Origin of the sequence: Gimesia alba, assembly GCF_007744675.1 — a bacterium.
Taxonomy (GTDB): Bacteria; Planctomycetota; Planctomycetia; order Planctomycetales; family Planctomycetaceae; genus Gimesia; species Gimesia alba.
In genome coordinates this window covers 2,915,666-2,973,336 of sequence record NZ_CP036269.1, presented here as the reverse complement: position 1 = coordinate 2,973,336, position 57,671 = coordinate 2,915,666, and the positions used below count along the sequence as shown (strand labels likewise).

Annotated in this window: 44 protein-coding genes and 1 tRNA gene (2 of these 45 running past the window's edge); 14 read left to right on the top strand and 31 right to left on the bottom strand. The window is 50.2% G+C overall.

Going from position 1 to position 57,671, the window contains the following annotated elements; genetic code table 11:
- Positions 1-1,113: the 5' portion of a hypothetical protein gene (locus Pan241w_RS11150; RefSeq protein ID WP_145215178.1), read on the bottom strand. The gene continues 240 nt to the left of window position 1, outside the view; only the first 1,113 of its 1,353 coding nucleotides appear in the window; it begins with the start codon at positions 1,111-1,113; its stop codon lies off the left edge, out of view.
- Positions 1,114-1,786: 673 nt separating this feature from the next.
- Here Pan241w_RS11150 and Pan241w_RS11145 point away from each other — a divergent pair.
- On the top strand, positions 1,787-3,223 hold the full coding sequence (locus Pan241w_RS11145; protein ID WP_145215176.1) for a sigma 54-interacting transcriptional regulator: 1,437 nt from the start codon (positions 1,787-1,789) through the stop codon (positions 3,221-3,223).
- A gap of 87 nt (positions 3,224-3,310) precedes the next feature.
- On the opposite strand, the gene Pan241w_RS11140 is transcribed toward Pan241w_RS11145, so the two are convergent.
- The 10 genes from Pan241w_RS11140 to Pan241w_RS11095 form a co-directional block, all read right to left on the bottom strand.
- Entirely contained in the window at positions 3,311-4,309 is a 999-nt protein-coding gene (locus Pan241w_RS11140) for a type II secretion system F family protein (protein ID WP_145215173.1), read from the bottom strand.
- A gap of 65 nt (positions 4,310-4,374) precedes the next feature.
- On the bottom strand, positions 4,375-5,307 hold the full coding sequence (locus tag Pan241w_RS11135; RefSeq protein ID WP_145215170.1) for a type II secretion system F family protein: 933 nt from the start codon (positions 5,305-5,307) through the stop codon (positions 4,375-4,377).
- Positions 5,308-5,377: 70 nt separating this feature from the next.
- A complete protein-coding gene (locus tag Pan241w_RS11130) occupies positions 5,378-6,616 on the bottom strand; it encodes a CpaF family protein (RefSeq protein WP_232107418.1) in 1,239 nt (412 codons plus the stop codon).
- A gap of 262 nt (positions 6,617-6,878) precedes the next feature.
- Positions 6,879-7,883: a Flp pilus assembly protein CpaB gene (gene cpaB / locus Pan241w_RS11125; RefSeq protein WP_145215164.1), complete on the bottom strand. Its 1,005-nt coding sequence runs from the start codon at positions 7,881-7,883 to the stop codon at positions 6,879-6,881.
- A gap of 138 nt (positions 7,884-8,021) precedes the next feature.
- Positions 8,022-8,345, bottom strand: a complete 324-nt coding sequence (locus Pan241w_RS11120; RefSeq protein ID WP_145215161.1) for a hypothetical protein — start codon at positions 8,343-8,345, stop codon at positions 8,022-8,024.
- 142 nt (positions 8,346-8,487) lie between these two features.
- On the bottom strand, positions 8,488-8,814 hold the full coding sequence (locus Pan241w_RS11115; RefSeq protein ID WP_315940510.1) for a Flp family type IVb pilin: 327 nt from the start codon (positions 8,812-8,814) through the stop codon (positions 8,488-8,490).
- An 89-nt stretch (positions 8,815-8,903) separates the two neighbouring features.
- Positions 8,904-9,224: a hypothetical protein gene (locus Pan241w_RS11110; protein WP_145215158.1), complete on the bottom strand. Its 321-nt coding sequence runs from the start codon at positions 9,222-9,224 to the stop codon at positions 8,904-8,906.
- A gap of 471 nt (positions 9,225-9,695) precedes the next feature.
- Complete coding sequence (locus Pan241w_RS11105) at positions 9,696-10,889, bottom strand: hypothetical protein (RefSeq protein ID WP_145215155.1); 1,194 nt, start codon at positions 10,887-10,889, stop codon at positions 9,696-9,698.
- Positions 10,886-12,631, bottom strand: coding sequence for a hypothetical protein (locus Pan241w_RS11100; RefSeq protein ID WP_145215152.1), 1,746 nt, complete (start codon positions 12,629-12,631; stop codon positions 10,886-10,888). The genes Pan241w_RS11105 and Pan241w_RS11100 overlap by 4 nt, the downstream gene beginning before the upstream one ends.
- Before the next feature lie 238 nt (positions 12,632-12,869).
- Positions 12,870-13,475: an HAD family hydrolase gene (locus Pan241w_RS11095; protein WP_232107417.1), complete on the bottom strand. Its 606-nt coding sequence runs from the start codon at positions 13,473-13,475 to the stop codon at positions 12,870-12,872.
- Positions 13,476-13,790: 315 nt separating this feature from the next.
- Between Pan241w_RS11095 and Pan241w_RS11090 the strand changes: the two genes are divergently transcribed.
- Positions 13,791-14,288, top strand: coding sequence for an acetolactate synthase (locus tag Pan241w_RS11090; RefSeq protein WP_145215149.1), 498 nt, complete (start codon positions 13,791-13,793; stop codon positions 14,286-14,288).
- 13 nt (positions 14,289-14,301) lie between these two features.
- Here Pan241w_RS11090 and Pan241w_RS11085 read toward each other — a convergent pair whose 3' ends face one another.
- Positions 14,302-15,339 carry a Gfo/Idh/MocA family protein gene (locus Pan241w_RS11085; protein ID WP_232107416.1) on the bottom strand — a complete coding sequence of 346 codons (1,038 nt, stop codon included), beginning with the start codon at positions 15,337-15,339 and terminating at the stop codon, positions 14,302-14,304.
- Positions 15,340-15,507: 168 nt separating this feature from the next.
- Here Pan241w_RS11085 and Pan241w_RS11080 point away from each other — a divergent pair, with 168 nt between their 5' ends.
- Positions 15,508-16,491, top strand: coding sequence for a zinc-dependent alcohol dehydrogenase (locus Pan241w_RS11080; protein ID WP_232107415.1), 984 nt, complete (start codon positions 15,508-15,510; stop codon positions 16,489-16,491).
- 80 nt (positions 16,492-16,571) lie between these two features.
- A complete protein-coding gene (locus Pan241w_RS11075) occupies positions 16,572-17,927 on the top strand; it encodes an arylsulfatase (RefSeq protein WP_145215146.1) in 1,356 nt (451 codons plus the stop codon).
- A 15-nt stretch (positions 17,928-17,942) separates the two neighbouring features.
- Here Pan241w_RS11075 and Pan241w_RS11070 read toward each other — a convergent pair whose 3' ends face one another.
- Positions 17,943-19,442, bottom strand: a complete 1,500-nt coding sequence (locus Pan241w_RS11070) for a DUF1501 domain-containing protein (RefSeq protein WP_390621003.1) — start codon at positions 19,440-19,442, stop codon at positions 17,943-17,945.
- A gap of 57 nt (positions 19,443-19,499) precedes the next feature.
- On the bottom strand, positions 19,500-21,986 hold the full coding sequence (locus tag Pan241w_RS11065) for a PSD1 and planctomycete cytochrome C domain-containing protein (protein ID WP_145215143.1): 2,487 nt from the start codon (positions 21,984-21,986) through the stop codon (positions 19,500-19,502).
- Between the two features lie 315 nt (positions 21,987-22,301).
- Here Pan241w_RS11065 and Pan241w_RS11060 point away from each other — a divergent pair, with 315 nt between their 5' ends.
- Positions 22,302-26,987, top strand: coding sequence for an outer membrane protein assembly factor BamB family protein (locus Pan241w_RS11060; protein WP_145215140.1), 4,686 nt, complete (start codon positions 22,302-22,304; stop codon positions 26,985-26,987).
- A 63-nt stretch (positions 26,988-27,050) separates the two neighbouring features.
- A tRNA-Gly gene (locus tag Pan241w_RS11055) sits at positions 27,051-27,121 on the top strand.
- A gap of 308 nt (positions 27,122-27,429) precedes the next feature.
- Here Pan241w_RS11055 and Pan241w_RS11050 read toward each other — a convergent pair.
- The 4 genes from Pan241w_RS11050 to purD all read right to left on the bottom strand — a co-directional run bounded on the left by Pan241w_RS11050 (position 27,430) and on the right by purD (position 32,870).
- Positions 27,430-28,971 (bottom strand): FAD-dependent oxidoreductase, encoded by a 1,542-nt coding sequence (locus Pan241w_RS11050; protein ID WP_145215137.1) that lies wholly within the window; start codon positions 28,969-28,971, stop codon positions 27,430-27,432.
- Positions 28,972-29,027: 56 nt separating this feature from the next.
- Entirely contained in the window at positions 29,028-30,695 is a 1,668-nt protein-coding gene (locus tag Pan241w_RS11045; RefSeq protein ID WP_198000468.1) for a glycine--tRNA ligase, read from the bottom strand.
- An 81-nt stretch (positions 30,696-30,776) separates the two neighbouring features.
- Entirely contained in the window at positions 30,777-31,538 is a 762-nt protein-coding gene (locus Pan241w_RS11040; RefSeq protein ID WP_145215134.1) for a 2-phosphosulfolactate phosphatase, read from the bottom strand.
- A 51-nt stretch (positions 31,539-31,589) separates the two neighbouring features.
- Positions 31,590-32,870, bottom strand: coding sequence for a phosphoribosylamine--glycine ligase (purD, locus tag Pan241w_RS11035; protein WP_390621020.1), 1,281 nt, complete (start codon positions 32,868-32,870; stop codon positions 31,590-31,592).
- A 476-nt stretch (positions 32,871-33,346) separates the two neighbouring features.
- Here purD and Pan241w_RS11030 point away from each other — a divergent pair, with 476 nt between their 5' ends.
- The 3 genes from Pan241w_RS11030 to Pan241w_RS11020 all read left to right on the top strand — a co-directional run bounded on the left by Pan241w_RS11030 (position 33,347) and on the right by Pan241w_RS11020 (position 38,406).
- Positions 33,347-34,360 (top strand): aspartate-semialdehyde dehydrogenase, encoded by a 1,014-nt coding sequence (locus tag Pan241w_RS11030; protein ID WP_145215128.1) that lies wholly within the window; start codon positions 33,347-33,349, stop codon positions 34,358-34,360.
- Positions 34,361-34,466: 106 nt separating this feature from the next.
- Positions 34,467-35,738, top strand: a complete 1,272-nt coding sequence (lysA, locus tag Pan241w_RS11025; protein WP_145215125.1) for a diaminopimelate decarboxylase — start codon at positions 34,467-34,469, stop codon at positions 35,736-35,738.
- 424 nt (positions 35,739-36,162) lie between these two features.
- Positions 36,163-38,406 carry a HEAT repeat domain-containing protein gene (locus tag Pan241w_RS11020; RefSeq protein ID WP_145215122.1) on the top strand — a complete coding sequence of 748 codons (2,244 nt, stop codon included), beginning with the start codon at positions 36,163-36,165 and terminating at the stop codon, positions 38,404-38,406.
- A gap of 101 nt (positions 38,407-38,507) precedes the next feature.
- Here the strand turns inward: Pan241w_RS11020 and Pan241w_RS11015 are convergent, their stop codons facing one another.
- Entirely contained in the window at positions 38,508-39,875 is a 1,368-nt protein-coding gene (locus Pan241w_RS11015; RefSeq protein ID WP_145215119.1) for a TlpA family protein disulfide reductase, read from the bottom strand.
- A gap of 350 nt (positions 39,876-40,225) precedes the next feature.
- On the bottom strand, positions 40,226-42,124 hold the full coding sequence (gene nagB, locus Pan241w_RS11010; protein WP_145215114.1) for a glucosamine-6-phosphate deaminase: 1,899 nt from the start codon (positions 42,122-42,124) through the stop codon (positions 40,226-40,228).
- Between the two features lie 223 nt (positions 42,125-42,347).
- Here nagB and Pan241w_RS11005 point away from each other — a divergent pair, with 223 nt between their 5' ends.
- Positions 42,348-43,112 carry a PIG-L deacetylase family protein gene (locus Pan241w_RS11005; protein ID WP_145215111.1) on the top strand — a complete coding sequence of 255 codons (765 nt, stop codon included), beginning with the start codon at positions 42,348-42,350 and terminating at the stop codon, positions 43,110-43,112.
- A gap of 56 nt (positions 43,113-43,168) precedes the next feature.
- Positions 43,169-43,360 (top strand): hypothetical protein, encoded by a 192-nt coding sequence (locus tag Pan241w_RS11000; protein WP_145215108.1) that lies wholly within the window; start codon positions 43,169-43,171, stop codon positions 43,358-43,360.
- 260 nt (positions 43,361-43,620) lie between these two features.
- On the opposite strand, the gene Pan241w_RS10995 is transcribed toward Pan241w_RS11000, so the two are convergent.
- From Pan241w_RS10995 to Pan241w_RS10975, 5 genes are all read right to left on the bottom strand, one after another.
- On the bottom strand, positions 43,621-44,991 hold the full coding sequence (locus Pan241w_RS10995) for an MFS transporter (RefSeq protein WP_145215105.1): 1,371 nt from the start codon (positions 44,989-44,991) through the stop codon (positions 43,621-43,623).
- 35 nt (positions 44,992-45,026) lie between these two features.
- A complete protein-coding gene (locus Pan241w_RS10990) occupies positions 45,027-45,932 on the bottom strand; it encodes a dihydrodipicolinate synthase family protein (RefSeq protein ID WP_145215102.1) in 906 nt (301 codons plus the stop codon).
- Between the two features lie 35 nt (positions 45,933-45,967).
- On the bottom strand, positions 45,968-47,359 hold the full coding sequence (locus Pan241w_RS10985; RefSeq protein WP_145215099.1) for an alkaline ceramidase: 1,392 nt from the start codon (positions 47,357-47,359) through the stop codon (positions 45,968-45,970).
- A gap of 63 nt (positions 47,360-47,422) precedes the next feature.
- Entirely contained in the window at positions 47,423-48,601 is a 1,179-nt protein-coding gene (locus tag Pan241w_RS10980) for an enolase C-terminal domain-like protein (RefSeq protein ID WP_145215096.1), read from the bottom strand.
- Positions 48,602-48,769: 168 nt separating this feature from the next.
- Positions 48,770-50,035: a tetratricopeptide repeat protein gene (locus tag Pan241w_RS10975; RefSeq protein ID WP_145215093.1), complete on the bottom strand. Its 1,266-nt coding sequence runs from the start codon at positions 50,033-50,035 to the stop codon at positions 48,770-48,772.
- 235 nt (positions 50,036-50,270) lie between these two features.
- Here Pan241w_RS10975 and glyA point away from each other — a divergent pair, with 235 nt between their 5' ends.
- Together glyA and hisD are read left to right on the top strand one after the other, a co-directional pair.
- Entirely contained in the window at positions 50,271-51,512 is a 1,242-nt protein-coding gene (gene glyA / locus Pan241w_RS10970) for a serine hydroxymethyltransferase (protein WP_145215090.1), read from the top strand.
- 9 nt (positions 51,513-51,521) lie between these two features.
- Positions 51,522-52,901, top strand: a complete 1,380-nt coding sequence (hisD, locus tag Pan241w_RS10965) for a histidinol dehydrogenase (RefSeq protein WP_145215087.1) — start codon at positions 51,522-51,524, stop codon at positions 52,899-52,901.
- Positions 52,902-53,119: 218 nt separating this feature from the next.
- Here the strand turns inward: hisD and Pan241w_RS29375 are convergent, their stop codons facing one another.
- Positions 53,120-53,275, bottom strand: a complete 156-nt coding sequence (locus tag Pan241w_RS29375; protein ID WP_198000467.1) for a hypothetical protein — start codon at positions 53,273-53,275, stop codon at positions 53,120-53,122.
- Between the two features lie 46 nt (positions 53,276-53,321).
- Between Pan241w_RS29375 and Pan241w_RS10960 the strand changes: the two genes are divergently transcribed.
- Entirely contained in the window at positions 53,322-53,765 is a 444-nt protein-coding gene (locus Pan241w_RS10960; protein ID WP_145215084.1) for a hypothetical protein, read from the top strand.
- Between the two features lie 363 nt (positions 53,766-54,128).
- Here Pan241w_RS10960 and Pan241w_RS10955 read toward each other — a convergent pair whose 3' ends face one another.
- The 5 genes from Pan241w_RS10955 to Pan241w_RS10935 form a co-directional block, all read right to left on the bottom strand.
- Positions 54,129-54,635: a transposase gene (locus tag Pan241w_RS10955; RefSeq protein WP_145215081.1), complete on the bottom strand. Its 507-nt coding sequence runs from the start codon at positions 54,633-54,635 to the stop codon at positions 54,129-54,131.
- Between the two features lie 217 nt (positions 54,636-54,852).
- The gene (locus Pan241w_RS10950) at positions 54,853-55,770 is read right to left on the bottom strand and encodes a hypothetical protein (protein ID WP_232107414.1); all 918 of its coding nucleotides are present in this window, start codon (positions 55,768-55,770) and stop codon (positions 54,853-54,855) included.
- A gap of 347 nt (positions 55,771-56,117) precedes the next feature.
- A complete protein-coding gene (locus tag Pan241w_RS10945; protein ID WP_145215075.1) occupies positions 56,118-56,504 on the bottom strand; it encodes a hypothetical protein in 387 nt (128 codons plus the stop codon).
- 3 nt (positions 56,505-56,507) lie between these two features.
- Positions 56,508-57,158: a type II secretion system protein GspG gene (locus Pan241w_RS10940; RefSeq protein WP_145215072.1), complete on the bottom strand. Its 651-nt coding sequence runs from the start codon at positions 57,156-57,158 to the stop codon at positions 56,508-56,510.
- Positions 57,159-57,306: 148 nt separating this feature from the next.
- A protein-coding gene (locus Pan241w_RS10935) for a metallophosphoesterase family protein (protein ID WP_145215069.1) crosses the window boundary here: on the bottom strand, positions 57,307-57,671 show its 3' portion. 322 nt of this gene lie beyond the right edge of the window; the window shows 365 of its 687 coding nt (coding positions 323-687); the start codon falls outside the window, past its right edge — the gene reads right to left on this strand; the stop codon is at positions 57,307-57,309.

Genomic DNA, 57,671 nt, shown 5'->3' with positions numbered 1-57,671 from the left:
ACTTGCCGTTCCTGCCGGGTAGTAAACATTGATCCTCTCCTTCCAGGCGTCCTGAGAATACTGCATGCTTTCTTGAAAATATTTCCGACTCTCATTCTTGTGATCTTTTTTCTGGTAGTATTTTCCCCGTGTATATGCCAGATGCGATTTGGAAAGACTTAACAAGTCATTTCTTCCCATTCCGGCGTCTCGATTTGCCATCCACTGTAATTCAGTCTGAATTTCTTCCAGCTCACGCACATAGACGGACAATCCAGCGGTATCATTTTTGTCTCTACCATATAAATACTGACTCTCTTGATTAGCAAGATAAACGGCTCTTGATGCTCTACGAAATTCAGACAGGTCTGCTTCACCGATCTGCAATTCCGCCTTCCGTATGTTAAAGTATTCACGCGACAGGTTTGAGATCTGGGATAACGCTGCTTGCTGACGATCAATATTCTTGGTTGCATCGGCAATTTCATATTGATTTTGTGCCAGAAGAAGCCTGGCATGCACGAGATCTCCATACCACCCTTGAGCGGCTGGTTGGTCGAAAGCCTGCAATTGTTCAACAGCCTGTTGAAACAGTTGTTGTTTCTGATTCAAAAACGATATGTTTGCCTGTTTTGTTTGACGAATTTCAGCAGCTTTCAGTTTGGTATCGAATCCAATATTGAGTGCGAGATGATACTCTGACAGTGAAAGCAGTCCTCGAGAAAACGCATCGGTACTCTGCCCGACCAGTTGGTCTGCATTCGATTCCGATTGCTCTAACTGTTTTCTCAGATTTGATGAAATTCCTTGTCGTTTGCTGGCAGATCGCTTCGTAGCAACGATTTGAACTTTGGGGCTCTGCTGACTCTTTTGTTGTGGTACAACATTGAGGGGAATAAATTGCTTTTTCTTTCCCCCCTCGAAATGAGTCGATTGTGGGAGGCTTACTAAAGACGTCGCTGAACCTTCTTCCACATCCAGAAAACTCTGTAGATCCAGTGGAGGTGCTTCTATGACCGGTGGTTCCTGCGATGCCAATCTTTGAGAGGGAGCAGGATATTTCAGCCAGAGAACGAAGCAGATCATTAAAATAGTAATGGAACAGCTAATAAAGAAATGAGTTCGATCGTTCATTGAGATACTGAATCGCCAGAAAGGATAGAGCCCCGATCAATCAGATTTTTTTAGGGGCATGGTCAGAGCGATCCGTGCTGTTTGCTACTAATTTCTCCTTTTTGAGTCTATCGGCATAATCTTTTATACAAAAACTCAATTTCAGCAGATGGCATTGTAATGCAATTGATATGTATTTCTGTCAGTGACATGCAAACTGTTACGATATGACTAACTAGACCGACTCCCGCCCCACCCGAACCATGCAATCCCCCAAAGCACATCAAGCACCACACCCCAAGAAATTGACATATCTCTTTTATATATAGACACTTGCGATATATCCTGTTTCAATATGGGATACGAATTAGTAGATCCTCAATTGGGATTTCGTTTAAAAAAATATTCCCATCACACCTTTTTTTGATTTTCGTGCTGGCATTAGATCAATCAAGAACACTACTATCGATTCTAATTGATACGACTAACCTATATACCTTAAGTTACACAATTGATTATAGTGATAACATTTGTTATCGTGTCCCCAGCCTCACAACCACTACATTCTTCCTATTTTATTTATATTTTGGTTAGTGGAATTTTGTCGCTCCCCATCATAGTTGGCTGAGCAATTGCCAATGGGCAGGCTGATCAAAGTCATCTATTGATTTAGTGAGATAAAAAAGGACTCGTGATGCCCCCTATTGGAATTATTTATACAACCGACGCTCAGTTGGAGTCGGTCCTCAAAACCAATCTGGAAAAGAATATCAACCAGTGCATTCAAACGGCCTCTCATCCTGCTGAACTGGAACAATGTCTTCAAGAGAGCTCATCACCGGCCGTTTTATATTTGGATTTGAGAACGTCTGATGTCCCTTGTGAACATGATTACCGAAGTGATGTCCTAACCTATTTGAGAGAAATCTGCCCCGTTCCCCTCAAACTCGTCTCAGTTATTGATCAATTTCTTCCCCTGGATTTAGTCGAGACTGCTACATTTTTAACTGATGCCTTCCTGGAATACCCACCGAAACCGGAAGAATTGAGTAGCCTTGCTAAAGAGTTAGAGGGGATTCAAGCTGTCAAGAAACCTGCGTCGTTACCAGAATCTCGTCAAATTTACGCCTATAACCGGCATGTAACAACATATACCCCGGCAATGCTCCCCATCATTGATCAAATTTCCAAGATTGCGAAACACAATGTCACATTGCTACTTGTTGGTGAGACGGGAACTGGTAAAACCACACTGGCCTCAATGATTCATGAACTCTCCCCACGAAGCTCTGAACCGTTTCAGAATATTGCCTGTGGTGCGCTTCCGTCTGATTTAATTGAAAGCGAACTTTTCGGACATTTACGCGGCTCGTTTACAGGAGCAGAGCGGAGTAAAATTGGTCGTTTCGAAGCAGCAGGCAAAGGGACATTACTGTTAGATGAAATTGATATCCTCTCTGCGAAAGACCAGGCAAAACTTCTCAAAGTAATTGAAACCGGACAATTCGAACCCATTGGCTCAACGGAATCTCGTATTTCAGAAGCACGACTGATCGTCGCTGCCAATGTCGAACTCGATGAATTGACGCGAAAAAACAAGTTTCGCTCTGACTTATATTATCGTTTAAATGTTCTGCAGTTTCGCTTACCGGCTTTGAGAGAACGGCCAAACGACATTATTCCACTTTCCCTGCAGTTCATCAAAGAGTGCTGCCAGCAACATTCAGTTGCGATCAACAAAGTACATTTAAAAGTGCTTCGGATGCTCAAACAATATCAATGGCCGGGCAACTTGCGCGAGTTGAAAAATCAGATTCAACGAGCCGTCTTATTTTCGAGCAATGGCGAGTTGACCACCGATGAATTTTCACCTGATATTCTTCAGCAAACGATGTCGCTTCCTGAACAATGCCTGCATTCATCACAGGAAAGCAAAACATTAGCCGATCAGGTCGCGATGAATGAAATGCACCTGCTGCAAAAATCATTGTCAGAGAATGGGTACCGCAAAACGGCGACGGCAAAGGCACTGGGAATCAGCCGGGTAGGACTTTACAAAAAAATGAGAAAGTACGGCATGCTTGAGCAAAAGAAACCTGTCCCCCAAGATAAACTTCACGCAGAGAGTTAGATCTCGCAACGAGCTTTCTTTTCTTACTCTGAAGCAGGATGTTTCTCAGCAAAGAGATTGCCGGCTTGTACCTTTTCGTCAGCCCTATTAATTCCCATTCGTGATATTGCGAACGGATTCCGAAGTAGTGCTGATTGTCTCCCCATATGTTTCAGGTTCAAGAATTCCACCTTGGCGATGTTCCCGAATCAGGAAGTTCCGCAGTTCAAGAACGGCGGGCCCGAAGAATAAAATATAAATCGGTGGTGCCATGCAAAAAATCACGGGGAAGAGCAGTTTGATACTGGTCTTACTTGAATGCTCCTCTGCACGTTGACGGTATTTTCGACGAACACCATCTGCAAAGTCAATCAAAGCCGTTGAAACATTCGTCCCCAATCTTTCTGTCTGAGAGATCATCAACGAAAGGGCATTCACATCAGGAGCATCAATTCGTTTGGCAAATTGTTTCAGTGCATCGGACATTGAATTAGCATCAGCATGACGACGTATAATATCAAATTCGACTGCAATATCTGGATGAGAATAACGAACTTCTTCTGTCACACGCTGCAGTGCTGTCCGCAACGGAACCCCACCTGTCAAACACATCATCACCAGATCGAGTGCATCGGGCAATCCTCTTTGAATTCGATGAACGCGGCGGTTCGCTTGATTACGTAATACCATTCGGGGAAGGCCATACCCGGCACCAGCAACCAATAAACCAACAAAGAGAATAATCTCTGGTATATTGGTTCCAGGATCAGCTAAAACACAACCGACTCCCGTCCCAATGAGTACCAAGACGATCAGTAAATTCCGGGTGGCCAGATATTCAACCAAAGCCGTTGACCGATAATAACCGGCCCGCTTGAGATCCAGTTCAATTTTTTTAATTTCATCATCTGACTGTGGAACGACACCCGCCATTGCCCGGCTAAACATACCCACTTTTGAGGTTGCATAGTTCTTCGAACTCTGATCGCTCAGATCTAATCTTTTCTTTTGGTTAGATCGATGCCCTGCGGCAATGGCATCTCCGATCAAGAAGAAAACAAAGCAGACCAGTAAAAAAGTAGCAATGGAAACAAAATCAACAAACATAGAATTCTCTTTTATCTGAAATCTGAATACGCAGCTCTAGAAGCAGGTCTTCATTCATCGAATGTTTAATATTCCGTTCTCAATAAAGTAGATACCCAGATGATTCCGATCACTTCCAGGACGATGGCAATGAGTAACAGCATATTACCAATGGGGTCAGTATATAAATTGGAAACGTGATCGGGAAAAACCACTAAAAGTACTACAAAAGCAACAGGGGCAACTACAGTCATCAATAATGCTGATGCACGACCAGCACCAGTAGACGCCTTCATTTGACGGCGATAGTTGATTCGGTCACGAATCACATCCGCCATCCGTTCTAGATTCGCAGGCAGATTTCCACCTGTCTTACGATACAACATTAATGTTGATGTCAGAATTTTGAGATCCACCAGCTGAATTCGATTTGAAAGCGATTTCATCACAGCAGGCACAGACATATTCATGTCTAATTGTCGGGCACAGCGTCTGAACTCAGAACTTAAAGGCCCCTTGGTTTCTTCACCCACAATGGCAATCGCCTGTTCCAGACTGGCACCAGCATGTGTCGATCGTGCCAGTAAATCAATCATCTCAGGAAGTTCTTCCTGAATCATCTGCATTCTTCGTTTTCGACGAAAATGGAAAACGATCAAAACAGCAACCATGCCACCAACCATGCCGGCAATACCTGCCAAAGGTTGATCCGAATAGACAAAAATACTCCCGCCAATGGCAAGACCACACACAATCAACAATAGAAATGCAGAAAACGGCGTGAAATCAGAGCCATTTTCGAGAACAAGTCGATCAAAACTTTGATCAATTCTTCCCAAAATACTGGCAGACGGCTCCTGGTCAAATACATTTCGAATTCTTCTCAGGCGAGGACGTTTTGAAAACTGCCCCGACTTTAATTTACCAGCGCCAGATAAATCGCGAAAAAAAAGATAGACCGCCAGGACCGATACCGTCACTGCAGCAAAACAAATCAATGCAACCAAGGAACTGTCCACTACAGGTTTACTCCACTAGTATCTAAAAACGTTTCAGAGCCTGGGATTGCTAACGACCAAGCCAAAATTGTTATTTCTCAAAAATTTGATCACTCAAGTGAATTCCGGAAGCTTCCATTCGCTTCAGACAGTTGGGACGATAGCCAGTCGCATAAAACGTGCCTTGTGCATTTCCCTGATCATCAATTCCGGTTTGTTCAAACCCAAAGATATCCTCTACTTTGTAATCCCCCTGGCTATTGAGAGAGACGATTTCGGATACTTTAGTGATACAGCGTTGCCCCCCCTTGAGACGGGAAACATGTAAGATAATCCCAATACCATTCGCGATATATTGTCTGATCACAGGCAAGGGAAGCTCGAAACCACTCATGGCGACCATCATTTCCAATCGAGCCAGGGCATCTCGTGTATCATTGGCGTGAATTGTGGTGAGAGATCCCTCATGGCCGGTATTCATGGCTTGAAGCATATCCAACGCCTCAGCGCCTCTAACTTCGCCGATAATAATTCGGTCGGGCCGCATACGCAGACTGTTTTTTACAAGCTGCCTCTGTGAGATCTCACCCACACCTTCGGTATTGTCAATTTTTGTCTCAAGACGGACGACATGTTTATGCTGCAGCAATAACTCAGCGGAATCTTCAATCGTAATCAGACGTTCTTCACGGGGAATAAAGTTGGAGAGGGCATTCAATAAAGTAGTTTTACCACTACCTGTCCCTCCGGAAATCAGCATACTGATCCGGGAATCAACAACTGCTGCCAGAAAATCGACAATTTCAGGAGTCACCGACTCCTTATCAATGAGGTCATCGATCTGCAGTGGAGTCGCTCCAAATCTTCGAATTGACAATGATGGTCCATTCAAAGCCAAAGGAGGAATGATTGCGTTGATTCGCGACCCATCAGGCAGTCGGGCATCAACCATCGGGTTGACTTCATCAATTCGACGGCCCACTCGCGAAACAATCCGCTGGATAATTCTCATTAAGTGCTGATTATCTGCAAAAATGACGTCTGATTCCTGCAGTTGGCCATTTCGTTCGATATGAATTTCATAGGCATGGTTCACCAGGATATCGCTGATTGTGGGGTCAGACATCAGGTTATCCAATGGTCCCAACCCAAATACTTCACTCAGTAATTCGTCCAGTAAACGCTCTCGATCAATACCTTCCAGTACCGAAACGTGTTCATCACAAATTTCCGTAGCCACGGAACGAACTTCGGCTGAAAGCTCTTTTTCCGAAATCTGAGCCAACATTGACAAATCGAGTGAATCGACCAGTTCCTGATGGATCAACACTTTTTGCTTCTGAAAATGAAGCTCAGCTTCCCTGTCTTCAGGAAGATAACTTTCAGGTTCCACAAAAAGTTTTTTTGTACCGAGTGATTCCATGTGTAAACCCAAAATCTTCAAAATTTAGATGCGAAGGTTGCCATGACGTTCTTTGAGCGAAGGCGTACCTTCATCGACCCAAAGAAATTTAAATAGATCAAAGCTACAAAATACTAATGACTCTGTTCCAACTTACCACGATCTGAGAGAACATAAATCAGGCTAGAGCTTATAACCCGCTGAGGGGCGTAGAAATCTCAGATGTTCTACCGTCATTTTGCTTCATCGTAGTCGTTGCTTTATTGGAAGGGACTACGTCTGATGCAACGGGAGTCTCAATCGCGTCGATCCAGTTCTGGCTTTTATAAGCACGGTTGCCTTTAAAATGCACCGTGTTTAAACTGCCTCCCCGGTAAATATCCATACTGGAAACGCGTTGATTGGGAATAAAACCAAGGATATTGGAAAGAGTCAGTCGGTCGCTGGAACGACCAGCAGAAACAACTTCTGTATTCTCGTTGGGGTTTCTCAGTGCCAGGCTGAGCACACCATGATCTTCAACCACTTTGAGCACTTTGCCTTGTTCGGGCGAAACTTCGAGTGTGACAGAATAATCTTCTACTACCTTGCCCCCACTTGAATTACTGAGATATTTATGTCCGGGAACGGCGATTTCCCCCACTGCGAGAACCTTCACTTTTTCAAGCAACGTAATTGTCGTTTCCGGAATTCCATTGGTTGCATCGGAACGGAACAGCACATCAACGATAGCGCCGGGACGCGAGAAACCTGCCACGTTTCCAATTTTGTGAATGGCGACTGTCACAGCTCGATTGCCTGGCTCCAGAATATCTGACAATCCTGGTCCCATCCCATTTGCAAACAAGTCAACAGTATGAAATGGTTGTCCGGCTTTGATTGCTGTCTTGAGCACACGACCTGTAATATACTGCGTGCTCATAATTCGCTGTTTTCCTTGAGAATCAAATTTCTCGTCTACCATTTCAGGCGTGGCGCGATAAATTGAAATATCATCAAGTGACAGTGTCTGCCCTGGTATCAGATCTCTTGATGCAATGGGAATCAGCACCTTTTTCGGCGTGACCGGATCTTCTGCTAAAATCGGTGGGCCAGGCTGCTTGTCCATAAATTGTCGCACAGTATAAGCTGCGCCCAACCCAAGTAGAATTGCGAAAATCGCTGCCGTCATTGTTCCTGGACTAATTTTTGCCACGCTAACTTCCCTGAAATCTTCGGATACTGAAAAAATACACTTCACACAGATGCCTGGTTTTCCAGACACAAGTGACTTACATTGAATTGTTTTAACCGTGATTCAACTAATGAAACGGTCATTACCGACTAAAAATATCTATTCACCAGAAGGTGAAATCGTAAGATCCAGACAGGCAGGTGCTTCCCCGACAGGATCAGTTAAACTGTTGGTATCAACATACTCACTGGTCACACCATTCACAGTCATGCTGTATGACTGATCGATACTTTCTAAAGCAACAGCCATATCACCAAATTTCTGAACGATATGATCTCTCAAAGTCGCGATGCCTGGTATGATTCCAAGAACAAGAATTGTCATCATCAAGACAGTCGCAAAGGGAGAGATACTCCCGCTCTCTTCATTCCAAAATTGACGAGCAATTCTCATTCCTACTACATCCTGACCAGTATCAATCATCAACCGTAAACTCTGAATCTCCCGAACATTCGGAAAATATGCATCTTGTGTGCCAAAGAGGATCCATCTGAACAAAAACCAGTTAAAAAACAGCCTGTTCCCGAGTGGGCGTCCTCGGGAACAGATTGCAAAGATTCAGATCTTACAGTTCGTTTGACGGATCAATCTGAACACTGATACAAGGAGGCTCTTCAGTGCTTATATCTGCATTTGAATCACAGAAGTCCAGAGCGTCTGCAAAGATGGAACCAGCTACACTAGAAGTGTGCCCGGTAACACCAGAAAAGCTGTAACTTTGGTTAATGTTTGAGATAGCTAAAGCAAGGTCACCCAGTTCTTGAACAACCTGATCACGAACCGTTGCCAATCCAACTACAACACCCAGTACGAGAATTGTGCCGATCAGAACGAGTTCAGATGAGACAACGAATCCTGCCTCATCATTCCAAAATTTAGTAAGCATGTTCATCCTAACTCCTTATTAATTATGTGAGCTGCGGTATACAGCTCTGTTGAACATTTTGATAAATAGTTTAAACACTTAATCTTCTTTGAAACTTAGAGTTCCGCCTCAGGATCAACGATAGCGATACAGTGCTCATCCGCACCTGCGGCAGGTGCTGCATCACAAAAATCTTCGTTGTCTAGAAAAATAGACCCTGCAGTGCTGGATGAGTGCCCTGTAATCCCAGTAAAAGTATAAGTCTGGTTGGTGTTTGAGATTGCAGCGGCAACGTCAGCAAGTTCCGCGATTACCTGATCACGCAGTGTGGTTAACCCGACAATCATACCGAGAACCAACACGGTTGCGATCAGCACTAATTCTGTTGAAACGACGAAACCATTTTCATCATTCCAAAGCTGCTGAAACATCTTCATTCGTACTCCTCACATTAATCAGATGGTTAATGTTTACTGGATGCACCACACGAATGTGTGGTTATAAACACCCCAGCAAATTAACTCGTCTGCATACGCCCAGCGCAGACGTTTCGTTTTAACAGCAGACCATGTGCCATTTTGCCCCACAGTACATATTTTTCGCAATTTCACTCCACAATGTATATTACGACTGTCTCTGCTAACGTTATTTTGTGTCATAGTCCTTAAATTCAGTAACAATCAGACAACAGGAGCAGTTACAGCAAAATTCCGCTATATCCTGGGCGAAAGAAAAATGAAAAGGGAGAGCGCTTCCGGAAGTTAACACTTTGCAACCAGGCGTAACCAATCGTGCACAGCTCACGAGAAATCGCATTCGGAACAAACTCGATCCAACAGGAGAGCTCTCGAAACGCAATTTCGAAATAGGGTCCTGGCAGTAAATCACTGAAGCGATCTTGAGCAGCTTCAATCTTTCTCAGAGGACAATTCAACCTGATAAGGAAATTTTCCTCTCCATAAAGCGAGTGCACGTCCTGCATGCGTCAAGAACGTATAACTGCTTTTGATCTCGGAATCAGGCATGTCCTTGATGGTCGTCACAAGCCAACTTCCAGCTTTTCGGAGTGTCTCTTCGGGAGGCAGTACCTCGCGTGGCGCCAGGGACCACCATTCCATCGCATGTCCCGTGGCCAGGACGCGTCGAGCACGAGGCGTGAAGATGATCCCAGTGGATGGTTTCAGCTTTGTTCCATCCCAGTTTTTATCCCAGAATCCCTCTTCCGATTGATTTTTCACCAGTAATTCTGTGATGTTTTTGAGGTAACCAATGATTTTCTCCCGTCCCGCTTTGGTCAAGATAGGGGTCTGTTCATCCACGCGCAACAGCATGACCAAAGCATGCAATCGGTGATTCCCGTAGCAAACTCCTTTGGTTGGCTGTTGACGCATAATCCGGTCCGCGATGGTATCAAAATTAACTCGTTGACCTTCAGTCGTCAGCCAGTCCTGGGACTGATCGATATAGAGGGCAAACACCAGTGCCGACCATTCATACTCTAACTGATTCAGACTGAACGATCTCAAAGTCTCTTGAATCATCTCAGCGAGCGTCGTTTCTCCCTGAGAAGTGACGACTGGATAATCCACAGGAGTTCCGACTTCCGCTAACGTTGCCAGAGTATGATCTTCATGGCTTGAAGTCGCATACCCTTTCTTAACGCGCGGTCGAAGTCCATATTGTTCCTGCACGAGTAGGGGCTTGGTTTCTGCCCCCCAGACTTGATGAAATCGACGATGGTCTAGCAGAATATCGCGCATTTCGATTCCCGAAATACATTTAGGATCATCAAACGTCGCTTCAAGTCCCCAAAAACGCAATGCGTGATCCACATGATTAATTCGCGGCTCTTTCCCGCGAAATTGGGGCCGTAATCGATTCAGTACGTCTGATAGATCCTGATCTGAAACAACCTCCGGTTGATCATACTGGGGAACCACTTTTAATGGATTCAAGCGTAGCTGAGGAAGCTTCTTTTGTGCTTCCCACTCTTGATAGCGGACCGCACCCCAACCAATCGCAACACCAACCAGCAGGAGATGAAAACTGAGAAAGCCAGCCACACGCAATTTTTGACGTAATGGAGTTTTTACCTGTGTCACTTCTGTACCTCATTTTCTGATGCAGAAGTCTTCACTTCCGATTTCGCTTTTGCCCGTTCTGCCGCTGAAATCAACCCTGGTTCGCGCGACACGACCAGACTCAAATCATCCTCATAAACAACTTGAAAACCCTCTAATTTACGCACTCCCTCAGCCAGTTTGACTTGTTTCTCTTTATCTACGATAAACGTCGAAACGTCATACTTTTCTGCGACAGATTGCCAACCCCGATTCGCCCTGGCTATCCCCAGATAGTCTTTCCAGACATGCTGAGGTGAGAGATGAACTGCATTGGTCGTCATAAAAACAGTCATGTCAGCGGGGCCGTCCCAGACCAGCCAGTCACCCCACCATTGGGGGTTCCAAACCTGCTTCTGAGGGGGATGCGCTTTTAAGTATTCCGTCAATTTTCGAGGAGTTCCCTCACTATAGACCTTATCCAGACTACGAGGTGTTCCGCCAAACAGGGGGGTGGCAATATTCGAAAAGGCAAAACCGAACCACAGGATTAATGCACATAACGCTGTCATCACAGGAGATTTCCTGGCCCAGAACGGTATTTTTTGAGGCGCGCCTTCAGCCAAACTGTGACTTTTCTGTTTTGTTCTTGAAGTGACATTCGCCAGATGCGGGACCATGGCATACACAAACACGACAGAAAACCAGCCAATCATACGCACGCCGATAATCGTCGCCAGCGAAAGTAATCCCACACGCAGGACATCGGCAGCCCGGATCGTTTCGCGACTATGTCGATACAAAGCCAGCATCAAAACCCAGGCAAAACAGAACAAAATCCCTTCCGCATCGCGGAATTCGAGTGGTTCCCACTCCAACACGTCTTTTAAATTCGGATTCCGCGGAAAGGTCAGCGAGTTAAGAAACAAATCAATATGATAGGGATTGAGCAGCGCGCCACAAACCGACAATTCTGTGACCACCAGCCAGCGTCTGACCCATTTATCCGTACAAACTTCAACCAGACTGCGTGTTCTCCAGCCGACTTCCAGAACTCGTCCCAGAAACTGCAGACCAATAATCGCCAGCCCGACGACAAAAGAACCATGCAGATTGGCCCAGGCCAGAAAGATCAGAGGAATGCCTAAATAAAGGGAAAACAGCAGCATTTTGGGCGTTTTTTGCCCCTGTTTTTCTAATTGGTCAGGCTCATCGGCCGACCTTAAGCCAGTCTTCACGGAGTCATATTTTTCTGACCAGGCCATGATCACCAGTAACAAAGCTACGCAGAACGTTCCAAAAATTTCCGGTCTGATAATCGCGATCCTGCTGGATGCAATCAAAACCAGCAAAACAGAAGCGAAAGTGCTTATTCCCACGCGCCCTGTTTTGAGATAGAAGGCACACCAGAACAAAACATGTGTCGCAAACACAGTCAAAGCAAAGAGATTCGATAGCCCCCGCACTCCGAATGCCGTATTGACTTTGGCAAAGAGAACCTGCGACAGCCAGGCTGCATCGATACAACGAACTCCCTCCGCCAGAGAAAGAAAAGGGTCATACTCAGGCAACTTTTGATTCGCGATGATCCAGTCGCCATAGGAAACATGTCCCCAGATATCGGAATAAAAGATATGAACATTGCCGAAATAGAAAAATAAGAACGCAAACCAAAAGCACGTGATTAATTGCGGCCAGCCCATCGAAAAAGTTTCTCGATAAGATCGCTTTTTCGCGACAGGAGTCAAAGACTCTAAAGTGCCTGGGTGAGAATCGACCGACATAACGCCTTCCACAAATAAAACGAACGTAAGTTCTTATTTTACGCCTGAAATTCAGGTTCTTTTGGATTCATCTCAAAAGATACTGTCAGATTCCCGCAAACAATGTTCCAAAGGTGTTCACTAGGATTCAATGCGAACACAGCAGCAGGCAGGCCGGATAAGGGATCTGATCAAAGTGTAAAGCACCGCGTTAGAAACCAGAAACAAAGAGGCTCAAAGTAGATCGTGCAAAACGAACTTAAAGATGAATCCCACGACCGGCCAGTTGCTCAATCAGTGTTTCCGTATCGGTAAAGACTTCACCCTGAATTCCCAGCTTTTTCGCTTCTTTGACGTAATCGGGGATATCGTCTGTGTAAAAGGCTTCTGCAGGAGCACACTCAATTTTTTGCAGGGCACACTCGAAAATGGCAGGCTCCGGTTTGATCGCCCCCGCTGCATAGGACGTCACAAAATCATCAAACCGCTGTAATACATCATATCGGTTCCAGATAAATTCAAAGTGTGACACGCAGGTATTCGACAACAGGACCAGACGATACCCACTCGCCTTGATGGAATCCAATACAGGCAGGATCGATGTATTCAGCTCAAAAATATCAGAGCCCGCAAGTGCTAAGGCTTCGAAATCAACTGATTGGCCGACTGCCTGTTCAAACCACTGATGAAATTCAGCAGGGGTCAGTTGACCTCGTTCATACTCCCATTGCTTACCGGATCCGATCAACAGCGTCCTGATTTCAGACTCAGATCGGCCACACAGACGCCCCATTTGTTCACACATCTTATCATGCGAAAAAAACGCCAGAACATTCCCCATGTCAAATAGAAATGTACGAATCAAAACAGGGCTCCCGAAATATTACTCGTTTCTCATACTGACCAGTTCAAGTTGTATGCGACCATCACCAGTCATACAAGTAACTTAACACTCCCCAATTTGAGCAAAATCCCTCAATCGTGAATAATTGGCCGACTCGGGAACTAGAGAATACACCTCTTATTGACGCTCAGAGTATATTTTCTTAAATTGCCTGTAGATAAGAACTTGATAAAAGCTAGCTGTCAGCTTGGTTCTTGTCACACTACTCAGTCAGGTTTGTCCGATGCTTCTGTGCCATCAAGCAAGCCTGATATGATCACTTCGTGGAGAGAAAAGATGGATTTTGAAGGTCAATCCTCCTACCCGTCAGGAGAACCAGGCAAAGAGTGGCCATGCCTGCGCCAATTCTGTGTGTTTATGGAAAACCGGGTTGGTTATCTCCATCAACTGTTAAAACTACTTGAAAAATTCGATCTCAGAATCATCGCTTTGAGTACGGTCGACTCGGTCGACGTCGCGATGAGCCGCATAGTCCTCGACAATTACGAGAGGGCACGGGAAATTTTTGAATTTTCAGGATATACATTCTTTGAAAAAGACCTGATCGGCGTCGAGCTACCGGATGACACGCAACCCTATATGCGAATCTGTCTCTCTTTACTCCAGGCAGAGGTGAATATCGATTATACCTACCCATTACTTTACCGCAGACATGGTCGAGGTGCGATAGCTCTGTGCGTCGATGATATTGATCTGGGTATCAAAACCCTGACCGAGCAAGGGCATCGCATCATCACAGAGAAAGATCTCAAAGACGACGACGAGTATATTTGACCAGATCACCTGCTCAAGCTTGTGAGATCTTCTGAGCTTTGCCGGATTTTGCCGCATCGTAAAATGCATAGATGGTGCGAATGATTCTCAAACTCTCCCGGCTCGTCAGCAACGGATCGCCATTTCCAGCAGCCGCCTGTACGGCTTTTCGAACAGCGGGTGTATATCCTCGTGGCTCAACCGGTTTTTCAAATCGAAATTTCTTTCCATTATGGTTCAGCGTCCATTCCAGATGACGCTCCTCAAACGGCACCATTTCCAGCCAGCCTTTGCTGCCCCAGATTTTGATCAGGGACTGATATCCCCGATTCATAAAATAACCAGCTGTGAGCGTTCCTAAAAAACCGGCTTCATAGCGAAAGGACAGGGCGGCTGCATCTTCCACGGAAATCGGCTGTCCCCCGACTAACGCCGTAAATCCGGAAACATCAGTGATCGAAGAGTCCGTCAGATACATCGACAGATCCAGCCAGTGGATTCCTAACCACGACAGAAATCCCCCTCCAGCTCGGTCCTTCTGCGCATACCAGCTTTGGTGATAAGCGGGATTCGTCAACCGAGTCTGGTCGGCTAACAGGGTCATTTCCACTCCGTAGATCTTTCCCAGGGTTCCGGCATCGATCAATGACTTTGCAAACTGGATTTCCGGGTTCGTCCGATTCGCAAGCGCCAGCGATAAATCCAAATGCTTGCTCTCGGCCTTTTGAACCAAAGGCTCAAATTGCGCAACACTCAAACAAGCGGGCTTTTCTGATAACACATGGCAGCCTTGTTCCAAAGCCAGATTGATCGCTTGAGGTGCCTGTCGGGCTTCCATCGTGACCAAAGCCAGTTCTGGATGCTCGATCTGAAGCAAATTTTCAGGCTTATCATAGACTTCGCTCAGCTTGGAACCGAGTTCCCGCCGGGCCAGTTCAACCTGTTTGTGACTGGGATCAGACAGAAATACTTCCTTGACGGCATCAATCTCCTTCAGCGCTGAAAAGTAGGCGCTTAAGTGCGCTCCCGTCTCATTCGTCAGCACAGCAACAGAAATTTGTTTCTTCATCATGAATCTCCTCCTGTCATTTCGATCTTTGCCGGATCGGACTTGCATCGATACATTGCATTTCAAGTTCTTTGTATATTTTATATACTATATCCAATCGATTTCACTCCCACCAGAATCTTCTTTAGTTCTGGAGCAGGGGAGCACTCTCTTCATATCAGGATCAGTTCGTTGTTAACAAGCCATCTTGTCGCGCCAGGAAAAATTGAACTCATTGAAGTCCCCGAACCCGAACTTGCACCGGCTTCCACACTGGAGCCAGGCAGTGGACAAATCATCTTCCAGCCGGAAACGACCTGCCTGTGTGGTTCGGATCTGCCGTATTTCAATGGCACAGATGAATGGGAAATTGAAATCGGTCACTCCTTGCACGAAATGATCGGCACTGTCACTGCAACGAATGGACAGCGTTGGAAAGCAGGGGACCGAGTCCTCGCCGTTCCCGTCATGCAGCAGGGCCTCAGCGAACGTTTTGTGCTGGACGAATCCCGCACGATTCCCATCGCCACCAACATCCCGGAAGAACATGCTTTGATGGCACAACCTCTGGGAACGGCGCTGTTTGCTCTCAAGAAACTGCCCAATCTGCTGGATAAAACAGTGGCCGTGGTGGGGCAGGGCCCCATGGGACAATTAATGAATGCCGCGCTCAGCAATATGGGCGCGCGTCAGATTGTCGGTATCGACCTGCTGGAATCCCGTCTAGAGGTCAGTCCCCGCATGGGAGCCACCGCGACGATCTGTAATCAGAACACCGATCCCGTCGCCGCACTACGGGAAATCCTGATCGGGGAATTGCCCGACATCGTCATCGAAGCCGTCGGCCACGCCGATCAACAGCTCAATCTCTGTATCGATCTCTGCCGCGAAGCAGGCAACATTCTCGTGTTCGGCGTTCCCCCTGAAACCATCGATCAGATCCGCTGGCGCGACTTGCTCTTTAAAAACATCACTGTGAATACAAGTATCAATCCCGACTTCAAACGTGATTTCCCACTCGCCATGCAATGGCTCTCCGAAGGACGCATCGATGTGACTCCCATCATTACACATCGCTTTCCCCTGGCAGAAATTCAGCAGGCATTCGAACTATTTCGCGATCGCAAAGACGGCGTGATTAAAGTCATTGTTGAATTTCCCTCTCTGGGTCGTTAAAGATAGAGAGTACCCCGGAACAACAAACGGGGCTCAGACACTCCCCGATTTTCGCATCCCGATCAAAACAGAGGTTATTGATGAACTTCTTAGAGAACACCATTCGCACTCTGGTCCGCTGCATCGCCTGCCTGTGTTTCAGCCTCATGTTGCTCAATCAGACTCAGGCGGCAGAGCCCCCCAATATTATCTACGTCATGGCGGACGATCTGGGTTATGGTGATCTCGGCTGCTTTGGACAGACGGTCATCAAGACTCCCAACATCGATCAGTTGGCCAAACTGGGAATGCGATTCACAAATCACTATGCCGGCCACACGGTCTGTCGTCCTTCGCGGCTGGTTCTGTTAACAGGCCAGCATACCGGACACACTCCGATCAGCCAGAATGAACAATATTATTTCCCTGAAGGCGCTACCACTGTCACCTCACTCTTAAAGGAAGCCGGCTACGCGACCGGGGGAGTCGGCAAATGGGCATTGGGGCCCCCCGAATCAACGGGTGTTCCCAGCAAGCAGGGATTTGATTTCTGGTTTGGTTATCTGGACCAGGGAAATGCCCACAACTTTTATCCGGAATTTCTGTGGAGCAACGAACAGGAAATTTCGCTGCCGGGCAATAAAGTCGGGCCGCAGAAACGAGTCTCAATCGAACGCGAGACTTATTCGCACGATCTGCTCACTCAGGAAGCGTTCAACTTCATCAAGCACAACGCTAAGAAGCCTTTCATTCTCCAGGCGCATTACACGATCCCGCATGCCAATAATGAAGGGGGGCGGGCGACCGGCGACGGAATGGAAGTGCCTGAATACGGAGAATACGCAGACCGTGAATGGCCGGCTCCCGAAAAAGGCTTTGCCGCCATGATCACCCGCCTCGACCGCGACCTGGGACAAATGGTCAAACTGTTAAAAGAATTGAACCTGGAACACAAGACGATCATCTTTTTCACATCAGACAATGGCCCGCACCAGGAAGGCATGCATCAGGTCGATTTTTTCAATTCTAACGGCCCACTCCGCGGCTATAAGCGGGATCTCTATGAAGGCGGCATTCGCGTTCCCCTGATCGTGAAGTGGCCCGGCAAAGTTCAAGCCGGAACGACAACAGATCACATCAGTGCCTTCTGGGATTTTCTGCCAACTGCCTGTGAACTGGCGGGTATCAAGCCGCCACAAAGCATCGACGGAGTTTCTTATCTGCCCACGCTACTGGGGCAACCGCAGACGCCCCACGACACGCTATTCTGGAAGTACCGCGGGAAAGTCGCCCTGCGATCTGGGAAATGGAAAGCAGTCCAGACTGGCCTCAAAAAACCATTTGAGCTGTATAATCTCGATACCGATATTGGAGAACAAAACAATATCGCCGAGCAACATCCCGAAATTGTAGCGCAGATGAAACAGAAAATCGTCGAGAGTCAATCAGCCAACTAAACTGGTTTTCGAAGATCAAATGATTTCGCGGATCGGCTCGGTATGTTCGACGCCCACCAGCTTTTGATCCAGCCCGCCATAAAAGTAAGACAAACGGTTCGGATCCAGTCCCATCTGATTCAGAATAGTGGCGTGCAATCGCTTTACATGGAACGGCTTTTCCACCGCCGCCGAGCCCAACTCGTCGGTCGCACCCACAGAAGTTCCGCCCTTAACACCACCGCCGGCGGTCCACATCGTAAACCCGTACGAGTTATGGTCGCGGCCCGTTCCCTTGGCGTATTCCGCCGTCGGCTGACGTCCGAACTCACCACCCCAGACGACCATCGTTTCATCAAACAAGCCGCGTGCTTTAAGATCCTTAATCAACGCGGCAATCGGCTGATCGGTATTCCCGGCATGATAACTATGATTTTTAAACAGATCCCCGTGGGCATCCCAGTTGGCATCATTATGGTTTCCGCCGGAATACAATTGAATAAACCGCACGCCACGCTCAACCAGTCGGCGGGCTAACAGACAACGTCTGCCAAAATCAGCCGTACGAGGGTTGTTCAGCCCGTATAACTCCTGCGTCTGTTTCGTTTCTGACGCCAGGTCGGCTGCTTCGGGAGCATGCTTCTGCATTTTAAACGCCAGTTCGTAACTGGCGATCCGCGCCGCCAACTCCGAGTTGCCGGCCCGCGAAACCTGGTGCTTCTCGTTAGCGTCTTTCAATGCGTCCAGTAACTCGCGCTGTACCGCTTTGCTCATCCCTTCTGGTCGACGCAAATCAATCAGAGGCGCGCCCTCCGAACGCATGGTTGTCCCCTGATACGTCGCCGGCATAAAACCACTCGACCAGTTCTTGGCTCCACTGATAGGCCCACCCGTCGGATCGAGCATCACCACATAACCGGGCAGATTTTCATTCTCGGTTCCCAGACCATAATTCAGCCACGAACCCAGACTGGGAAACCCACTTAAAATGCGTCCCGAATTCATCATCAGCATCGCCGATCCATGAATGGGAGAATCAGCGGTCATTGATTTCAAAAACGCAATATCATCCGCACACGTCGCCAGATGCGGAAACAAATCCGAAACCCATTGACCCGATTGACCATACTGCTTGAACTTCCATTTCGGGCCGACAACGCGACCTTCGTTCTTTTCCCCACCGCGTCCTTTGGTTTTGACGGGAATCGTTTTGCCGTCCAAATCATATAGTTTTGGTTTATAATCAAAGGTATCAACGTGACTCGGCCCACCATACATAAACAGAAAAATGACACTCTTGGCTTTCGGCTTGAAATGGGGATCTTTGGGCGCCAACGGATTCTGGAACTGGCTCACACCGTCTGCGGCAACGGCCTGGGAATTGAGAAAACCGTCCTGCGACATCATGCCCGTTAATGCCACCGAAGCGAACCCGCCACCGGCTTCCCACAGAAACTCACGTCGTGTACGACGGCAGAACTGCGCATGTCCGGCAGAACTAGCTTCTTGATGATTGGATGTTTGCTCCATAGCCATAGCTCGTCCTCTTAAGTTACAAGGCGAAATCGCCAAGACGCATTTCATTAAAAGTCGCTAATCCACATAAACAAATTCGTTGCGGTTCAAAATCGTTAAGCAGAAATAATTCAATGCCTGTTTTTCATCGAGCGAATGTTGTTTGATCAATTTATCAATCAATTGCACTCCGTCGGCGACTTCATCAGCCTGTGCTTCGCGTCCATAAGCCAACCGAATGGCACGCGTTACAAACTCAGCATGTGATGTCCCCGTCTGTTCAATCACACGATCAGCAAACAATTCAGCCTGCCGATTCACAAACGCTCCATTCACCATTCCTAATGCCTGTGCAGGCTGAGTGGTTACAAATCGGACCGCACACGTACTGTCCGTATCGGCAAAGTCAAAATTAGAGAGCAGGGGAGTAATCAATGAACGCTTCACAAAAATATAAATACTGCGCCGCGCGCGCTCTTCTTCCGAAGAATTCAACCAGCCATGTCCTGGTTTGGATTGCCCCTGCAGGACTTCTTTTGAAATTTCCGGATAAAACCCAGGGCCATACATTTTCAGATTCAAGCGACCATTCACCGCCAGGATGGAATCACGTACTTCTTCTGCACTTAATCGCCGCATATTAAATCGCCAGAACAGATCGTTTGCCGGGTCAATCGCCGCTGCCTGATCGGAATGCTGTGCAGACATCTGATAAGCGTTCGACATCATAATCAGTTTATGGAGCGTCTTAAATTTCTGGCCACTCTTGACAAACTCCAGAGCCAGCCAGTCCAGTAATTCCGGATGGGTAGGAGGCACACCTAACTGGCCGAAGTTATTCGGAGATTGAACAATGCCACGACCAAAATGATGCTGCCAGACCCGGTTCACAATCACGCGCGAAGTCAGCATGTTATCGTCGCTGGCGATCCATTCCGCCAGCGCACGTCGCCTGCCTGAAGTCGCTTGATCTTTATGCGGCTCTGGAATTTGCAGTTCCGTCTTACCAAAAATTTCCGGGAAGCCGGGCTCTACTTTTTCTCCGCGAGAATTGGGATTCCCACGCAACAGGACAAACGTCTCACGCGGCTCTTTCAAACTTCGTCTGACACTCAACGCCATTTTTCGAGGCGGTAGTTTTTTCCTCTTTGCTTCCAGTTCCTTCATCTCACGTTTTAAACCCTGATAGGTTTGAAACTGTTCCGGCTCCAGATGCTGTTTCAGTTTCTCTTTGAGCAACTTGCCACGTTCGCGTGTTTCGGATCGCCTCTGATCCACACCCGACATTTTTTTGATACCAGTCTCTTCAATCTGATGCATCTTCTGCTTCAATTCATTTTGTTGTGCATCATATTGCGCATATTGAGCGGAAATCTCAGGGCCGGTGATATCGGTCTGATTATAAGAGAGCTGATCACCACGCGTTCCATACGAATTCAATCCATGAAAAAACGCCAGAAAACGGTAATAATCCTCATGGGGAACTGGATCGATCTTATGCTCATGACAGCGGGCACAATTTAAGGTAAGCCCTAAAAAGACCTGACTCGTCGTGGAGACAATATCATCCAACTCGTTATAGAAACCCAGTAACGGATCGGCGGGTTCATCATCCCAGAGTCCCAGACGATAATAGCCGGTGGCAATAATCGTCTCATGGGTCACCTGATCGAGTTCGTCTCCCGCCAGCTGTTCTTTGATGAACTGGCTGTACGGCTTATCTTCATTGAAAGCACGGATCACATAATCTCGAAAACGCCAGGCGTTGGGTTTCTCGCCGTCCCGTTCGAAACTGTTGGTATCGGCATAACGAACCAGGTCCAGCCAGTGACGTGCCCAGCGCTCTCCATAACGGGGAGACGCCAACAGACGATCGACCAGTTTTTCGTACGCATTCGGATCCGGATCGTTGACAAACTGGTCGACTTCTTCCGGCGTCGGAGGTAAGCCGGTTAGATTAAAATAAGCGCGACGAATCAACGTCACGCGGTCTGCCGGCGGAGCAGGTAACAACCCTTTTTCTTCCAACTTCGCCAGGATAAACGCATCGATCGGGTTTTTGACCCACTTGCTGTTTTTGGTCTGAGGTGGCGTGAATTTCTGAGGCGGCTGAAATGCCCAGTGCTTTTTCCATTCTGCGCCCTGTTGAATCCAGTTCTTCAGCAGACCAATCTGTTCCCCCGAAAGACGGTCTCCTTCTGGAGGCATCTGCAGATCTTCGTCTTTCGTCGTGATCCGCGCGATCAGCTCACTCTTTTCCGGATGCCGGGGAACAATCGCAGTCGCCTCCGATTCCAACTGCTGAAAGGCCTGCTCGCTCTGATCCAGGCGCAAACCACCTTCCTGTACATCAGGACCATGACACGAATAACAATGTTTGGCTAATAGAGGCTGAATCTGCTGTGTGAAATCAACAACCGGCTTTAAATTCTTCTCGACAGGCACCTTGTTGTTGGTTTCGGCAAATCCAAAAGCAGAGATCCCCCAAACAATCGCAAGCCCCAAGACACAACAGAGCCGATTCTGGAATTTCCCTTGGATTCTGCAGGAATTGATCCGTGCCATTATGAGGCAGCCCCTTAAAATGTACATTTATCAACTTATTATTTAAACGGCGTATACTTAATCAAAAATATAATCGACCGAGCCACTTTTGTCTATTCTCAATTTCAACCTGGAAGAATATTATTCTACATTGTATCCCCTAAGCGATTCTCTGTCACACTCTTTCTCTTTTCTACCCGTTCCTGATCAGTCGGTTTTCCGTTTTGAAAGTAACCTGTCTGTTGATTGACCGATTATGCTACAATCATAACCGTCTCTATTCACAGACGCGCTTGATGACAGGCATCTGTTTCTGATCTGAGGAGAATCTGCAGGATGAATCGATGGTTTCCTCCATTCTCAATACGATATTTTCTGAGTAATGTTTATGCCAGAATTCTCTTTTTCGCTGGTATTCTCTTCATTTTCCCATGTGCCATCCTGCTGTCTGAGAATAAACCCGCCTCGAATCAACTGATCGCGTTTCTGGATCCGCCAGCCGACAAAGAAATTCCTGACCAGAGTGAACCTGCCCAGGATGCTTCGGAAGACCGCGAAGCGCTGATTCATCGCATCTATCGAAACCGAAGTTTGCAAACTCAGTTTGAACGGGCACAGGCAAAATTCCGCAATCAGGAATTTACGGAAGGTGCGTTACAACTCGAAAAGCTCCTGGATCACCAGGAAGACTATTTCTTCTGGCCTGAAGACCAGGATCGCCCCTTAAACTTCAGACAACAGACGCGCCAACTCTATTCGACTGCCTCACCACGCACAGTTGCCGACTACGAGCGGATTTCCGGTCCGCAGGCGAACTGGCTTCTGGAACAAGCCCGCCAAAAAAATGATCTCCGCATGTATGAACTGCTGGCGCTCCAGTTTTTTCCCCTGCAGGCTGGTTTTGAAGCATTGAATTATCTGGCCGCCCATTACATGGAGCAGGGCAATTTCGAATTCGCCGCACGCTACTGGGATCTGCTGATCAACAGTCGCATCCATCAATCACGAATGCAGCCCGTACATTTTCTCAAAGCAGCCGTTTCCTATCAGCAATCTGGCCAGCTCGAAAAACTATCGAAGATTCTGGAAGCCCGAGGAGAAACTGTTGTCACATGGCGTGGTAATAAAAGCAGTCTGGAACTCGCCATGCAGGATTTAGAGTCCCCTTTGAGAAACGCCACCCAGCAGCAGAAATCAGATTGGTCTGTCGCTCAGGGAAACGCACGACGGAACCAGTCTACGTATGCCAGTTTACCCTATCTTCATCCCCGCTGGAGCCATCCCATCGGTCGCACAAAACATGCGAGTCCTCTGAAAACGCTGATCGACTGGGAAGGAAAACACAATCGTGAAAATCTCTCCACCGCGATTGCCAATATGCCCATCGCGGTGGAAGACCTTGTCATTTACCGTGACTTTGAAGGAATCCGCGCCGTTGAGCTGGAGTCCGGCAAGACATCCTGGGTCTTTCAAAGCGAAGGCAGCCTCAGTAACTTGATCAATCTCTTGGAAGATCGCACACCATCACATTCATCCTACTCACAAAATTTGTCACTGGAAAAATTCTATAATTACAGCTCAATCTACGGTTCACTTTCGAGTAATGGTCAGTTTGTGTTTGCCATTGATTATCTGCCGAATCCAGCTTCCCCAACTCAACTGAATCTCGGACTTCGTCGTTCCCGTACTTATTTTCCGCTTGTTACCCAGAGAGGAAATCGGCTGCTCGCTCTGCCTCTGAAACAAATAACAGCATCTTCAAACCAGAACTCAGCGACGCAATCACCGTCCACTTCCCCCAAAACGGCTTCAGCCAAAGTAAAGCCGGCCTGGACTCTTGAGGGATATTATTTTCTGGGAGCGCCACTGCCTGTTGGCAGTTTTGTTTACGCCATAGCCGAACACAACAGTCAGATTTCCCTGCTCTGCCTCAATCCGCAAGAGGGAACAATCCACTGGAAACAGGGCATCGCTTATGTCAATCAGCCGATTCAATCCGATCGTAATCGGGCGTATCAGCAATGCCCTCTCGCCAGCAGCCAGGGAATCATTGTCTGCACGACGCAGATTGATACACTGGTCGCCGTTGACGCAACCAATGGAGATTTGCTCTGGAACTATTATTATGGTGAAGGAGACCAATACCGCAGGATTTCTCAAAAGCGGTATTTAAGGCCTGTCTCCTTCGGCCACCGCGGCTTGACCAGCACTCCCGTGATCGATCAGAATCGGATCTTCTACCTCCCCAATGGCTCACCTTACATTCATTGTATTGACTTACAAACCGGTGCGGCGCTATGGAACGAAGTCCACCGGGAAGATGGTGAGTACGTCGCGGCTGTGGTAGACGAGACCGTTCTGGTGGTTGGCTCAGATTACTGTCGCGGTCGGCATATTCAAGATGGAAGAGAACTCTGGCATCTGGAATCGGGGCCCGTTTCTGGGAAAGGGTTTTTATCGCAAGAAAATTACCTGCTGCCGATCAAGTCGGGAAGCGTACTCAGCATTCATATCCCCTCAGGCAAAGAATCCGGTTTCACGCTCAATAAAACGACTCATATCTCAGAGATCCTGAACCGGGAATTTAAAGAGAAACTGCAACAAGGAGCCAATTACGCATTCCAGACAGCTGCTGCCATCGATCCCAAAATCAGCGAACGATACGGCCAACGTAACTGGTATCCGGGAAATCTCATCGCACATCAAGGTCAGATCATCTCGCTGGGACTCTGGCAGATCGATTCCTTCGCCCAGGCAGAAGCAATGCGTGCCAGCCTGGCTGAGACCAAGAAACAATCCATCAATTCGGAACAAGCCCAGAGCGATCAGTTATTAAAAGCCGAGCTGGATCTGGCACTCGGTAACTTGAGCAGTGCACAACAAAAACTCGAAGCACTGCTGTCGATGAATGCAAAGGCTCCTATCAAAAAGCGTTCCGAATCCCTCTTACGAGAATTGCTTTATGCAGAACTGAATCATACCGAGCAAAATGAGTACGACCTACTCGCGAAGCTCGAAGCCCTCGCAACCACCCCACTGGAACGGGGCCGATTTTTATCCCGCAAATCAAGATATCTGCTACAACAACAAGACTATCAGGGTCTGATGGAAGTCGCAGAAGAATTTCAAAAGATCGAAGTCGATCAACCTCTGGCAATGGCCGGCGATACAAATCATCTGGTTACGGTCAAAAGTCTCATCTCCGGTTTGATGGAAAAAGTCACCACCAAAGCAAACAGAGAAGAACGTGAAACAGTCGACGCCATTATTTCCGCTGATCAACAGGCTGCACTGAAAGAGGGCTCCGTCACTGCTTTAGAATCCTTTCTGGACACCTATGGCAGTTGGTCTCAAGCAGTCGCCGTCCGCAGTGTTCTGGCACAAAAACTGATTCAACAAGGCCAGAACCAACAGGCAGAATTCCTGCTGCTGGAAAATCGCTCAGATCCGGATCCCCAAATCGCCGCGACAGCAACACGTCAGCTACTCGAATTATGGCAGTCTGTCGGCCTGCCTCACGAGGCTGCTTCTCTCTTGAGAGAACTGGATGAAAAATTCGCAAACATCACGCTCGATTCCGGCATGACGGGCTCTGAATATGTCAAACAATTCAATCGGGGTTCGGAAACCTGGTCGATCTTTCAAATAATGCAACCACTTAACCGAGAGATCTCCCATGTCGCCATCAAGCAATCATATACAGGCATGCCTGCTCCTGAAGCAGGAAAACCCTACCAAAACTATGAACGCAAATTTCTACCGCCACCTGAGATCTCTCAAATCCTGCTCAAAAAAGGCTCGATCCTCAATGTGATCAATAAACACGCGGGACAACAAATCGGCAAGATCAATGCCTCAGACCGCATCTCCTATCCCTATCATTCACAGAACACGCGCGTTGGTCACTTTATCCCGCTGGGGGCAAGCCGCAAAATTCATGGCATTTCACTGATTCAACTACAAGATGAAATTTCCAAGCCGCTCTGGACCACGGAATTTGACGATTTAAACATTTCCCAATCCCTGTTTTATGTAGGGCCATCCGGCCCCCGCGTCTGTATCTTTCAGTGGGCGAATCGACTGTTTGCCTTAAATCCGGCAACCGGAAAAGTGCTCTGGGAACGCAAAAACATCCCGTCCAAATCCGGTTACCTGAGCGATTCCAGCAAGGGACTGATCGGCGATCAAAAAGCGATCGTCGCCTTCAACATTAATCGAACCAATTACGATGTCTACAGTTCCATCACTGGTGAACTGATTCGAAAGGGCGAATTGGATTTAAACAGTCGCGCCCGGCATGTATTTGGACGAAAACTCTTCTACCAGACAACATCAACAACTGAAAAACGCGTCCGTTTGTGGGACCCACTTACAGACCGATTCCTGCTGGATGAACCCATCTCAAACTCGGGCTTCTCAACTCAGATTTCTCCAACAGAACTCGCAATCTTACTACCGCCCAACCGACTGCGGGTTTTAAATGTGGAAACAGGCGAGACCCTTGTCGAAACGATACTCCCCGATCATTTACTCACAAAACTGAATAAGTTCGTCGGTTTTTCTGATAACGACCACTACTACTTTAACTTTTCCTATACGGCGCCTCGCAAAAGATCAGTCAGACATGACTTTTATGTGAGTGACTCCTTTTTAAACGTAGTCCATGTCGACAATGACTTAATCGGCGTTGATAAACAATCGGGAAAAATCCTCTGGAATCGTAACCTGCCGAAACGATCCTGGGTTAATACCTCACAGTACCAACTTCCCTTCCTGATTTTCATAAGTAAAATCCGTACCGAATCAAAAAAAACAAGTTACTCCTTCCTGTTTGAGATTCTCGATGCAAAAACAGGAAATACCATTGGCTTCAAAGACAACATCATGAAGGATACGATCCTGCAAATGCAGATTGATCCCCGCTTCAATAAGATCGTCTTCCAGGGAATGAATGGTGCCGTCGAGATCGATTTTAGCGATCGTACAAAATCGCTGGAGAAAATATTGGATGCACCACTCTAAGTCGGCAGTCAAATAACTTGACCTGAACCTGTCAGAGCTTTAGCCTGTCTATTACAGCAATCAGCGGCTGTCGTATAATGGTATTACCCCAGCTTCCCAAGCTGGTGACGAGGGTTCGATTCCCTTCAGCCGCTCTTACCTGACTCTGTTTCGCCAGGTAGCGTTTATTGATTGGTTTCGAGTGCGATTCTCATGATTGTAACCTTCCCGAGATCGGTATTAACCGCGGCTAACGCCTTGTGGCTGATCCGGTTTTTGGTGATTTCCTAACCAGAATGACTTATTAGCCGAAGGGCATTAGCCCCGGTTAATACCATTTGCCAAGAGGCATTCGAACTAAGAAACGCTACCTAGAGCGCATCACATTTTACCATAGCGTGCCTCAATCTAATATACTCGGTCCAAATAGCCTTGGAGACGCTACAGTAAAGCTGGACACAGTCTAGCTCTTGACCTGCTGTGTCTTCTTCTCAGAACGAAGCTGCGCCAGTTGTTTCGAAACATCAGAGAAGGGGACCTCGTGAGGCAGTTTCCCGGTGGAAGCAGCAACCGCGGATGCCACACCAGCCGCCTCTCCCATCGCCACCGCATTTCCAGTGACCCGGTAACTGCTGTGTGCAATGAAATCGCCGCTGATACAACGCCCGGCCATCATCAACCCGGTCACATCCCGGGCAATCAGAGCCCGCAGGGGAATATCATAAGGCTTCGATTTGAACGGTTTCTTTTCAATCGCCTTCGTCTTGCCGGGATTGGTTGAATGCACGTCGATTCCAAATCGGACATGGCAAATCGCATCGTCAAAACGAGCCCCTTTCTTTAAATCCTCGGCAGTCACATGATAGCGTCCCAGAATCCGGCGGCCTTCCCGCGTTCCGATCTGCTCGGCGGTCGCGATAATCTCCAGATTCGTCCAAGGATCGCCCAGTGTTTTCAGACTGTTGACCAGCTTGTGAACTTCACGGCGTGCCTGCAGCGTTGCGTCCGTCACATGCGCCGCATCAATGGCGAGTGTCCCATATTCATGATTGGCCATCATCGCATACAGCCCGTCCCGGACGCGAAAGATCGTAGGACCACCATAAGAAGGATCGACACCCGCACGCTGAAATTCGGCTAGTAGATTCTTTTTCGGATTCCCCAGTTTGCGAGGCTCAGCATCGCCACGAACGAACCGTGCAATGCCGTCAGTCGTGACTCCTGTGAGCAAGACCATCAGACTCATTGGCTGAGTCAAACCGGTTCCCGGCTGACCAAATTCATAACCGCAGCCGGCCTGCGCCGCCAGATCGCCATCGCCGGAACAATCAATAAACGACTTCGCCCGCCAGGCCTGTCGGCCCGATTTTGATTCGGTCACGATCACGGACAAGCGATTGTTAATATCCGTCACCGCACCAACCACACGCGTATGCAGCTGAATTTTCACACCCGCTTCCAACAGCAGATCTTCCAGCAGCAGCTTCGTTTTCTCGGTGTCATAGGCGACAGAACCATTCGACAGAGTATTGCTGGCGCCGCGATCATCCAACTTTTGCAGAATCTCGCGCATAATGCCCGGCTTATTCTGTGCATCGATAATCAGTGTCAACGCACCGGCCGTCCAGACGCCGCCCACACAGCCATTCACTTCCAGCAGTCTGGTTTTCGCGCCGCTCCGAGCAGAAGCCAACGCCGCCGCAAATCCGGCAGGGCCGCCGCCACAGACGATGACTTCATCCTCTTCGACAATGGGAATGTTCCGCGCCGCTTCATGAAAGACTTTGCCGTCCGGCGAAATCCAGCCGCTGGTTCGCACATGCTGCGCGGTTGAATTCCAGACCGATTGACCACCCCCATCCAGCAGCATCGTATTGGAGGGCCGCGTGATAGCATCAACGACGGGTTCTTTTGCCGACGCCCCATTCGCACCGGCCACAAATGCAGCCGTACTGCCAGCCAGGTATTTTCCAAAAACGCGGCGGTCCATTTTATCATTGGCCATGAACGGCTCCCCTTTTTTTCAGCTGATATCCCAGATCAATGGGCGAATCAATTTACTTAACCATGAATCCGTTTTTGAATCTCGGCAACAACATCACCGACAGGAATACGAACTTGCTCCAGCGAGTCCCGATCTCGCAAGGTCACACAGTTATCCTGTTCGGTCTCCCCATCGACTGTCAGACAGTACGGCGTTCCAATCTCATCCTGGCGACGATAGCGGCGACCGATGGCTCCCTGTTGATCATACACGGCCTGAATACCTGCTGCACGCAGTTTTCCATAAATTGAAGCAGCCACTTCGGGCATTCCCGCTTTTTTGATCAAGGGGAAGACAGCCGCTTTGACAGGCGCCAGCTTCGGATGAAACCGCATTACGGTCCGTGTCTGCATCTTGCCTTTTTCATCAGGCTGCTCGTCTTCGTAATACGCTTCGCACAGAAACGCCAGTGTCGCCCGGTCAGCTCCCGCAGCCGGTTCGATGACATGCGGCACAAATCGTTCGCGCGTCTGATCATCAAAGTAAGTCAGATCTTTTCCGCTCCCTTTGTACTTCGGCTGTCCGTGTTCGTTCTTTTCGACCACGAGCTGATCGCCTTCGCGAATCAGTTTCCCTTCCATATGCGAACGCAAATCGAAATCGCCACGATGTGCAATCCCTTCGAGTTCTCCGTACTCATTTTCTTCCATAAAGGGGAATGCATACTCCACGTCGGCTGTTCCCACCGAATAGTGAGCCAGCTCCTCGGGTGTATGGTCGCGCAGAATCAGGTTGCCTGGGTCAATCCCGTGCTTGATATACCAGGCATACCGGCGGTCACGCCAATACTTGTACCATTCGAACGATTCATCCGGATGACAGAAAAATTCCATCTCCATCTGTTCGAATTCACGCGAACGGAACGTATAGTTTCGTGGCGTAATTTCATTACGGAAACTTTTTCCGATCTGGGCAACCCCAAACGGAAACTTCACACGTCCGCTGTCAACGACATTCTTAAAGTTCACGAACATTCCCTGTGCGGTTTCCGGTCGCAAAAACGCGGTCCCTTCTTCGCCCGACAAGGCACCAATGATCGTCTTGAACATCAGGTTGAATTCACGCGGCTCCGTCAGCTCTCCGCCTGTATCCGGGCAGCGGGGCTCCAGCTTTCCGGTCGCGGGGATCTCAGCCTCTACGAGCATCTTACTGTAATCCATCAGATTACAGACCCGAATCTCAGGCGATTCGCTGGGAGTGAGACCTTGCGTTTTCTCATATTCTGCCAGTGCCTTCTCCAGACGCTTGCGTTTGGTTTTAGAAAGACCTTCTTCTCCGATATCGGCCATGTAGGTCTCACAGGCAACCGGAGTCTCGTCAGAAGCATACGCGACGGCGACAGACACATGGTCCACGCGAAAACGGGCCTTTGATTCTTTGGAATCGACCATAAAATCATGGAACAGATCAAAGTGCCCGGAACTTTTCCAGACGCTGGGATGCATGATAATCGTCGTTTCGACCCCGGTCATGGAAAAAGGTTTCGGAGCGCCTTCGGGTGTGATCAACTCGTTGTGCGTGGTAATCATATCCGACCACCAGGCTTCACGGACATTGCGTTTCAGTTCCACCCCGAGCGGACCATAATCCCAGAACCCCTGAAGTCCGCCATAGATCTCTGAAGACTGAAATACGAACCCACGCCGTTTACACAACGCAACGATTTTCTCCATCTCTTTTTTCATTGAACTGGTCTTTCCATCTTGTCTTTCAAAGACACTCTAAAAATAGGAATTGATTTCAATTATCAGGGAACAGAATCGGTCTCAAACACCAGCGGCTAACGTAATTGTCTCTGACTGGTGATCATATTCCGGTACCGCGGAAATCAGGCCGCGCTCGGAACATAATCGAATATCGTCTTCAAAGCCACGCCGAATCAGATTCCGACCGCCCAGACTGGCACGGATCGCCATCAGTACTCCCTCTTCGTGCTGAATTTGAGATCGATAATGGTCGACGACAATCCGGGTCGAATCGTCCATCGCCAGTTCCTGACCGATCTGATCCTGCAATTCCGCTGCGATCGCACCGGCACACAAACAATCTTCTCCGGTCACACTTCCATCCGTTCCCGCACACACCAGATAGATCAAACCATCCGAGTTTTTCAGTTCGTTCACCACCGCATCCAGACAGAGAAACGAACCAATTAAAATCCGACGCGCCTGGATGGCATGCTTCAGAGCCCGTGTTCCATTGCTGGTGGTAAAGACAATCTGTTTCCCGGCAACCGTCTCCGCCGGATAACGGGCAGGGGAGTTATCCAGGTCGAACCCTTCAATCATGACGCCCATCCGCTCTCCGCCCAGCAGCACCTCTTCGCCAGTTGCTTGTCTCAGTTCGCTAGCCACCTGCTGTGCTTCCTCGATTTCTTCGCAGGGAATCACCGAAGTCGCCCCTGAATTGAGGGCAAAACTGATGGTGGAAGAGGCACGCAAAATATCCAGAATCACAGCCACGCTGCCTGAATAGTCTTCAGGTTTTGACAACAACGGCAGTAAGCAGGTTCGAATCTCTGTAGGCATGGTACTATTTACGATGAGGGCGTTGACTCAAATATGCAGTGAAAACAGGGCTCAACGAGCCTTATCCGAAATATCCTTTCGACACCAGGCTCCATCCCAGCGAATGCATTTCACCGCCTGATAGGCTTTGAGTTTCGCATCGCTGATCGAATCGCCAATCGCCGTCACTCCCAGCACCCTGCCGCCATCGGTGACTACCTGACCATCCTTGGTGGTCGTTCCCGCATGAAATACTTTGGTGTCTGCTAATTCAGCAGCTTCACCCAAGCCACGAATTACTCTGCCTTTCTCATAGTCTCCCGGATAACCCTCTGATGCCATCACCACGCAGACAGTAGGCCGTTCATCCCATTCCAAAGGTTCAATTTCATCCAGGCGTTCTTCTGCAGCCGCGAGTAACAACTGTGCCAGATCGGTCTTGAGTCGCATCAACACGGGTTGCGCTTCCGGATCGCCAAACCGCACGTTAAACTCCAGTACTTTCGGCCCCTGATTGGTAATCATCAGGCCGGCATACAGCACCCCGTTAAACGGTCGGTCTTCGATTTTCATCACGTTGACCATCGGCACCAGAATCTTTTCAATGATTTCATCCATCAGCGCGTCTGTGACCAGGGGAGCAGGGCTGTAAGCGCCCATGCCGCCGGTATTCGGCCCTTTATCTCCGTCATGCGCTGCCTTATGATCCTGTGAAGTTTCCAACGGAATAATCGTGGATCCACTGACGATTGCCAGAATACTGACTTCCTGACCAATCAGTTTTTCCTCAATAATCACCGTTTTCCCGGCGTCACCGAACTCTTTAATTTTCATCAAAGACTTGATGCCATCAAGGGCTTCTTGTTTCGTATCACAGATCAAAACCCCTTTTCCTGCGGCCAGGCCGTCGGCTTTGATCACCAGAGGCTGTTCTTCACGCTCTTCCAAATAGGCTTCTGCGGCTTCGAAATTGGAAAACGTTTCTGACTTGGCGGTGGGCACATTGGCTTTCCACATCATCTGCTTCGCAAACGATTTGCTGCCTTCCAGTTCCGCGGCTGCCTTGGAAGGGCCAAACACAGCAATGCCCTCAGCCCGCAATGCATCCGCCATCCCTGCCACAAGAGGAACTTCGGGACCAACTACCGCCAGCCGAATCGATTCTTCTTTCGCGAACGCTACCATCTGGGGAATATCTGAGACACTGATGGCGACATTGGTCGCTTCTGACTGCGTTCCCGCATTGCCGGGTGCACAAAATACCTGACTGACGCTATCTGACTGGGCCAGCTTCCAGACCAGAGCATGCTCACGCCCCCCCTGACCAATCACTAAAACTTTCATCGTTTGTATTACCTGTTCGCTTTTCAACTTCTAAAAAAATCAGGGGATTCCACTTTGTAAGAACTCTCCTTACTGTCTGCTGTGGAGTATATCAGCACTGTTTTGCCCCTAGTAGCATCGCTTCCCGAATTTTGCATTTTGATACTAAAAAGCCGATTTTTATGACTTTTATCGGAGATCCAGCGGCCTGATTCCAGACTAAAGGTTCTTCAGAAAGCAACCAGTGCCCAAAGCGTTCCCCGACCGATTGGACGAATTCATCTTCACACCATATAATCAGAGATTCGCTCAGCTGGGATATTCGACACGGGGCTTCAGAATCACGACTCTTGAACCCCCTAAGTCGAATGGCTGTCGTACCAAGCGGGATCATGCTATAACGTCTGGTTCATAAATGAAAGTTATCGTAAGATTCCTTGTCGTAATTGACTTAAAGTTAATCTGTTAAAAGACTTTTATCCTTTTAGTTCTCTGGAGATTTTAAAGTGTTTGATACTGTCGCCATTATTGGTGCCACGGGTGCCGTCGGGCACATCATGCGGAAACTGCTGGAAGACCGAAACTTCCAGGCAAAACAATTTCGATTTCTGGCCTCAGCCCGATCCGCTGGTAAAACACTGGAATTCCAGGGAAAAACGTACACCCTTGAAGAATTGACCAAAGATTCGTTCGCTGGCGTTGAGCTGGTCATCGCGTCCACTCCCGACGATGTCGCTGCGGAATTTCTGCCTTCCGCCGTCGAAGCAGGAGCGATTGTGATTGATGAATCCGGCTACTGGCGAATGAAACCCGAAGTGGCCCTCGTCATTCCCGAAATCAATCCGGAAGCAGCACTCGAAGCAAAAGGCATCATCGCCAGCCCGAACTGTTCCACAACCCAGATGGTCATGGCCCTCAAGCCTCTGCACGACGCCTCTCCGGTGAAACGCGTGATCGTCAGTACGTACCAGGCCACCAGCGGAGCAGGGGTCGCCGGAACCAGCGATCTACTGGAAGGCTCCAAGGCCTATCTTGAAGGAAAAGAGCATGATTATCAGGTCTTTCCTCATCCAATCGCCTTCAACGCCATTCCACAAATCGGCAGTGAAAAAGAGGACGGCTACACCAGCGAAGAAATGAAAATGGTCTACGAAACCCGGAAGATCCTGGGAGATGAAACCATTCAGATCAATCCGACCTGTGTCCGAATTCCGGTCGCGAACTGTCACAGTGAAACGATTACTGTCGAGACAGAACGCCCCATCTCACCCGAAGAAGCGCGTGAGTTATTCGAAAACTTCCCGGGAATTACCGTCGTGGATGACCTGAAAAACCTCTCGTATCCGCTTCCCTCCAGCTCAGATGGCAGCGACGAAGTCTACATCGGTCGTATCCGTCGTGATATTTCCCATCCGAATGGACTCAGCTTCTGGTGTGTCAGCGATAATCTCCGCAAAGGCGCTGCTACCAATGCCGTTCAGATCGCAGAACTGCTGGCAAAACATAAAGCCTGCACCTAAGACACGGGAACGCTCCTGTTTGTATCGAAACAGAAGCGTTCCTTGTTCGGCTTATTCCTGATCTTCAGCGCAAATTGTTTTAAGTTCATACCGTAAAGGCTCCCCGATGAATACGTTTCATTATCAAAATGGCGAACTGTTCTGTGAAGACGTTCCGGTCTCCCAGTTGGCAGAAGAATATGGCACTCCGCTTTGGGTTTACTCGAAATCCGCCTTTTTGAGCCGCCTGAAAGAAATTCAGGATGCCTTTGCCGAAGTCGATCCGGTGATCTGTTATTCCGTCAAAGCCAACGGAAATTTGAGCATTCTCAAAACCATGAACGATGCTGGCAGCAGTTTTGACGTCGTTTCCGGGGGAGAGCTGTTTCGCGTCCAGCAGGCCGGCGCCGATACCTCGCGCGTCGTGTTTGCCGGTGTTGGAAAAACCGATGACGAAATCCGTCAGGCCTTAAAAGCAGACATTCTCATGTTCGACGTCGAAAGCGAAGCCGAACTCGACGCGATCGCTGCCATCGCCGAAGAAGTTGGCTGCGTCGGCCGCGTCGCACTACGTCTGAACCCGGACATCGACGCCAAAACTCACCACAAAACAACGACCGGTAAAAAAGGCAACAAGTTCGGCATGGACATTGAGCGCGCCACCGAACTGGCAGACAAAGTCCTCAAAGACGATCGACTGGAACTGACCGGAATCCACATGCACCTCGGTTCTCCGATTCTCTCCACCGATCCCTATGCCAAAGCCGTCAAGAAGGGGGCCGAAGTCATCACCCAACTGAGAGAAAAAGGGCATAATACCAACTGGCTCAATCTCGGGGGAGGTTTTGGAATCAGCTATAAAACGGACGAAGGCCCTTCTGCGCAGACCTACGCGGATGTGATCGTCCCCACGATTAAAGAAATCGGCTGTCGCCTGGCATTAGAGCCCGGCCGCTTTATCGCGGGTAATTCCGGCGTTCTCATCAGTCAAATCGTCTTCACCAAACGGGAAGGGGGGAAGCTGTTTTATATCCAGGATGGTGGCATGACAGATCTGGTTCGCCCGGCGATGTATGACTCGTATCATCGCGTCTGGCCCGTCAAACCAGCAGTCCCTATGCCCTTTGACTGTGAAGGCGAAATCGAAGGCTGCGAGCCCGCCGATGTAGTTGGTCCGGTCTGTGAATCCTGTGATTATTTCGCAAAAGACCGTTATTTACCCCCGATGGAGCGCGGCGACTATCTCTGCATGTTTAGCGCCGGTGCTTACGGCTCTGTCATGAGCAGTAATTACAATGCCCGTCCTCGTAGCGCAGAGATCCTCGTCGATGGCAGCAATTATCAAGTCATTCGCCGTCGGGAAACCTACGAAGAGCTGATTGCCTTAGAACAATCCTGACGCTGACTCTCAGGAAAAGATCCTTCTGAATGCTATGTTCAGAAGGCCAGTAAACCGCGGTCTGGTTATAACAGTTATCAGGTTCTTGCGAGCTTTAATGTGTTGAGGGCGGGAAAGATACAGCCATCCGCTTCCTTCGATTGAACCGTTATCGCCGTTAGAAACGATGATAATTGATACAGAAACTTCCGCGGAGAATATGTCCATTCGGACACCTTAGATCTTATTTCTGAAAAGACTTGAAACGAACAATTGAATTATGTTGTTTTGGGCAAGGTGATAAGAATAGTATATTACAACTGTTTCTATCCATTTCATTGAGAGATCTTCTATCTGTCAGGCAGACCTGAGTTGAGTCGGGACTGTGATCGGATAGACCCCCAAATGAATTAGCCGACAACCAAGACGACACGGAGTCGACTGAATGTCTTTAAACAACCGGATCCTGGCAGGTTTCGCTCTGGTATTTTTCTTTGCCGTGAGCATGCCAATCTGCGCCTGGTCACAAGAAAATACGCCTGCAAAGACTCAGGAATCGACTTCACTCGGCAATCTATCCGCCGACGACCTGCTGCTCTCCAAACCGGAAACCCCGGAACAATTGATGCAGGCTATCGTCCAGCTCAACGACCTCGGCCAGGCAACCTCAGCCAAGCCTTTTCTCGAAGAACTCATCAAAGCCAACATCGACGATGAAACCGTTTTAAAACTCCGGGATAAATACGGCCCGGCCGCGTTCCTCGCATTAGCAAACAACAAAACACTCCAACCCGACTCCGTCACGCTGCTGAAAAAAATGGAAGCCGCGTTTCGTGCCTACGCCACCGATCCTGCCCGCATTGATGGATTACTCAACGACCTCTCGGGTAACGCCACGAAACGCACGATCGCCATCATCGAATTAAAATCAGCAGGAGCCATTGTCGCCCCCACGATCTTGAAACGATTGAGCAAAAATGAAGACCCCACTACGAACGACGAGCTGGTATTTGCACTCTCGCAGTTAGGCACTCCGGTCGTCCAGCCTCTCATCGCCGCGCTCCGTGCCCCCAGCGAAAATATCCGTAAAATTGCAGCGGTTGTTCTGGGAGAGATCGGTGATCCCGCTGCAACTCTCTATCTCTGGAATCCGGCATTTTCTCAAAGTCAGCCACAAAGCGTGCAGTTAGCGGCCCGTCAGGCACTGGCAAAAATTCTGAAGAAAGACCCGCGAAACCTGTTCGAACTCAATCGCCATGAAGCACAAATGGTCTTGAAGAACGCAGCACTCCGCTTTTACAAAACATACGACGATCAATCTGACAAACAGAAAATCTGGACCTGGGATGCAGCGCAGCAGACCGTTGTGGAAAAGGAACTGCCCGCCCAGGAAATCAATCTGATCGAAGGCCTGCGTCTTTCAAAAGAAGCACTGGAAATGTCACCGGACAAACAGGATGTCCAGACACTCTATTTAGCAATGGCACTGGCACTCGAATCCTTCCATGTCGGCTGGAATCATCCTTTGCCGGAAGGTCCTGGGACCACATTTAATCTGGCTTTACTCTCAGGCCCTTCTGCCGTCAGCCGGGTTCTCGCTTTAGCCATGAAGCAGGGACACACTCCCAGTGCCCTGGCAGCACTCAAAGCCCTGGGGCAAATTGGCTCGCGGACCTTGCTCTACGAACAACTTGATAAGCACTCATCCATTATCGCTGCTTTGAATTACCCCGATCGACGGGTTCAGTTCGCCGCAGCAACCGCAATCATGCAGCTCGATCCCGCCAAACCATTTCCCGGTGCCACGCGTGTCATTGCCATCCTGACCCGTGCTCTGGAAGGCGAAGGAGCACAATCTGCGATTGTCGTCGATTCCAGTGTTCCCCGCGGACAAACAATGGCAGGCGTGTTCCATGAATTAGGATATGAAACTCAGCCCTACCAGACCGGCAAAGCAGGCTTCAAAGCCGCAACCGAGCGGATGGATATCGAATTCATCGCGTTGGAATACAATATTTCACGCTGGGGGCTTTCGCAAACCATCGCCAACCTGCGAGCCGATTCCCGCACAGCGAATATTCCGATCATTATTTACGGACCACTCCGACTGCAGAATAAAATCGAATACTCGACTCGGCGTTACCCCCTGGTCAACTACATCGTTGAATCAGAAAACACCGAAGACATTGGAACTCAGGTCAAACCATTCCTCAGTAGCTTGAAAACACCTGAACTCACCGGAGAACTGCGTTCCGAATATCGGGCGGCAGCACTCTACTGGTTATCTCACATCGCTTCCAGTCAACGCACCAACATTTACGATCTAAAACCGACAGAGAAACCATTACTGCAACTGATACCGGAACGGGCATTGGCATCCAACGCGCTCATCACGCTCGGAGGCATCCCCACTCGCTCCGCTCAAGCAGATCTCGTAAAAGTCGTCACAAACAAAACGATGGAAGCCGACGTTAAAGAAATCGCCGCGCTGCAACTGGCATTTCATATCCAGAAATTCGGGCTACTCGTCGACTCCATGCAGGTCGCCGAAATCCGCCAGGCATATCAGGATGCAAAAGATCCCAAGCTCAATACCGCTCTGGCTTCCGTCATGGGAACCTTGATGCCCGACAACAAAGTCGTTGGTGAACGTCTACAGAAATTCCAGCCGGCTACGTCTCTTCCCTGATCCGTGTTTCACTCAATCAGAGCCGCGGCGTCAATAAAAAACTCCGAAGACTGAGAACCAATCTTCGGAGTGAATTGAAAGCGATCTTAATCGGAATTCAGCTACTTCGCATTCGCTGCTGTCTTCTTTCGCAGTAACGCCCGCAAAGGCTCTTCCAGTTGACCAGCATTGGATGTCACGATTTCGGTCACGCCGGTATGATCGACCAGCATCAGCATCGGCACAGTTCGCACCCCGTAATAAACGGCTGCAGGATTATTCCATCCTCGTTTATCGCGTGATGAATAGAAAATCTGTCGCCAGTCCAGCGAAGTCTTTTCCTGAAACGCATCAATGGCAGGCTCTTCTTCATCCAGGTTCACACCCACAATTTCAAAACCATACTTACGGTATTTTTGTGACAGAGCCTGAATCTGAGGCAGTTGCTCAATAAAAGGCTTCGCGGTGGTCGCCCAGAATACGACCAGCACCACACTTCCTTTGTAATCATCAATCGAAACAAATCCGCCTTCAATGGTTTCTCCCGCCAGATGCAGCGGTTGACCCTTTAATCGTAAACGACGCGTTAAGCCGGCGACCTGCGCGGTTTCACTGCTTTTAGGAAAGCGAGTTTCCAGATCAACACAGCAATCCAGCGCCTGCTTATTCATGCCATATAACTGACAGGTTTGTGCAGCAGCTTGCAGTAATTGAGGAGCACGAATCGTTTCCCTGGGAAACCGTGAAGCAAACAGACGAGACTGCTTGACAAATTCCTCGATCCAACGCGGTTCCTGCTGAGCAAATCGCTGTGCGCTGGTATTCGCAAACTTGGCGACCGTAAATCCGGCATCTGCTGCAGAAGGAGAATCAGGATCGCGTTTAAACAGAGACTCAGAATGATCGTACAAAGCATCGATACTTTCCTGATCTCCCTCTAAAGCGAGCTGCAAATGCGCATCTAACAGATGACGAACACAGACCGAAAACAGACGCTGCTTTTCCTTGTCTGCATGTGTCTGCTTAACTGCTTCCATCGCCAGCTGGATGATTTTCTTATTCCGCTCTGCACGTGCTTTTCTTAATTCATCAACGTTTTGCGTTTTAGGTAAAGCCTGTACTTTCAAACGTGTGATCTCACGCACATTCCATTCTGCAGTGCCTTCTTTCAGCTCCTGGATTTTGACCTCTTCGTCCGCTAGAGAAGGAGCGTCGTTATCAAGATCATCCATGTCGAGCTTGTCACGTTCCAGACTGGCTGTCCGGATCAAATTCGCATTCTGCTTTAATGCAGGTCCGGTTGAAGAAACCTGCTTAATTTCTGCAGAAGGCTTTGAACCATTTTGTGATTCGGCAGGCACTCCTTCCAGCTTGCCATCCAGCGGATTACCTGCAGTTTGTGGTGTCGGGCTATCTCCCCCCCCACAACCAAACTGTGTGACTAACAGCAAGCACGCTGCAACCGTACTGATATGGTGTCGATGCCTCATGGCCTATTCCTCTCCTTCCTTTGAGAGTCAGTAATATCTGAAGAACCGAGGTAGCGAAATCTCTGAAAGCGAATCCTGCCATTCCCTCAGCAAAATGATCGAACAAGCACACTCAAAGAAAACAGCGACGTCATTCTTCAAGTAGACTCAACTCAACTGTTTCAGGAGACATTCTCTCCAACCCGAATTCGGGCTAAAACACTTGATGTGGCGAGTTTTACGACAAATACCACTTTCAAGGCAAGACGAAGCTGGCAAAAATTACAATCTGATCCCTGATTTCAGAAATCTTTTTCCGGCTCCTTAGTCGAAATCAGGCTCAGATCGAGACCAGATTCGCACCGCTCACCTTACAATTCGCCATGATAATGCTTGAAGGCCTCAATCGCGAAGTATTCCGGCAAACCAAGATCATTATAAACCGTTGCTGTATTACGGGTTCGATCTTCTGCTCGCACCCAGAATTCTCGTTTGTCGCTGCCGGGATAAAAGGCACTGTCCTTCTGTGACTCATGTTTAAAAATGGCCTCCCGCTTTCTCAAGACCACTTCCGGACTCAAAGGAACCGCCCGTTCAATCTCATGCGGTTCATACTCTTCCCAGGCACCGCGGTACATCCAGAATTCGGGAGCAATTCCTTCCTCGGCAACCACATCGACGGCGTTGATCACCGCCTCGGCACACACCCGGTGCGTTCCATGTGGGTCGGAAAGATCTCCGGCCACATAAATCTGATGCGGATTGATCTCACGTAATAAATCAGCCACGATCGCAATATCCTCTTCACCGATCGGCTTTTTCGAAACCTGTCCTGTCTGATAGAAGGGCAGATTCAGAAATCGTAAACGCTCTTCCGGCACACCGGCGACTTCCGCCCCCGCGGTCGCTTCCGTCTTGCGAATCAGCCCTTTGATTCCCAGCATCTCGGGTGTATCCAAATCCCCGGCATTTTTGCTGTCGATGTCTTCCTTCAGATTTTGCAGATGCGTCAACGTTGCCTGATCATCAGGATGAAACAGCTTATGGAACTCCAGCACAAAGTCAATATGACGTAATGCATCATGGTCAAACACGGCGATATTTCCGCTGGTCATATAGGCGATATAAACATCGTGCCCCTGATCAGCCAGCGTAATCAACGTGCCCCCCATCGAAATCACATCATCATCCGGATGCGGACTGAAAACTATCACGCGTTTCGGATCGACTCCCGCGGGTTTCGTACAGATTCCTTCCAGCAGTTCATCAAATACACGCTGGCGAATCTGTCCCACCGAACCATGTTTATGAATCAGCTGATGCAGGTGGTTGTGCAGAAAATCTTCTGTTTCCAGCTTCAACAAAGGCTTACCGACCTCTCTGGTCAGCCAGATTACCGCCTTCTTCTCCAGTTGAGGTGTCCACTCAATATTCCCTACAATCCAGGGAGTTTTCATTGCCGTCAACTCAGCTGCAGCCGCACTGTCCACCGCAAATAGCGAGTTCGTATGCGTTTGCAGAAAGCTCGCGGAAACCTCATCCGTCACTTCATCTTCGGCAGCACGTTTCACGACAGGCGCTTTATGTTCGCCCAACGCCATGATGATAATTTTCTTCGCAGCCAGAATACTGCCGACCCCCATCGTAATCGCATGATGAGGCACATTATCTTCCCCGAAGAATCCACTGGCTGCATCACGGCGGGTAACAGGATCCAGGTTAACCAGCCGCGTCAGACTGTTGCGAGCACTTCCCGGCTCGTTAAAACCGATGTGCCCCGAACGGCCAATCCCCAGCAATTGTAAGTCCAGCCCGCCGACCTTTTCGATACTGTGCTCATACTCCTCACAGAATGAGTCAACATCTTCAGCAGCAATATCACCACGGGGAATATGAATATTCTCCGGTTTGACATTCACATGATCGAAGAAATTCTCATGCATAAACTTGTGATAGCTGTGAATCGAATCCGGATCCATCGGCCAGTATTCATCCAGATTGAACGTAATCACGTTCGAAAAATCGAGCTGTTCTTCGTTGTGCAGGCGAATTAATTCCCGATACACGCCTAAAGGCGTCGATCCGGTCGGCAGTCCCAGAATGGTCGACACGCCAGCTTCATTTTTTTTTCGGATTAAATCCGCGACGACGGAAGCGACATATTTCGCTAATTCTGAAGAGGTTTCGAAAATCACCGTCGGGACTTTCGTATGTCTCACAAATTTGGACTTCGGAGTAACATGTACAGAACGGGAAAGATCAGTAGCCATCAGACGTCGTTTACCTGTTAAGCAAGAATAAAACCGGCAAAATCCTCATGCAGAATCGGATTACGCAACTCCCAATTCCACCGGATTGAACCTGTCATTTAAAGTAACCACGCGAACAGTATTCTCGGTACGCGTGTTTTTTTTATGAATGTTTATTATAACTAGTCTCATACAAAGCTCACTACCAATTGTTAGACCTAAATGTACAGAGAGAGAAATTTTCATGGTAAATCAGGCAGAATCTCTGCGTATTCTGGCGATTCACGCTCATCCCGATGATATCGAAATCCAATGCGCGGGCACTTTGGCCCGCCTGAAAAATAAGGGTTGTCACATCACCATCGCCACGATGACCGCCGGTGACTGTGGTAGTGCCGAAATGGGACCGGTGGAAATCGCCAATGTCCGCCGCGCAGAAGCACAGAAAGCAGCCGACATGCTCGGTGCCGACTACATGTGTCTCGAATTCCGGGACCTGGCCATTATTCACGACAATGAATCCCGCCAGCGGGTCACAGAAGCGGTTCGCAAAGCCCGACCGGATATCGTGATCACCGCTCCCCCGGTCGATTACATGAGCGACCACGAAATGACCAGTCGCCTCGTCCGCGATGCCTGTTTCGGTGCTTCTGCTCCCAATTACACAACGCACCTGTTTAACCCCGCACCACCGACGGAAAAGATCCCGCACCTGTATTACGTCGATCCCATCGAAGGCTGTGACTACTTTGGAAACCCAATCAAGCCGCAGTTCATTCTCGATATTTCCGAAACGTTCGACCTCAAAATCAAAATGCTGGCCTGCCACGAAAGTCAGCGTGCCTGGCTCCGAAAGCAGCATGGGCTCGACGAATACCTCGACGGCACCGAACGCTGGTCTGCCGCCCGCGGAAAAGAAATCGGCACAGCCTACGGCGAAGCCTTTGTTCAACATTGCGGACACCCTTATCCTTCGAGTAATCTATTACTCGAATTCCTGGAAAAATAAACGCGTCCCTCTTTCATCACTTTGCCGCTTTCATCAATTTAAATGCAGAGAAATCAATGAACGATCCCACACCCGCCTCCGATGAGACTTCCACAGCACAAACGCTGCCATATACAGAAACCGAGATTGATACCATGGCTTCCGAAGACGCCAGCGCCGGTCGCTTTCTGACCAAGATGCTCGTCTTCACGTTCTGCTATACCATCATCGTCGGCGGCTATGTGATCTACTGGAGCCTGAACAACTAGATCGCGTTGATTTAATCGTTCTGATCCTGATTTTGAGATCTGCTGCGTTAGCTATGTAAGATCAAACCTTAGCCGATGGTGCGATATTGCCTTTGTTTCTTGGACTATGACCGCAAAAAAAACCACTAGCCGCAGGGCGTTAGCCCCGGTTGGACATCTTGGGTAGCCACCGTTCGAATTCAAAAAAACGACCTGGATCCCAGAAAACCATATCGATAAAAAACACTAGAACTCTGATCGGCTCGTCGGTCAGAGTTTTTTTACGCCTTCACTGCTGCAGAACGTTCGTCAAAAACCGTTCCATTCGGATTCAGTAACATCCAGCACAGCGCCGCAGTCACATAAATCCCCGCCATCAAAATCAACACAGCGTCATACTGGCCCGCATCAAACATCGCGCCCACTATTACAGGCAACAACGCCGCCCCTAGATTGCCCGCCATATTCATCATTCCGAAAATCGGCGCGACGTGCTGGCCTCCTTTATCAATCGTGACGGTATAACCACACGCACCGCTGAGCCCTGCGAAAAACATACTCACCGAAATCAACGCCATCGCCAGATTCATTTCATCCACGAAATACGCACATAACGTACACACCCCACAACCCAGCATGGCAGTGATCGCCACCCCTTGACGACTCCAGCGACGACTTCCTGTTTTTTGTAACACCCAGTCTACGATCGCGCCTCCCAGCACGTTTCCAATCAGGTACAGCACCAGAGGAACGCTGGACCAGATCCCCGAAGTCGACATCTCAATACCACGTGCCTTCTGCAGGTAAGTCGGAAACCAGGTCACGTAAAAAATATAACCGGCGGCCCGAAAGAACTGCTGACCACAAATCATCCACATCGAAAAACTCGTCAGAATCTGCCCCCAGGGAGTCGGCTCGCCGTGTGCGTCTTCAGACGATTCATCCGTTTGTTCCGACTCGGTCTGGGCAGAGGCCCCGCGAATGATCCGCAGCTCATCCTCATTAACGCCCGCGTGCTGTTCTGGTCGATCTCGAAACCAATAGTAAAACCAGATCGCCCACACCACACTCGGCACCGCGAAAATCCACATCGCCGTCCGCCAGGTGATCGCGGGAATGGAAACTCCGAAGAAATCAAAACCGACCAGCATCACGCCCATACACAGCGCCCCCACGGCACTCCCGATCGACATGAAACTTCCCAGCAAACCACTGGAAAAACCACGGCTCGATTCCGGCAGCCACTTCGAAATCGTATTCGCAGAGCAGGGGAAGATCCCCGCTTGAGAGACGCCGAAAATCAACCGCGCCAGCACCAGCGTCCAGAAGCCGGTCACGACGCCAATCAACGCCGTCGCAATCGACCATAAAATCGCAAACAGACTCAGCGCCCGACGCGTCCCCCAGATGTGACCAATCCAGCCGCTCGGAATCTGTGACAGCGCATAGCTCCAGAAGAACGCACTCATCACCCAACCCATCTGAGTCGAACTCAGTCCCAGCTCTTTCTCAATGGTATCCGCGGGCACCGCAATCGCATTGCGGCTGATATACGCGATCGCAGCAATCAGACACAACAGCGTCATCACCATAAACCGCGCATGGGTGGGTGCTGCCTGTTCTGTCTCTGACGAAGTTTCCGATTCAGCCACAACGATGTCTCCCCGAAGCGCAATCCCTGCTTCCGCTATAGTGCCTGCATCAGTAAATCGAACAGACGATCCACTTCCGCTTTTGTTTCCTCATCGAGCGACCACGCGTGCGGAGTACAGCGCTGCTCCGACGAAATGATCCCGCGTTTGACCAGCAGATATTTCTCGATCGCCAGAAAACCGTCCAGCCCCGCCTGTAACTGCAGCGCCACAATCGCACAGATCGGAAAATAAATCCGATAGATCGCCGCCTCATCGCCGGTCCGTAGTGCTTTCCAGAGTGCGATGATTCCATCCAGCAAATCCACACCCGGCATCGTGCCGCTGATGCCCCGTCGATACGCATCGACCAGCAAAATCCCACCCGAGCCATCATAGATCAAAGCCAGGCCGTCCGTCGCATCGCGGAGCGCCGACAGGTTCGGACCAATCGGCGATGCTTCCGGTTTGAACCGAATTTTTTCCGCCCCATACTGTTCCAGCAGGCGTCGGTAAAAATCAATCGAGATCGCATTCCCGACATAAGAAGACGCGTCCTGCACAATCAATGGCAAAGAACATTGTTCGGCGAGCGCAGAAAAATAATCCCACAAAGCCGCCTCCGGCAGCGCCGTCGTCACCGGCGGAATCGCCATTACCGCATCGCAGCCCACCTCTTCAGCATGACGGGCAAAGACCAACGCCTGACGCGTGCTCTCCGCTCCCACACTGGCGATCACAGCCCCGCGTCCATCTGAAACCTCAGACATCAACCGCGTCAATTCCAGCCGTTCCTCATATGTCAGACGCAGCACTTCCGAAACCATCGCCCCACAGATGCCGTCAGCGCCCAGTTCGTAACACCAGTCGATCTCGCGTTCCAGCGATTCCCGGTCAATCGTTTCATCGGCCAGCAAAGGCGTATGCAATACCGGCAGTACCCCCCGAATCATCCCCGACATCCTCTTCGCCTTTCTACTTAGTTTGTGATCTCAGATTACTCGGCAATGATCTGCCCAATGGCATCCGCCATCCCTTCAATCAGAATCTCCAGACCGCCCCGTTCAAACGGTGTTTGCCACACCTGATATAAATCCAGATCGTACAACTCTGCCGGTGCCAGATATCCGGTGGTCCCGTTGATCAGATTCAGACAGACAATCGTCCGCTCCGGAAATCGTTTTCTGAGTTCGCGCTGCAGAATCGAATACGCCTCGGTGCGGCTGCCGACCAGAATCGTATCCCCCATCCGCCAGACCCAGATAGGCAGTTCCAAAGTGGTTCCATCGCCAATCCCCCGACGAATATTGCGCCGCCGTCGCAAACGTTCTTCCAGCGCCCGATCAGGACACTCCTGCCGCAGGCGTTCCAGCTCCTCCGCAGAAGGCCAGTCTTTTAAAGGCAGCTCCACTTTCACTTCCAGCGCTTTGAGCACCGAACTCGGTTCGACCTGCTCATGCCGCCACACCGCCAGGGGCGCCCCTGATTCCATCACCCCTTCAAATTCCAGGCACGTCATCGCCGGTTCCATATCTTCCAGCGTTGCGAGTGTCGCATATGCCAGCTGACGCCCATGCCGATCTGCCACTTCAGTATCACCGACATACTGATATCGGGGCGACAGTTCGCCTGATGCCCCTTGCATAAACAGAGCAGGGACCCCCAGCGTTTCCCGAATCGTATCCCGCATCGCGCCCGGAAAATCGGGTGAGATCGCCGTGTTCTCCCAGGCCAGCGTCGTTGGATGGCAGGCGTAATTTACAATCACCGCCTTCAGATTTCCTTCACCATCACTGATGCGGCCGACCACCAGCGTATCATCCGCAGGCTCACTCGGATTCCAACCGCACAAGATCCGCTCGGTCCGCGGAGCGGGATCAGGCAGGTCTCTCATTGAGGCCAGTTGACAATGCCCGGTTTTCCAATCCAGCACCGCCTTGCCCACATTTTTGATCGCATCACGTACCGCGACGAGGGAAGCCTGATACACCGTTTCCAGATATTCCGCCAGCGATTCACTCGCCGGCAAATCCGGATCGGGGTCTGTCAAAGGGGGTGACGCATGCGTATGACTCAACCCGAAAATCAAAGCCGACACGTCTATCTCCAGCTCTTCCAGCAAACGCGCCTGAAACCGATTGAACGTCAGTAACGAACGCCACCAGCCCAGGTCCGCATCCAGAAAAATCAAAGGCTGCGCTGCACCAGCCGCATACATCACCAGCGCATTCAAAGTCAGCCGACGGTGAATCGAATCGGCCACGTCATGTTTCGCAGCGCCCCAGTTGCGAGCATAAATTCCCACGGGCGGCGTAATATCCACCGTCGCCACACCGATCTGCCCCTGAAATGCCGACTCCGTTTTCACTTCGATTGTGCGTTCATTCATAACCAGTTCCGTTCTTTTAACTGTGACCCTCAGTCGCCGTCCGCAGCACTCAGCGAAACCGGCTTACCAGTCTCCCACCGCACCATCCCGATAGAATACCCGCTGCACCGTCTCTTGCTCAAACGGATGTTTCTTGACTTCCTCTTCATTGATTGAAATTCCCAGTCCCGGCTTATCGTTCGGCGTCACCGTTCGCGTTTTGGGATCAATCACAAAACCTTCTTCCACGACATCCTGCCTCCAGGGAACATCCTCGTGCACCGACTCGCAGATAATATAACTCGGCTGCGAGAACCCGAATTCCAGCGAAGCCGCCGTACTCACCGGCCCTTGTGGATTGTGCGGCGCCAGTGAAATTCGATGCGCGTCTGCCAGTGCGGCAATCCGCCGTGCTTCAGTGAAACCGCCGCAGTGCGTCAGGTCGAGTTGACAAATCTCGCAGCCCCGCAATGCAAACAGATCGCGAAATGCCGCTAGATGCGTCAACCGTTCGCCCGTCGCAATCGGCGTTGTCACCGCGGCATTGATTCGTGCCAGACTCTCCATCGATTCCGGCCAGCAAGGTTCTTCAAAGAAATACAATCCATAAGGATCGAGGGCTTTCGCAAACTGCAGTCCCATCGCCGGTGAAGGGCGGGCGTGACAATCGACCATGATATCAATGTCGTCACCAACGGCCTCACGCATCGCCGCCACACAATCTTCCGCTGCCTGAATCGGTTTCAAGCCTTCAATCGGCATCGTCGGAGGCACCGCCATCGACTTGAACGCCGTGAACCCGTCCGCGACCGCTTTCTGTGCCAACTCTCCGAATTGCGCCGCGTTGTCCGTCGACGTCTGGTAGAACGACTCCATATTGCCGCCCCCCAGATGACAATACAGGCGAATGTAATCGCGTACTGGACCACCCCACAGCTGATGACAGGGGACGCCATGAATTTTCCCAACAATGTCCCACAGTGCCAGATCGATGCCGGCAATCGCCGTCGAACGCGTCACGCCACTCCCGTGCCAGAAGTGCTGTCGCCACATCATCTGCCATAGATGCTCGACACGGCGGGGATCTTCGCCGATCAACAGTGTAGACAGATCTTCAATCGTCCCCACAATCCCTCGCGTATGCCACTCCAGCGTGGCTTCCCCCCAGCCAAACAGGCCAGGTTGATCGGTGATCACTTTCACAAACACCCAGTTTCTCATCCGGGCATGACACACCAGCGTTTCGATGCGTTCAATTTTCATCGGAGTCGGTTTCCCATCTGTATTAGTTTTATTTTGGTGTCAAAATAACAACATACTCCGATCACAGCAGGGAAGCAAGCCAGATTGAAAAAGAACCGCCCTCAATCATACGGATCGGCGCAGCCAAAAAAAGACGAGTTTCAAACGTTTCACAGACAACAGCTGTGCTTATGAAAACTGTTCCAGCTGATCGTCTTCAAATTCGTCCAGACGTTGTCGTGCCAGCTCGGCCCAGGGTCCCATTTCGTCGAATTCGAGATACACCTTCCAGTGCGGAATCGCTTCTTCCACCCGATTTAACTGATGCAATACCTCGGCGATATGCAGATGCGCATCCGGGTAATCGGGGTGAACCTGCAGCGCGATCTCAAACGCATGCAGGGCCGCCTTCGGATCGCCCAGCTCGTTATGCAGGCAACCCAGCTGGGTCCAGGCTTCGATGTAATCGTGATCCCATTCCACCGCCGCATAATAACGTTCAAGCGCGCCTTCCGTATTCCCGTCCAGATACAGCGCTTCCGCCAGATGCAGGTGCCCCTCGGGCATATCCGGCTGTCCCAATAATGCCAGCCGAAAGGCTTCAATCGCCGACTTCGCATCACCGGCGTCTAAAAACTGGCAGCCTTCCTGAAACCATTCGTCTGAACTCCGATCCTCGGGTTCATCTGTTTTCAGATGCTCGGTGAATTCAATCGTCCCCTCGAACGATTCCTCGTCCGCCAACTCAGGCACCGCGGTTTCTTCCGTCCCGAAATCAAACACCCGCTGACCGCGCCGCGGATCAATCAGCCCATGCTCGTCTTTCAACAGCAGCTGTGCATCCTGAGAGAGCAACGTCAATTGAGAGAGCGGGGCGTCGATCTCGTTAAAGAATTTCCCCAGATGCTGCAGACTGTTTTCCAGATCCCGCGGATGCACGCCCGATTCCAACAGTTGCGACAGCCGCCTGACACTCGCCACTTCCTGAAACGAGAAGTAGGGAAGTCGGAAAATTTTTCGAACCGGCTTAATCAGTCCCTGTCGCTCCCAGCGACGAATCGTCGAGACCGGCAAATCCAGCATCTGTGTCAGCATCGCCGGCGTGTAAAGCTGATCCACATTCACGCCCGGATCACGGAGTTCAATCAACGACAGCCAGTCCGATTCCTTAATGATCTGAATCGCGACTCCTTCGTGAATCAACTCCTGCGCCTGGCTCAAATTCACCGAAGGCGAACCGTCGGCTTCCAGAGGCCAGCCCTCTTCACCCACAACGAGTAACGTCGTCTGCCGACTCACATGCTGGGCGGCTTGACCGCCGTGCTGCTCGACGAACTCCCACGCCTTCTGATGTGTCATTGAGGCAAGCGTCCCCGTAAACACCACACGCTCTCCCTGCAGCGCCGGCGAGCCTTGAAGCAGTTGATCAGGTTGTTCTTCTTCGATTTCTTCCATAAGCCTCAGTAATACAACTTTATTCCGGGAATTTCGAGTAAAAAGGGGGTTATCAGGAGACTCTGCCAAAAATATCATTAGTAAGACCAGTAAACTTTCCCCGAGGATACTGATACACGAATGCGTTGGGTAGCTTTCAGAGCAATCCTTCATTATAAGGGAGCAAAATAAGTGATTTCCCCTTCATGGTACCGTTTGTACCCCGATTTTTGACTATATATCCATGGGAGTTGAAATGTCCGTGCTCGAGTCGTGTGATCCTGAAATCTGGAACTGTATTCAGTCTGAAGCCCAAAGACAGAAACATGGTCTGGAGCTGATCGCTTCTGAAAATTACACCAGCGCCGCCGTCATGGAAGCCGCTGGTTCGATTCTCACGAACAAATACGCCGAAGGGCTCCCCGGACGTCGCTACTACGGCGGTTGTGAATACGTTGACATCGTCGAAAATGTCGCCCGCGACCGCGCCTGCAGTCTCTTCGGAGCCGAATACGCCAACGTCCAGCCGCACTCCGGTTCGCAGGCCAATATGTCGGTCTACTTCACCGTTTTGAAACCGGGCGACACCTTCCTGGCGATGGACCTCGCCCACGGCGGTCACCTGACTCACGGTATGAAACTCAACTTCTCGGGCACGCTTTACAATCCCGTCCCGTACGGCGTTCGCGAAGACAACCACCAGATCGACTACGATCAGGTCGCCAAGCTCGCCCGCGAACACAAACCAAAAATGATCATCGCCGGTGCCTCTGCGTATCCCCGTGAAATCGATCATCCCAAATTCGCCGAAATCGCAGCCGAAGTCGGCGCGACTCTGATGGTCGACATGGCACACTACGCCGGTCTCGTCGCTGGCGGCGTCCACAACAACCCCGTCGAAGTCGCCGACTTCGTCACATCCACCACTCACAAAACCCTGCGTGGTCCCCGATCCGGTTTCGTATTGATGAAAAAGAAATACGCCAAAGACCTGAACCGCGAAGTCTTCCCCGGAATTCAAGGCGGCCCGCTGGAACACGTGATCGCCGGGAAAGCTGTCTGCTTCAAGGAAGCCAGCGAAGATTCCTTTAAAGCCTACGCCCAGCAGATCGTCGCCAACGCGAAGACCCTTGCCGAAACCCTGATGGCAGGCGGCATCAAACTCGCGTCCGGCGGAACCGACAACCACCTCATGCTGTGCGACGTCACCGCGATCGACCTCTCCGGAAAAATCGCCGAAGAAGCTCTCGACAAAGCCGGCATCACCGTCAACAAAAACATGATTCCGTACGACAAACGCAAACCTCTCGATCCCAGTGGAATCCGCATCGGAACCGCCGCCCTCACCACACGCGGCATGAAAGAGGACGAAATGAAAAAGGTCGGTGCCTGGATCCTCCGCGTTCTCGGTGCTCCCGATGACGATTCCACCATCGAAGCCGTCAAAGGCGAAGTCGCCGAATTCACCGAAAGCTTTCCCGTTCCCGGCATCGCATAATACGCACTCATGACACAGCACAACGACCTCGACATCACGACCATCGACTGCACCCAGGACGACGCCACCGCGCTCTTCAGCGAACTCCGCGAAAAGCTCAGCCCGCGCGGCAATGTCGTCTCCGAAGCGGGCCGTCAACGTACGATTGAACTCTTCGGCGCACCACTGTCTCCGCAGGAAGTCGTCGAAAAAATCTGCAACGATGTGCGTGACAAAGGGCGCGAGGCACTGCTCGACTATTCGGCCAAGCTCGACCGCAAACAGCTCACCCCCGATACCATGCGCGTCTCGGCAGACGAACTCAAAGCGGCTCACGAACAGGCCGACCCCGAGTATCTCGCCACGCTGCGTAAGATCCGTGAGAACATCATCGAGTTTCAGTCGGCTCTCTTGCCGGACGACGTCAAAGTGCTCCGCGAGGCAGGGGAGACCCGCGTCGAATTGCGGCAACGTTATCTCCCGCTGAAACGGGTCGGCGTCTGCATTCCCGGCGGTGCCGCCGCCTATCCCTCGACCCTGTTGATGACCGCGATTCCCGCACAGACCGCGGGCGTGAAAGAAATCGTCGTCGTCGTGCCCCCGACTGACTTCGGCGGCTACAACACCGACATCCTCGCCGCCTGTCATGAACTGGGCATCACTGAAATCTACCGCGTGGGTGGAGCCCAAGCCGTCGCCGCACTCGCCTACGGCGTCGAAGGCATCGAACGCGTCGACAAAATTGTCGGTCCCGGTAATCTGTTCGTCGCCCTCGCCAAACGTCACGTCTTTGGTGAAGTCGACATCGACAGCATCGCCGGCCCCAGTGAAGTCATCGTGCTCGCCGACGAAACCGCGAACGCCGAATTCATCGCCAGCGATCTGATCTCGCAAGCCGAGCACAGCCCCGGTTCGGGCGTGTTGATCACCTGGCACAAACCACTGATCGAAGCCGTCCGCACCGCGCTCATCAACCAACTCAACGAACTCCCGCGCGGCGATTTGGCCCGTCAAAGTCTGCTCGACTACGGCGCGTTGATCCTCGCCCGCGATGAAGACGAAGCCGCCCGCTATACCGATCTTTTGGCTCCCGAGCACCTGCACATCTCGACCGCCGATCCCGATCAGCAGTTGGCCAAAATCCAGAACGCCGGTGCGATCTTCATGGGCCACTTTACCCCGGTCGCAACAGGCGACTACTACGCCGGCCCCTCGCACGTCCTCCCGACCGGGGGCACCGCCCGTTTCGCGAACGGCCTCTGTTCGATTGATTTCCTCAAACGTAGCTCGGTGATCTACTACAACCAGGCAGGACTGAAAGGGGACGCCCCCGGCATCACCCTGCTCGCCGAAAAAGAAGGCCTCACCGCCCACGCCGCCAGCGTGACCATCCGTCTGCAAGATGACTAAACGACTACTACTCATTCTCGCACCAGCGATCTCATTCCCTTTGAACCGCGAAACATTTTGCACTTGACCTCCTCGTGCCGTTTGCGAAATTACCAGTTGCGCGTCGCGCGCGTGCTCACTACTTTGAGCAGCGAAACATTTGGAACCACTTCCTGTGATTCACTATCAAAACCGGCCTGTTTTCCATTTTTTCACCTGACCATCGGGAACAAAGCGGCTCAAAAGTTATGCGGGTCGACACACGCCAACACGCGGGAACCCCCTGCGGCACTCACTTGGACACACGTCGGTAGCCATTTGCCCCCTGTTCGCCACTCATGATTTGAGAAAAGCCCGTTGACTGCGGCACGCCGATCCTGAAGATCGTTGTTCATCAACAAAATCTTTCTCACACCTTCCCGCAAAACAGGAATTAGAATCATGACTGACTCCCCTCAAAAAAAACGCGTTCGGACACCCCGAGATACCCAAGCCTTAATTGTCGCACTGATCCAGAAAATGATCAGCCACGGCCACTTCACCTGTGATATCAAAACGGCGATCGCCGAAAAATTCACAATCAGCCGGCGTTCCGTCGAACGTTACATCACCCGCGCCCGCCGCGAGATGCAGCAGGAAGTGGAGAACTATCTGGAACGCCACCGCGCCGAGTCCTTCTTTTTCTACCGCAGCATCGCCGACAGCCCCCACTCCGCAGACCGCGACCGCCTCCGCGCCCGAGAACGCATCGACAAACTCCTCAGCCTCGACACCCAGGCCCCTTCGGAAAATGACCCGGCAGATTTCAAATTGGAAGACTTAAAAAAGATGACCGACGAAGAATTCGACGCCCTGTACCAGAAAAATCTAAAGAAGGCCGATTAAACAACAAACAAAGAATCCTACCCATCGGCACGAGGGAGGGAAGAGGGGATGTTTGCGGAGTGGTGAAGAAACACCAGTAACAGAACTCGTAGTGGCAACCCTGTGTGACCGCCCGCGGTAGCGACGTGCTATGTAAAAGATCTCCCGAACGCTCGCACCGCCCCCATCGCAAACATCAACCAAGTTCAAACCCCATCACAACTGTAGGGGCAACCCTGTGTGGTTGCCCGCGGTATCGACGTGCTATGTGAAAAATCTCCCGAACGTTCGCACCGACACCATCGCAAACATCCACGAAGTTCAAACCCACCAGGCGGGCAGGCACACAGGCCTGCCCCTACGTTTTATTTTGATCCCTGATTTTTATCTTTCGTATCGATAATACTTATCATCGATCCAACGCTGTGGATTGGTCAGAATATATTCGGATATTTCCTGCCACGCCTCTTCATCGCGAATAATGTGTTCATAATAATTCCGTTGCCACAATCGCTGCTGAAACGGTCGCCAACCTTTCGTTTTCACCTGCCGAATATATTCATTCATTGTCATCGACTTAAACCACCCGACAATTGATGCCAGTGAGGATTCACCTTCACTCTCATTCGCATGATTAATTTGAACAATACCATGAAAATGATTGGGCATCACAATGTGTTCAAGAAGTGTCACCATCGGAAATTTATGAGCCAGTTCCCACCACCATTTTTCAATCATATCTCCTGCCGAGTTTTGTTTCATTTCTCCGTTAAGCCGTATTTCACCAAAGAGACATAACTGATTGTGAGTGCAAATCGTGATAAAATACAAACCAGCCTGCGAATAATCATACCCCTGTAATCGAATCGTTTTCCGTTGGGGTAGATTCATAGCGGCTTCTCATATGAAACTGAAACAAAATAATTATTTTCGTAGGGGCAACCCTGTGTGGTTGCCCGCGGTAACGACGTGCTAAGTGAAAAAACTTCCGAACGTCCACACCGGCCCCTTTGCAAGCATCAACCAAGTTCAAACCCGCCAGGCGGGCAGGCTCATAGGCCTGCCCCTTGTATCTATAAACCTCTCGCATCGAATACCAAAACCAAACTCACCGCGGCGGACGCCCTGCGATGAGTACCAGATCTTCGCCGTACCAGCTTAACTTTCGTCCGCCGGCTGCGACTGCTGCTCCAACGCCCCGAATCTTGAGCTGCCGTTTCCCTTTTTCTATGGTGCTGTACCAGTTAAAGGTCGTGTGATAGTCCGGCCTGTAACGCGGCGAGTGGGCTCGATTGTTGGTGTAGAGAACAAGGTCCTTATTATCTTTGGACCGATAGATGGCCTGACGTTGGACACGGGTAAACGTGAGCTTCCAAAACTTCCGATTCACCGGTTTGCCTTTTCCAGAAAGTACATTATTTGGCTTTTCCACAAACGCAACTCGCTCAAATTGCGGATCGATGAAATTTACGATCACCGTCGTGCCATGAAATTCGTAGGTCCCGATTTTGCGATCGCCATCCAGCACCAGATTATCCGGCGTAAAGGCACACGTCAGCCGGACAAATCGAGTCGTACCGGGAAGCACAGCCACGAATTCCCACAAGTCAACGATCGAATCTTTCAATGCCAGCGTCGGCTTGGTGCCGACCATTGACTCTCCTGCATTGGGGGGCATCGTAACCGGAGCAACGATTTCGCTCTTCAGCGTGACACCATTCATCAATACGCGGGCGTCAATATTCCAACCACCGATCCAGTTCCCTTTATAAAACGTCCCGCCTGCTTTCGGCTCTGCTTTGCCCTCTCTGCCGAAATCGACAGTGTCACGAATGAGCGTCCAGGGAAGTCCCTTGCTGGTCTTACCATCGGGCATCAAGACGAGCCGTCCCCCTGCTTCCAGATGCTTACGATAAGTCGTGGCGACTTCCCATACAGAGACCGGTTCAGCCGCTCCAGCGGCTAACGTTCCCAAGCTAAGCAGGATTCCCAGGATGACTCCCGTTCGTTTTATCTTCGTTGTCATTCCAGTCTCTTTCATCGTTGATACCTCAATCAATCACTTCAGGCGCATTTCAATGATCAAATCCTAACTAAGTAAACATTCCACTATAAATGCATCCCCACAGGCATGCAACCGGCGTACAGTAAACACGGCGTTTTCGTACGACAAACCAGCCCATTCACCGCCCCCAACAAAAAATGTAGGGGGAGACCCATGTGTCTCCCCGCGGGGTTGATGTGATCGACAGTAACCAGTTCGAACGCTTTTGATGGTCCCTTTGTGAGAGTCTTTTCATATCGACCATCACCAGGCGGGCGGACACATGGGTCCGCACCCTACATTTCTGGAATCGCACCGGTGCTTACCGTTCAACACGTCGTCTGCCGCCGGTAATAAAATTGCCACCAGAGGGCGCTGATGCCGGCTCCGATGCTGTACCAGAGGATGTCCAACGGGTCGCCGGTGACTCCCTGTGATGTGTAGGCGAACTGGGGGAAGAGAATTTCGTACTGGATCGACCAGACGAACAAAGGCAGCAGGATCTCATACAGTTCAGGCGGCCCGTTATGCGGGCGGGCACGGCAGACGTGGGCAATCAACACCACGATCGGCACAAACAACGGTACGCAGAGCAGGTCGTTAAAATGATTGTGCACGAACCCGCCCACCACCAGCGGCTTGAGCAACCAGCGGTTGACCAGAAACAGCACCAGTGCCGTCAGAAACAGGGGGTCACGCAAATACAGAAACCGCATCAGTCAATGCCCGCTGGGAATGTGCACGGGCAGTAGAAAAATTCCCACTGCGGAGGAAATCACAATCACAACGAAAGTAAACCAGACGTAACGGCCCGTCGTCATCTTCTCCTCCGATTTCTCCGTATCTCTGAGCGAAAGCAGTGTGATGAACGCGACCAGAACACCGGCCATCAGGCCTGCTCTGAGAAAGCCGTCGCGTGCCACTTCCGATTCATCATTGGTCAGAAAGAACTGGCTGAAGGTCGGCAAAGACAGCTCACGGTTGCGGCCATCGTGATAAAGGTCGGCATCAAGGCCAACCCCGCCCGGCTTGCCATCACGCCCCCAAGAGAAGAGTTCATAATTTTCACCTGTGCGTCGATACTGGATCGGATTGCCCCAACCATCTGCGGTAGGATTATCTGACAGGCTCCTGAGTGAATTAAAATCAGGTATCTCAGAGAGCTCATCCGGCAGTGCTTCATGGTCTCTGCGGTAGTCTTCGATCTGCTCCCGTAGGCGCAGCAATGTATAATAACGAGTGAAACTCTGCTTTCTGCAAACATGATACGCACCACGCAAATTGTACCAGGCAGCCACATTCAGAATCACAAAAACGACGAAGCCGCAGAGCAGGGCAATCAGAAGGCGGGGCAACAGTCGTCGAAGCATCGCGTTTATATTTCCCTTTGAGACCGGCAGAGCCGCGACTGAAACCGGGCACCTGTCAGGCTCCCGTATCGCGGCGGATTTCCCTTAAACTACCTGCTGAGATCGTGTTGTCAATCTCATTCTTGTGACCGGAGACCTTTCCTTGCCTTCAATCCAGTTCATCCAGGTACAGCTGCCGTGTTTCTCCCTGCTGGTTCGCTTGCCAGATCTGTCCCGAGCCGACATCCAGACAGGAAAGCCAGCCACCGCCGCAGGCCCAGGTATCGATGCAAATCGCATTGCCGTTCGTGAGCGGCAGACCCGACTTTTGAGACGTGTGGCCGCAAACCATAATTTTCCCCGACTCATGCAACGGCGGATCATCAAAATGTTCCCAGAAAAGAATGTAATCGGGTTGTTCAGCCAGAGGTATCTCGGGATAAGCGCCGGCATGGACGAAAAAATGCGTCTCGGTTTCATAATAAGGTAATAGGCGGCGCCTGAGAAATTCCCAATGTGAATCTGGGATATCAG

What these genes read in the sequence shown, in the direction of transcription:
- Pan241w_RS10975 (WP_145215093.1), bottom strand. Translation starts at nt 50,035, where the DNA reads ATGGAAGAAATCGAAGAAGAACAACCTGATCAACTGCTTCAAGGCTCG.
- glyA (WP_145215090.1), top strand. Translation starts at nt 50,271, where the DNA reads ATGTCCGTGCTCGAGTCGTGTGATCCTGAAATCTGGAACTGTATTCAG.
- Pan241w_RS11070 (WP_390621003.1), bottom strand. Translation starts at nt 19,442, where the DNA reads ATGGCTATGGAGCAAACATCCAATCATCAAGAAGCTAGTTCTGCCGGA.
- Pan241w_RS11065 (WP_145215143.1), bottom strand. Translation starts at nt 21,986, where the DNA reads ATGGCACGGATCAATTCCTGCAGAATCCAAGGGAAATTCCAGAATCGG.
- Pan241w_RS11090 (WP_145215149.1), top strand. Translation starts at nt 13,791, where the DNA reads ATGGATTTTGAAGGTCAATCCTCCTACCCGTCAGGAGAACCAGGCAAA.
- Pan241w_RS10990 (WP_145215102.1), bottom strand. Translation starts at nt 45,932, where the DNA reads ATGTCGGGGATGATTCGGGGGGTACTGCCGGTATTGCATACGCCTTTG.
- Pan241w_RS11020 (WP_145215122.1), top strand. Translation starts at nt 36,163, where the DNA reads ATGTCTTTAAACAACCGGATCCTGGCAGGTTTCGCTCTGGTATTTTTC.
- Pan241w_RS10980 (WP_145215096.1), bottom strand. Translation starts at nt 48,601, where the DNA reads ATGAAAATTGAACGCATCGAAACGCTGGTGTGTCATGCCCGGATGAGA.
- Pan241w_RS11140 (WP_145215173.1), bottom strand. Translation starts at nt 4,309, where the DNA reads ATGTTTGTTGATTTTGTTTCCATTGCTACTTTTTTACTGGTCTGCTTT.
- Pan241w_RS10960 (WP_145215084.1), top strand. Translation starts at nt 53,322, where the DNA reads ATGACTGACTCCCCTCAAAAAAAACGCGTTCGGACACCCCGAGATACC.
- nagB (WP_145215114.1), bottom strand. Translation starts at nt 42,124, where the DNA reads ATGGCTACTGATCTTTCCCGTTCTGTACATGTTACTCCGAAGTCCAAA.
- Pan241w_RS11115 (WP_315940510.1), bottom strand. Translation starts at nt 8,814, where the DNA reads ATGAACATGCTTACTAAATTTTGGAATGATGAGGCAGGATTCGTTGTC.
- Pan241w_RS11045 (WP_198000468.1), bottom strand. Translation starts at nt 30,695, where the DNA reads ATGAAAAAAGAGATGGAGAAAATCGTTGCGTTGTGTAAACGGCGTGGG.
- Pan241w_RS11060 (WP_145215140.1), top strand. Translation starts at nt 22,302, where the DNA reads ATGAATCGATGGTTTCCTCCATTCTCAATACGATATTTTCTGAGTAAT.
- Pan241w_RS11085 (WP_232107416.1), bottom strand. Translation starts at nt 15,339, where the DNA reads ATGATGAAGAAACAAATTTCTGTTGCTGTGCTGACGAATGAGACGGGA.
- Pan241w_RS10985 (WP_145215099.1), bottom strand. Translation starts at nt 47,359, where the DNA reads ATGAATGAACGCACAATCGAAGTGAAAACGGAGTCGGCATTTCAGGGG.
- Pan241w_RS11000 (WP_145215108.1), top strand. Translation starts at nt 43,169, where the DNA reads ATGAACGATCCCACACCCGCCTCCGATGAGACTTCCACAGCACAAACG.
- Pan241w_RS11120 (WP_145215161.1), bottom strand. Translation starts at nt 8,345, where the DNA reads ATGATTGATACTGGTCAGGATGTAGTAGGAATGAGAATTGCTCGTCAA.
- Pan241w_RS11110 (WP_145215158.1), bottom strand. Translation starts at nt 9,224, where the DNA reads ATGAAGATGTTTCAGCAGCTTTGGAATGATGAAAATGGTTTCGTCGTT.
- Pan241w_RS10950 (WP_232107414.1), bottom strand. Translation starts at nt 55,770, where the DNA reads ATGACAACGAAGATAAAACGAACGGGAGTCATCCTGGGAATCCTGCTT.
- Pan241w_RS11015 (WP_145215119.1), bottom strand. Translation starts at nt 39,875, where the DNA reads ATGAGGCATCGACACCATATCAGTACGGTTGCAGCGTGCTTGCTGTTA.
- Pan241w_RS11050 (WP_145215137.1), bottom strand. Translation starts at nt 28,971, where the DNA reads ATGGCCAATGATAAAATGGACCGCCGCGTTTTTGGAAAATACCTGGCT.
- Pan241w_RS11145 (WP_145215176.1), top strand. Translation starts at nt 1,787, where the DNA reads ATGCCCCCTATTGGAATTATTTATACAACCGACGCTCAGTTGGAGTCG.
- Pan241w_RS10945 (WP_145215075.1), bottom strand. Translation starts at nt 56,504, where the DNA reads ATGCGGTTTCTGTATTTGCGTGACCCCCTGTTTCTGACGGCACTGGTG.
- Pan241w_RS10955 (WP_145215081.1), bottom strand. Translation starts at nt 54,635, where the DNA reads ATGAATCTACCCCAACGGAAAACGATTCGATTACAGGGGTATGATTAT.
- Pan241w_RS11005 (WP_145215111.1), top strand. Translation starts at nt 42,348, where the DNA reads ATGGTAAATCAGGCAGAATCTCTGCGTATTCTGGCGATTCACGCTCAT.
- Pan241w_RS10940 (WP_145215072.1), bottom strand. Translation starts at nt 57,158, where the DNA reads ATGCTTCGACGACTGTTGCCCCGCCTTCTGATTGCCCTGCTCTGCGGC.
- Pan241w_RS11040 (WP_145215134.1), bottom strand. Translation starts at nt 31,538, where the DNA reads ATGCCTACAGAGATTCGAACCTGCTTACTGCCGTTGTTGTCAAAACCT.
- Pan241w_RS29375 (WP_198000467.1), bottom strand. Translation starts at nt 53,275, where the DNA reads ATGAACAACGATCTTCAGGATCGGCGTGCCGCAGTCAACGGGCTTTTC.
- lysA (WP_145215125.1), top strand. Translation starts at nt 34,467, where the DNA reads ATGAATACGTTTCATTATCAAAATGGCGAACTGTTCTGTGAAGACGTT.
- Pan241w_RS11075 (WP_145215146.1), top strand. Translation starts at nt 16,572, where the DNA reads ATGAACTTCTTAGAGAACACCATTCGCACTCTGGTCCGCTGCATCGCC.
- Pan241w_RS11100 (WP_145215152.1), bottom strand. Translation starts at nt 12,631, where the DNA reads ATGTCGGTCGATTCTCACCCAGGCACTTTAGAGTCTTTGACTCCTGTC.
- hisD (WP_145215087.1), top strand. Translation starts at nt 51,522, where the DNA reads ATGACACAGCACAACGACCTCGACATCACGACCATCGACTGCACCCAG.